The organism is Flavobacterium sp. DSR3-2, assembly GCF_049896525.1.
Lineage (GTDB): Bacteria > Bacteroidota > Bacteroidia > Flavobacteriales > Flavobacteriaceae > Flavobacterium.
On the sequence record NZ_JAFCUM010000002.1, the window covers coordinates 1 to 57671 of the forward strand.

Genomic DNA, 57671 nt, shown 5'->3' on the forward strand with positions numbered 1-57671 from the left:
AAGAAGATAGAAAGTAAAGAAAGTGAATTGGTAAAACTAGCAACAATCGAATTACTACAGAACTGGAAACACTTTATAAATACAATAACTTCTGATAATGGGAAAGAGTTTGCGCAACATCAAGAGATCAGTTCGGCACTTGAAATAGATTTTTTCTTTGCCAACCCTTACAGCCCTTGGGAACGTGGTGCAAATGAAAATCTAAATGGATTAATAAGACAATACATACCCAAATCATCATCATTTGATGAAATAACTCCAGAGAGAATTATAGAAATACAAGAGAAATTAAACAATAGACCAAGAAAAAGATTTAATTTTGAAACACCTAATTATATGTTTAATCAAAAAGTTGCATTTATAACTTGAATCCTGCATGATAAATCCTTTCACTGACGAATATTTTATGAAAAAAGCTTTGCAGGAAGCCGAAATGGCTTTTGAAAAGGGCGAAATTCCTGTTGGCGCTCTAATTGTCATTGATAATAAAGTCATTGCCAGAAGTCATAATTTAACCGAATTACTTCATGACGTTACGGCTCACGCCGAAATGCAATCCATTACTGCTGCTGCGAATTATCTTGGCGGAAAATATTTAATGGGTTGTACGCTTTACGTGACATTAGAACCTTGCCAGATGTGCGCCGGCGCTTTATACTGGAGTCAAATTTCGAGAATTGTATATGGCGCCACCGATGAAAATCGCGGTTTTGTAAAAATGGGAACGCAATTGCATCCTAAAACTACGGTCGTTTCTGGAATTATGGCTAATGAAGCGTCGGAGTTGATGAAGCGATTTTTTCTGGAAAGAAGGAAGTAATATAATAATCGAATACCCTAGCCCAGATAGAAGTGAAAATTCTTTCTAATCCTGAACTTGTTTCAGGATCCTGAAACAAGTTCAGGATTAGAAAGAATTTTCACTTCTATCTGGATTAGCTCCTGAAAAAAAGAGCAAAAAAAAACTCCTCAATTTCTTGAGGAGTTTGTTATTTAATCTATGACAGCATTTTCTTTTTTGTCGTAGAAATGATATTCTAAATACGTGTAAGCATCACGAGGTATGATTTTCACCCACTTTTTATGTTCAAGAAACCATTTTGAACGTAATGATGGAAAACCTTTGGTAAGGTATGCGGCCACAAACGGATGTACATTAAGCACAACATCTTTGTGGTTTTTTAATACTCTTTCCAGATCAAAAGCGATTTTATCAATGATTTGAATTGGCGCTTCAATTTCGCCACTTTCATTGTTTGGATCTTCTTCTCTGGTCTTAATATTTACTTCTGGTCTTACTCTCTGTCTTGTAATTTGAACTAATCCAAATTTACTAGGAGGTAAGATCTTGTGTTTAGCCTTATCGTCGCTCATTTCTTCTTTCAAGAAATCGAACAAAACTTTACGATTTTCAGGATTTGACATATCGATAAAATCTACTACGATGATTCCGCCCATATCACGAAGACGTAATTGTCTTGCGATTTCGGCAGCTGCAATCATATTTACTTCCATGGCTGTATCTTCCTGGTTGGTAGCTTTATTAGAACGGTTTCCGCTGTTTACGTCGATGACGTGCAAAGCTTCGGTGTGTTCGATAATAAGATACGCCCCTTTACTCATGGATACTGTTTTTCCAAAAGAAGTTTTGATTTGTCTCTCTATGTTGTATTTCTCAAAAATAGGTGTGTCTTTTGATTGATAAAACTTAACGATTGATTGTTTGGATGGTGCAATTTCTTGCAAATAATCCTTTGTTTGGTTGTACAACTCTTCGTCATCAATTTGAATACCACTAAAGGTATCATTGAATACATCTCTTAATATTGAAGAAGCTCTGTTGAGTTCTCCCAATACTTTAGACGGATGATGAGCAGTTGGTAATTTTTTACACATTGCAGTCCATCTGCTAAGCAGGTTCTGCAAATCTTTTTCTAATTCGGCTGTATTTTTGCCTTCGGCTACTGTGCGAACAATAACACCAAATCCTTTTGGTTTGATGGATTGTACTAATCGTTTCAAACGGTCTTTTTCTTTTTTGTCTTCTATTTTTTGTGAAATAGAAACACGGTCAGAAAACGGAACCAAAACTATAAATCTTCCGGCAAGAGAAAGCTCGGCGCTGATTCTTGGTCCTTTGGTAGATATAGGTTCTTTGACGACTTGTACTAAAACAGATTGATTGGAACTTACTACATCAGTAATGGTACCATCTTTGTCTATTTCTTTTTCAAACTGAAAGGTTTTTAGGGAGAAATCTTTTAATTTACCTGCGCTTACAAGTTTTATGAATTTCAGTTGGGAAGCTAAATTAGGTCCTAAATCGTGATAATGTAAAAAAGCATCTTTTTCGAAGCCTACATTTACAAAAGCAGCGTTAAGTCCGGCAACTGGTTTCCTGATTTTGGCAATAAAAATATCACCAACCTGGAAGTTGCTTTTTTCTTCTTCTTTGTGTAATTCAATTAGTTTTCCATCTTTTAATAAGGCAAAATCTACGGCTTCAGAACTAGATCTAATGATTAATTCTTTATTCACACTGTAAATTTTTTATTTATTCGCCAAAGCGAACAAATGGATTAAACAATATTTTAACAGGTATTGAACCCGGGGAAAATTAGCTGGCAGTTTGCAGTGTTAAGTTGGCAGTTGACTGACTACTAAAAACTGAATACTGATGACTAACTTTCAATTTCAATGAACGTTTAAAAAGAAAAAAGTAGTTTAAAACTACTTTTTCTTTTTGTGACGGTTAGCTCTCGCTCTTTTCTTACGTTTGTGCGTTGCTACCTTATGTCTCTTTCTTTTTTTACCACTTGGCATGTCTTGTCGATTTTATGATTAATATTATTATTTTGCTTCGTTATTTATTTTCACTCCTTCTACAAAAACTTTTGCAGGTTTAAATGCAGGAATGTTGTGTGCAGGAATTTTTATTGTGGTATTTTTAGAAATATTTCTTCCTGTTTTCTCTGCTCTAGTCTTCACTATAAAACTTCCAAAACCTCTTAAATAAACATTGTCTCCAGTTTCTAATGAATTTTTTACTTCATTCATAAAAGTCTCTACAGTTGCCTGTACATCTCCTTTTTCAAGACCTAATTTTTCTGAAATTTTTGCTACGATATCTGCTTTCGTCATTTTCTTTCCTATTTATAATGTTGTACTATTTTTTTGAGTTTGCAAATATAGGAATTTAAAAAACAATTATTCAAGCTAATTCATTAAATTTTAATCACATAAACTTTTACTTTTGCTATCAAATAATTAAAACATGATTTTTTCTAACGTGTTAATACAATGGTATTTACAAAATAAACGCGATTTACCTTGGAGAAATACCACTGATCCGTACCCCATTTGGCTCTCTGAAATTATGTTGCAACAAACGCGTGTTGCGCAAGGAATGCCTTATTTTTTGTCTTTTACAACCGCTTTTCCCACTGTTTTTGATTTGGCGAAAGCCAATGAAGAACAGGTTTTGAAACTCTGGCAGGGATTAGGGTATTATTCCAGAGCCCGTAACTTGCATAAAACCGCGCAGTATATAGCACAGGAATTATCAGGAGTATTTCCAGGCAATTATAATGACTTATTGAAACTGAAAGGGGTAGGAGAATACACCGCCGCTGCCATTGCTTCTTTCTCCTATAATGAGGCCGTTCCCGTTGTTGATGGAAATGTGTTCCGTGTTTTGTCCCGTTATTTTGATATGGATACTGATATTGCTCAGGCTTCCGCCAAAAAAGAATTTGCTGCTTTGGCTTTCGAACTGATGCCAAAAGACATCCCGGCAACCTTCAATCAAGCCATTATGGAGTTTGGTGCGTTGCAATGCGTTCCTAAAAGTCCAAATTGCGGCATTTGTGTTTTCAACGAAAGTTGCGCCGCTTTGCAAAAAAATAAAGTCGATCAGTTGCCTGTAAAATCCAAAAAACTAAAAGTGAGGAAACGATATTTTAATTTTCTGGTTGTTGCCGATGAAATGGGAAATACCATTATTCAGAAACGAACGGACAAAGGAATATGGCACAATCTCTATCAATACCCATTGATCGAAACAGAAAAAGAAGAAGATTTTGATTATGTAAGTGAAGCTGTTCAAGGTGATTATTTTAAAGATAATGCTGTCGTAAGTATGTTAGAATACAATGAAAAAAGTATCATTCATAAATTGTCGCACCAACATTTGCATATCAAATTTTGGAACGTAAAAGTAAAAGGCACAATTGAAAACGGAATTGATACTGAAACTTTGAGAACTTTTCCGTTCCCAATTGTGATTCATAATTTTATTGAAAAAGATTTGTAATATTTGTTTGACGAGTGTTTTTTATTCATTTCTTTAATGAATGTTTGGAATTTTATATTTTATGAAATTGCTAGGTATCAATCTTTTAAAATTAATTTAAATAAATAAGAAAAATGAAAGTTACGTATCTACTTTTTTTATTGTCGATTATTGGATATTCCCAAACTGTCACGGTTAATTATGATGAGAAGAACATTTTAAGTAAAGAAAACCTAGAAGCAACTCCTAAGTTTGCGAGAAAGATGAAGCTAGCTTCCCATAATTATATCATGCAATATCAAGACGGTATTTCTTTATATAAAAATAGTACAGAAACTAAAAACATAGAAAAGATTGAAGATGGTGGTTTCGAAGAACCTGAAGCACAGTACAATTTAACCAATTATTTCATAGAGAAATGGTATTATAAAGATTTCAATAAGAATGAGCTGTTATTTAATTTTTATAATGGTAAAAATTTTTATGGGAAAGACAGTTTACTCAAATGGGATTGGAAAATCACCAACGAGACTAAAGAAATTCTTGGTTTTAAATGTAAAAAAGCAACGTCAAATGCTTTTGGTTATTTTTTTATAGCTTGGTTTACGGAGGATATTGCCATCAATGCCGGACCAGAAAAATTCGATGGACTTCCTGGGCTTATATTGTATGTTGATACTGCATATCATGAAACTCACGCTACTGCATTGAAAATTGAAAAAACTCCGATTGAAATAGTAAAACCGGAAACACCTAAAGAAACCATTACTATGGCGCAAGTTGAGAGTTATGTCAAAGTTAAGGTCAGTGAGTTTAATTCAGGACCTAAAACTACCACTGAAATTAGAGGGAACAGCACAATTACCAGAATAAAAATTTCCAGCAAAAAGCAGAGTATTGAAGGTCATTAAAGTGTAAAACGTTCCCAATTGTGATTCATAATTTTATTGAAAAGGATTTATAGAGTTTCTAAAAAAATGTATCTTTGATAAAATACCAAATTTTAAAATGAACGGAACATTAAATAAGGTTATGCTAATTGGTTTTCTTGGCGATGATGTCAAAATGCATTATTTTGACGGAGGCAATTGTATTGGAAGGTTTCAGTTGGCAACAAACGAAGTGTATATCAACAAAACCACGAATGAAAAAATTACTTCTACAGAGTGGCATAATTTGGTAGTACGCAATAAAGCCGCTGAACTTTGTGAAAAATACCTTTCTAAAGGCGATAAAATATATGTGGAAGGACGTATTAAGTCCCGCCAATGGCAGTCAGAGGACGGAAGCACAAAACACACCTCTGAAATTCAGGTAACCGAATTTACTTTTCTTTCCACAAAAAAAGACAGTGAAAACAACAAACAAATTCCTGCAGCTGATATTGTTAAAAACACTAATTTTGACCCGGAAAATAATGTCTTGCCTATTAATGACTTGCCATTTTGATTGTTTAATTAATCTTGACTAATTTGGACCCAGAGCCCAGTTTATTTTTTGCTTACGTTATTGATACTAATGTAGTATTTGGCTTTACAGGAATAGTTATTTTGCTGTTTTGTTCCGCTTTAATTTCAGGTGCCGAAGTAGCCTTGTTTTCGTTGTCACAAAAAGACATTGACGAAACGCTGCAAGAAAACAACTCTAAAGGGAAACTTATTGCTGCACTTTTAGAAAAACCAAAAAAACTCGTGGCGACACTTCTTGTTGCTAATAATTTCATCACTATTTCGGTAGTATTATTGTTTTCATTTGTTGGGAAAACTATTTTTTCGGCAGTAACAGCACCACTTTTAAAATTTATTCTGGAAGTACTGACCGCGACTTTTTTAATTTTATTATTCGGTCAGGTCTTGCCAAAAGTATACGCCAGTAGAAACAATAGAAAGTTTGCCAAATTGATTGTGTATCCAGTTGCTTTTTTGGACAAATTGCTTTCGCCAATAAGTTTACCCATGCGCGCTGCAACAATTTATCTGCATAATAAATTGGGAAAGCAAAAAACAAATTTCTCCGTAGATCAATTATCACAAGCCTTAGAATTAACAGCTTCGGATCAAACTTCTACCGAAGAGCAAAAAATTTTAGAAGGAATTGTAAGCTTTGGAAATACCGATACAAAGCAAGTAATGAGTCCCCGAATCGATATATTTGCTTTAGAAATAGACGAATCCTTCTCTGTTATTTGTCCTAAAATCATAGAAAAAGGATTTTCCAGAATTCCAGTATATCGAGACAATATAGACCAGATAGAAGGCGTTTTGTATGTCAAAGATTTGCTTCCGCATATTAACACGAATGAATTTGACTGGAAATCATTGTTGCGAGAGCCTTTCTTTGTTCCTGAAAATAAAAAACTGGACAATTTGTTGAAAGATTTTCAGAGTATGAAAAGCCATCTCGCGATAGTCGTCGACGAATATGGAGGAACTTCCGGTTTGGTATCACTTGAAGATGTTATTGAAGAAATTGTAGGTGATATTAGTGATGAATTTGACGATGAGAATATTAATTTTTCGCAAATTGATGATAAAAATTACCTTTTTGAAGGGAAAATAAACCTCAAGGATTTTTATAGAATAATTGATGTCGATGAAGAATTATTCGAAATAAAAAAAGGAGAAGCTGAGACATTGGCTGGTTTTATTCTTGAAATTTTAGGAAATTTTCCAAAAAAAAATCAGAGAATTTCATTTGAAAATTGTCTGTTTACAATAGAAGCCGTGGATCAAAAGCGGGTGAAGCAAATAAAAGTAACAATTGAATAATCCTTCCCCTAGCCGCCTTCGAAGGAAAGGGAATTCTTGTGGCATACGATTCTTTAAAAAAATAAAAGATTAAATAAATTTAGAATAGAAATGTTTAAAAAAATAATCACTTTTTCGGCAATAGTAATAATGTCATTATTGAGTTTCAGTTGTAAAGATGATGTCTTGCCAAAACCCTCCAGCCATCTTCGACTGGATTATCCGGAAGCTAAATATGTAAATTTCGCAAATGAATGTCCTTTTACTTTTGAAATGAATTCGGCTGCCATTATCAAAAAAGAGACGGATTGCGGTTTTACCATTACGTATCCAAAAATGAAAGCAACTATTTATCTTACCTACAAACCTGTTGCGAAAAATATTAAAGAACTGTTGCGGGATGCGCAAAAATTGACTTTTGAACATGTGATAAAAGCGGACGATATTCTGGAACAACCGTATTTGAATTCCGATAAAAAAGTGTACGGTATGTTTTATCAGGTAGAGGGAAATGCGGCCACCAACTCACAGTTTTATGCTACTGACAGCACGCGACATTTTGTGACAGGTTCCGTTTATTTCTATGCAAAACCCAATTATGATTCTATTATGCCGGCGGCGAGTTATATCAAAAATGACATGCAGCGACTGATGGAAACCTTGAAATGGAAATAATAACACTATAAATTTTCAACAAGCAATATTTTTTTATAATCATACAAGACATTTAATTACAAATAAGCGTGTAAATATTAGAGACAGTGTTTTCTTAAATGACTTTGACTTTCTTGTATAAAAAAAGCATTCGGTTACTGGCGAATGCTTTTTTTGGCAATTTAAAAGGCTGAATTACGACTTCATATTTGAGACTTTGTATGTTTTACCGTCTGCGGCGGCTTCGACAACTTTAGTCAATTTTTCTGGAGTTTGAATCGTTTTGTCAAAAGTTACAGTAGCTAATTTTTTTTCAAAATCTACCGTTGCTTTCTGAACGCCGTCCAGTTTGGTTAAATCCTCTTGTATCGTTTTGGCACAACCCACAGCGCATGTCATTCCTTCCACAGAGAAACTCGCTGTCTGAAGATTGGCAGCTGCAATTTTCTTCGGCTGTTCGCTATCGCTCGGGTCTTTTTCGATTTTTAAAGCTTCTGTAGTTGCTGTTTCTTCTGGAATCATTTCCGTTTCTTTTTCTTTACAGCCTACAAATGAAATACTTGCAAGTACTAGCGTTAGGATTGATTTTTTATAATTCATTATAATGTAGATTTAAAAGATTAAAAGCATGTTTGTATCTCACAAAATTAATTAAAAAAAGAAAGACTAATTCATAAAATAATTACAATTTTGGGGCAAAATTATTTTTATGGAATCAAAGCAGTTAAAATGGTTGTACTTGATAGTTCTCGCCTTGGTGTGGGGAAGTTCATTTATACTAATAAAAAAAGGATTAATTGGCTTAACGGCTTTACAGTTGGGATCGTTGCGAATCATTTTTGCCGCTGTTTTTTTAATATTGATAGGATTTAAAAGTTTGTCCAAAATTCCGGCACATAAATGGAAATACATTGCTTTAACATCTTTATTCGGGACATTTATACCCGCTTACTTGTTTGCGATTGCACAGACTGAAATTGATAGTTCTGTGAGTTCTATTTTGAATTCGCTAACTCCTTTGAATACATTAATTCTTGGCGCTTTAGTTTTTGGACTGCAATTCAAAAGAAATCAAATTTTTGGAATTCTAATTGGTTTATTAGGAAGCGCCTTGTTGATCTTGAACGGTGCCATGCATCATCCTGAACAAAACTATTATTATGCTATTTTAGTTCTAATAGCGTCGATATGCTACGCGGTGAATGTGAATTTAATCAAAAAATATTTGCATGATTTGAGTCCGCTGAGTATTACTACAGGGAATTTTATGGTATTGTTTTTTCCGGCATTCATAATCTTGTTTTTCTCCGGTTTCTTCGAAATAGTAAATGATGTGAAAGTGCAGGAATCGATTATGTTTATAATGATTCTTGGGGTTGTGGGAACCGGAATTGCGAATATTTTGTTTTTTAAATTGATCCAAATGTCTTCACCAGTTTTTGCTACTTCAGTAACCTATTTGATTCCTGTTGTTGCTTTTTGCTGGGGATTATTAGACAATGAAATGCTTACGTCAGTGCAGTTTTTTGGTGCCTTTATTATTTTAATCGGAGTATATTTATCATCGAAGAAGTAATGATTAATTTGAAAAGTTTAAATAGCATAAAAAAAATAAAGGCTGTCTAAAAAATAGACAGCCTTTATTCACTCATTCAAATTTTGATTATTGAAAATCAGCATCTGAAACACCTTCATTAATTTTTACATCAGACATTTTTATATCCAATTCAAAACCCACATTTTGTATGATATTAAAAGGAACTTTAACTCCTTTTACTTCTTTGTAATCTGCATAATTTGTAGTTTGTGTGATGCTTTTACCGCCTTGTTCAACTACTTTAGATTCGGCTAATTTCAAACCGGATGCTACGTCATAAAACAAAGTAGTTTTTCCGTTTTTAACAGCATAAGCGTCTTTTCCGTTAATAGACTCAATAGTTTCTAAAGTTAATCCTTGTTTTTTAGAAAGAGATAATTCTTCAAATGGTGTTGCAGCCGCTTTCATGTCTGTTAGCATTGTTCCTTCGATGTTTTGGCGCTGTCCTTGTTGCATTACGTAAGCTCCTTTTTCATTTACTACTTGTTTCATTATGCTCATTGTTCCCATGGCTAATTCAACCATAAGTTTTCCTTTAGCATCAATTTTAGAAGTAAAATTTAATGGAGAAGGCGCTTGTGGAATTGTTGTAGTTCCGATCATTGCGATTGTTTTTACAGCCGAAGCTGCTTTTTCTCCACCAATAACTTTGATGTAATTGTCAATAACGCTTTTTGCAGTAACTCCAGCTGGAACCGATTTTTTGAATTCAGGTTTAGCGGTTGGAGTTCCGTATTTATCAAAGTACGATACAGGGAATTTCAATTTTTCTAAGCTAGGAGCTACATCAGCTGCTTTTCCTACAATTACAATTCTGCTGTTGTCAGCTAAGAAATATTTATTGGCAACTCTTAAAATGTCATCTGCTGTTACAGCGCTGATATTTTTGATGTAATTTTCGTAAAAATCAGCCGGTAAACTTTGCGTTTGAATTCTCAAAGCATATCCTGCTACCGTTTGTGGTTTTTCAATTTGCATTACAAATCGTCCAATGTATCCTGCTTTTACGCTGGCTAACATTTCGTCAGTCACTTTTTCAGTTCTGATTTTTTTGAATTCTTTGAAAATTTCAACAACCGTACTGTCTGTTACTGCATTACGAACTTGAGTAGAAGCAGTGAAACTAGAAACGCGTTTGTCTCCGTAAATGCTAGTTCTAGCGCCATACGTCCATCCGTGAGCTTCTCTTAAGTTCATATTAATGTAACTGTTGAAATCACCTCCAAGGATTTGGTTTGCTATCAAAACGGCAAAATAATCAGGATCAGTCATTTTAAGTTTCGAAATATTCCCTACCGAAACTTCTGATTGAACTGCATTCGGCATATCAATAAAGTTGATTTGTGTAGCCGAAACATCTTTTGGATCGTTGTAAGAAATAGAAGGAGCAGCTGCTTTTTTCCATGAACCAAAGAATTTCTCTACCATTTTTTTTGTTTCTTTGAATTTTACATCACCAACAATAATTAGGTAAGCGTTACTTGGAACAAAATAAGTATTGTAATTCGCTTTTACATCCGCAAGTGTTACATTTTTCAACGTTGCTTCGCTTACATATTCGCCTGCGGGATGGTTTTTTCCATAAGTCAAAACACTTATAACTCTTGCTGCTACTGCTGAAACGCTTTTTTCATTTGCTTTGAGTCCTTCAATAAGTTTTGTTTTTTCTTTGTCAAATTCCTCTTGGGTGAAGTTTGGGTTCAATGCACCATCAGCCATTAATTCTAAAACTCTTCCAGAATATTTAGATAATGCGCTTGCAGAAGCACCATTAGAACTAAAATTAATGTTGGCTCCCAGAAAATCCACTTCTTCATTGAAAGCTGTTTTAGAAATTTTAGTTGTGCCGCTTCCAATTAAAGTACTGGTCATGTCAGCAACTCCTTTTTTGTCGCCTTCTGCATACGGATCATTGTCTAACGTAAGACTAAATGATACTCGCGGTAATTTATGGTTTTCTACCACCATAACTTTCAAACCATTTTTTAATTCAAAGGTTATCGGTTTTCCAATTTTTACTGTTGGAGCGACTCCGGGTTTTGGCTGAGGGATGATTTGTCCTTGCATGATTACTGTTAAGAACAAGCTTGATAAAATTAATATTGATTTTTTCATAATGATATATCTTAGTTTTGAGCTTTGTCTTTAGATGGAACGTAATCCAAAACTAATCTTTGGTTTGGATTTAAATATTTCTTGGCAATATCTCTGATTTCTTCACGAGTGATGGAATGGTAGATTTCGATTTCGGTGTTGATTAAGTTTACATCTCCATATAACAAATGATACGAAGCCAAGTTGTCAGCAATACCGTCAATGGTCGAGTTGCTGTTTACATATTGATTTTCGAATTTATTTTGTAATTTTTGTAAGTCTTTTTCAGAAAGTAATTCAGTTTGAAGCTTTACAATTTCCAAGTCGATTTCAGCAAGAATATTTTCAGCAGTGTTTGGAGCTTGTGGCAAACCGTAAATGATGTAACTTCCGTAATCTTCTTGGCTATTACTAAAAGCGCCAATCTGTAGGGCCATTTTCTTGTCGTCAACTATTTTTTTGTATAATCTTGAGCTTTTTCCATCGCTTAAAATAGATGAAATCATGTCTAGCACTCTTGCATCTCTGGTTTTCATAGACGGCGTTCTGTACGCTGCTACAATTGCAGGAATTTGGATGTTAGCATCTTCAAATTTTGCTCTGATGGTTTGAGTAATTGGTTCTTCAACAAATGTTTCTCTTTGAATAGCAGCTCCTTTTTTTATAGGTCCAAAATATTTTTGAATCCATTCCTTGGCTTGTTCATTTTTGAAATCACCGGCAACAATCAAAACAGCATTATTCGGAATGTAAAATTTCTTGTTGAAAGCTTGGAATTCTTCTAATGTTGCAGCGTCTAAATGGCTCATAGAACCAATAGTTGCCCAACGGTATGGGTGTTTTGTGAAAATATTCTTTTTTACTTCCGCCAAAAAGTTTCCGTAAGGCTGATTGTCAACACGCAGTCTTTTTTCTTCTTTCACCACTTCGTTTTGAGTATTAACACCAATTTGATTGATTACTGGATGCAACATTCTTTCTGCTTCCATCCACAAACCTAATTCTAGGTTGTTAGAAGGGAAAACTTCATAATAATATGTTCTGTCATCAGTAGTGTTCGCATTATTTACACCACCGTTTCCGGTCACAATCTTAAACCATTCACCGCGTTTGATATTTTCGGTTCCTTCAAATAACAAATGTTCAAAAAAGTGAGCAAAACCAGTTCTCTCCGGATTTTCGTCTTTGGCACCCACGTGGTACATTACTGATGTAATAACAGTAGGAGCAGATGGATCGTTGTGCAAAATTACATGCAGGCCATTGTCTAATTTGTATTCCTCAAAAGCTACTTTCTGCGCTGAAGCGACTCCTCCTAGCATAAACAAAGCACCTAAAGCCATTAATGAATTTTTCATAAGGTTAATAATTTTGTTAATATGTTAAGTTAGTAGGGGATTTAATTTTTTGTTACACAAAAATCATTTTGGCTTGGTAGATTTAACATTAGTTCATCAAGATGTTTCATATAAAAGCTTTAAAAAGTCAATGAAATATAGAATTGTGACGTAAAGAATATTTTTTTTCTTCAACAGATTGCGAGGTAAATATTTAATTGTATATTTGCAACCTTAAAAATTATTAAAACAATCCAGTATGTATGCAATCGTAGAGATAGCAGGGCAACAGTTCAAAGTAAGCAAAGACTTAAAGGTTTATGTTCACCGTTTGACTAATGAAGAAGGTTCAAAAGTTTCTTTTGACAAAGTTCTTTTATTAGATGACAACGGAACAATCACTTTAGGCGCCCCAGCTATAGAAGGTGCTTCAGTAGAAGCTAAAGTGTTACAACACTTAAAAGGAGATAAAGTTATCGTTTTCAAAAAGAAAAGAAGAAAAGGATACAAAAAGAGAAACGGTCACAGACAATATCTTACTCAAATTGTAATTGAAGGTATTACTGGTGTTGGTGCAAAGAAAGCAGCTCCTAAAAAAGCAGCAGTGGAAGCAACTACCGAAGAAGTTGAAGCTCCTAAGAAAAAGGTAGCTAAAGCTAAAAAAGAAGATACACAAGAATAATAACAAAATAAAACTAATACGTCATGGCTCACAAGAAAGGTGTCGGTAGTTCAAAGAATGGTAGAGAATCAGAATCAAAACGCTTAGGCGTTAAGATATTTGGTGGTCAAGCTGCTATTGCTGGGAACATCATCGTAAGACAAAGAGGTTCAAAACATAATCCAGGTGCAAACGTTTACATTAGTAAAGACCACACACTACACGCAAGAGTAGATGGAGTTGTTTTCTTCCAAAAGAAAAGAGATAACAAATCGTATGTTTCCATACTTCCATTCGAAGTTGAAGCATAATTGATTTTTTCAATTATTTAAAAACCCGTCCCGATTTTATCGGGACGGGTTTTTTGGTTTTAATATTTCATGAAAAATTGATATCATGAATTATGTTTGAAGTTTCGATTGCAGATTTTTGATACCTGAATGAATTTGTATATTCACTTAAGAAAAGTTGTTGCTATTTTAAAAAACTCTCGCTGACTGCAATAAAAATTAAACTTCTGATTATTTATTCTAAGGTTTTATATAAAATATAGCTGTTCAAAAGGAAGTAAAAAAAGGCGGGTAAGGAAACTAACAAAGAATCTTTCATCTTTATTCTTACGCCCACGCCAAGCAGCATCAACAAAGCTAAGCCGCCTGAGGCAAAAACTAAAATAGTGTAATTCTGGATGCCTATAAATAAACCAAAAGCGCCTGTCAATTCTAAAACAGCGGTTAATATTCCAAACTTTTCGAGGCCAAATCGTTTGAATTCGTTTTTCATATTTGTAGAAACAAAATAAGCGATTCCGTAAATAAGAAACGAGGCTGCCGAAAAGAAAATAAGTACGTTTAAGAAATTCATATTTTAATTATTTGGAAGCGAATAGTGCTACAAAAAGGGATAACGCCAAAAGGAATAAAGATGGAAAATGTTTAGACCAGGGATTTTTTGCTTTAAAATGAAAAAATTGTGCGCATGTCATTAAAAAAGCCATTAAAAGCGCCGGTATAAAGACGAGTTTTGGGTACCAGATGCCGGTTATTAATAACGTTGCTAACACTATTTTAGAAGCGCCTACAATATTTCGTGTTAAATCAGAAAGTCCATATTGTTTAAATTCTTTAACGATGTTATCAAATCTAAAAATCCAAACATAACCTACAGACAGCGCGATTACAAGTTGGGCGATAATAGAATAAGTATTCATGATTTTGTAGTTAAGGTTATTTTTTTTCGGTTTTATGATTAAGTCTTTTCAATAAGTTGAATTTCCTGAACAAAAATAATTCTCTCAAATATACCATAAACTTAGATTATAATGATTCCGTTACTGATTTATTAATAATAGGTTTTACTTTTATTGGGATGTGAATTAAACCTTGGTCTTTACACATTTTAATTAGTAATTAAAATCCGTGATATGGTCATACTAACAACAACAAGTCGCGTAACGTGGTCACGCCCAAAAACAAAAAACCCTCGCATTTCTGCAAGGGTTCTAAAAATCCAATAATCTAAAAATCTAATTTCAGACTAATATCTGTAATATTCTGGTTTGAATGGACCTTCAACTGGAACACCTATATAATCAGCTTGATCAGTACGTAAAGTCTCCAATTCAACACCTAACTTAGCCAAGTGTAACATTGCTACTTTCTCATCTAAATGTTTTGGTAACATGTAAACTTCATTATTGTATGACGCGCTGTTTTTCCATAATTCGATTTGAGCAAGCGTTTGGTTTGTAAATGAGTTACTCATTACAAAACTTGGGTGACCCGTAGCACAACCAAGGTTTACTAAACGACCTTCAGCAAGGATAAGAATGTCTTTTCCAGCAATAGTATATTTGTCAACTTGTGGTTTGATTTCGATTTTTGAGGAACCATGGTTTGTGTTCAACCAAGCCATATCAATTTCGTTATCAAAATGCCCAATGTTACAAACGATAGTTTTGTCTTTCATTTTTTCAAAATGAGAACCCAAAACGATATCTTTATTTCCAGTAGTGGTAATGATAATATCAGCGGTAGCAATAACGGTATCTAATTTTTTTACTTCAAAACCGTCCATTGCGGCTTGAAGCGCACAAATTGGGTCAATTTCAGTAACAGTAACAATAGAACCAGCACCTCTAAAAGAAGCAGCAGTTCCTTTACCCACGTCACCGTAACCACAAACGATTACTCTTTTTGCAGCAAGCATAATATCAGTTGCGCGACGAACCGCATCAACTGCAGATTCTTTACAACCGTATTTGTTATCAAATTTCGATTTAGTAACCGAGTCATTAACGTTGATTGCCGGCATTGGCAATGTTCCCGCTTTTACTCTTTCGTATAATCTGTGAACTCCAGTAGTAGTTTCTTCAGATAATCCTTTTATTCCTGCAACCAATTCTGGGAAACGGTCAATAACCATATTAGTCAAATCTCCACCGTCATCAAGAATCATATTCAATGGTTTTCTGTCTTCACCAAAAAATAATGTTTGCTCAATACACCAGTCAAAATCTTCCTCGTTCAAACCTTTCCAAGCATAAACTTGAATTCCTGCAGCAGCAATCGCAGCAGCAGCTTGATCTTGCGTAGAGAAAATGTTACAAGAACTCCAAGTCACTTCAGCACCAAGCGCGATTAATGTTTCAATTAAAACTGCAGTTTGGATTGTCATGTGCAAACATCCTGCAATACGAGCACCAGCAAGTGGTTGTTCGTTTTTGTATTCCGCACGAAGCGCCATTAAACCTGGCATTTCAGCTTCAGCTAATTCAATTTCTTTTCTTCCCCAAGCCGCTAGAGAAATGTCTTTTACTTTGAAAGCCACAAAAGGCATAGTTGTAGTACTCATTTATAGTATATTTGTAATTGAAAATTTTTTGCAAATTTACGTAATAACTTTAGAATTTAACTGTTTTCCAAAAGATTTATGAATTGTTTAAATGGCTAATCTTTTGAACATTAACTAAATAATTTTTATTAGGAGCTATTTCCCGCTTTTTGTTGCAATCTTTTTATTTTTAAAAAAAAATAAAAAGGATTTCCACTTCAATCGGGGCTAAAAATCTAGATCATAACACCATGCCACTTTTCAAAACGATAAATTTATCTCGAACCGTCGGGAACACCACACAAATTCTTGTTTGGAAGGTAACCGAATCCTACACAGAATTATTAGAACAAGTAATCTTAAACGAGACCAATCGCATGCGGCTCGACGGGATGAAATCCGAAATGCACCAGCGCGCATTTCTCAGTGTTCGCAAATTATTGCAGAAAACGGGCCACACCGATTTAGATTTGTATTACGATGAATTTGGAAAACCGCATCTTCATGGAAAAAAGCATATTTCAATAACGCATTCGCATAACTTTTCGGCGATTATTATCAGTGACGAAACCGTAGGAATCGATATCGAATTGCAAAGAGATAAAATCACCCGGATCGCAGATAAATTTTGTAATTCGGAATTTAAGTTCTTGGATATGGACAGTGAAGAATACATTCGAAAATTAACGGTTATTTGGGGTGCCAAAGAAGCAATTTTCAAAATTAGAAACGAAAAAGGAATCAGTTTCAAAAATCATATAAACGTTCAGTCATTCGAATTAAATGTTAAACAAAATGACGCGAAACTTCATTTTAATAATTTGATTATAGATTTTAATATTCATTTTGAAGAAATAGAAGGTTTTACATTAGTTTATGCTTTCCAAAAATAGTGTCCAGAATTCAGTATTCCGTCGCGCAGTTTGTCATGTTGTGCCCGAAATGGCCAAGCAATGACAACACAGGTAATAATTAATCATACTAATTAACAGAAATCAGTTTAAATCTGTAAAATCCGCGTAATCTGCGTGCCAAAAATGACAAACATTTATAACGAAATCATTCAATCTAAAGTCGAACGTCAAAAACTTCTGGCGATTCTTCTGGATCCTGATAAAGTAGTTTTGGAAAATTTATCCGATTTAATTTCAAAAATAAATCAATCGCCGGCAACTCATATTTTCATTGGCGGAAGCCAGGTTACAACTACTATTCTAGACGAACTAATTGTAAAAATTAAACAAAACTGTAATTTGCCAGTAGTTCTTTTTCCTGGAAATCCTTCCCAGATTTCAGATAAAGCCGATGCGATTTTGTTTTTATCATTAATCTCTGGTCGTAATCCGGATTATTTAATCGAACATCAAGTAAAAGCCGCGCCCATTTTAAAACAAACCAAACTTGAAATTATTTCAACGGGATATATTCTCATAGACAGTGGCACAGAAACAGCGGTAGAACGCGTAAGTAAAACCAAGCCTTTAGACCGGAGAAATTTAGATTTAGTGTTGGCAACCGCACAAGCAGGCGAAATGTTAGGCAATAAGTTGATTTATTTAGAGGCGGGAAGCGGTGCGAAACAAGCCGTTCCGCTTGAAATGATTACATTAATTGCTCAAAATATTAAAGTTCCATTACTCGTTGGCGGCGGAATCGTAGATTTGCAGGGAATCAAGAATGCGTATGACTTCGGAGCTGATTTAGTAATTATAGGAACTGCTTTTGAAAAGGATATTAATTTTTTTAACCATAATTAATGATAGATTATTTTTTTTCACAATACAGCGAATATCCAACATTAGACATTATATTGGAAATTATAGCTGTCATTTTTGGATTGTTGAGTGTTTGGTACGCCAAAAAAGATAATATTTTAGTTTTCCCAACCGGATTAGTAAGTACATCCATATTTGTATATTTGCTATGGAAATGGACGCTATGGGGAGATATGATGATAAATGGCTATTATTTTGTTATGAGTATTTATGGCTGGTATCATTGGACTCGCAAAAAAGGGGATACTGAAGAATTTCCCATTTCAAAAATTTCGAGTTCAGAAAAACGAATTGCAATAATTCTTTTTATATTTACTGTCGCCTTCGTTGTTTCAGTTTATTATTATTTTGATAAATTCACCACTTGGTATGCCTATATAGATACATTCATTACAGGGATTTTCTTTGTGGGAATGTGGCTGATGGCCAAAAGAAAAGTAGAAAATTGGATATTTTGGATTGTTGGAGATGTAATTTCCATTCCGTTATATTTTGCAAAAGGCTATACTTTTACCAGTTTTCAATACATAGTATTTACAGTAGTTGCCATTTTTGGCTATTTAGAATGGAAGAAAATCTCAGACAACTCCAGCAAACTGGAACCACAGAAATTATAAAAATTGCTCTTTTTGGTCCCGAAAGTACTGGCAAAACCACATTGGCCAAACAACTTGCGGAATATTATAAAACCGAATGGGTTCCTGAGTTTGCACGCGATTATTTACAAGAAAAATGGAACTCAATTCAACAAATATGTACTGTTGACGACATGCTTTCAATTGCTTATGGTCAAGCCAAATTAGAAAATGAGCGAACGCTGATTGCCAATAAATATCTTTTTTGTGATACTAATTTAATGGTGACTAAAGTTTTTTCGGAGGTATATTATAACTATTGTGACCCGTTGTTGAATGAAGCGGCTCGCAATCACGAGTATGATTTGTTTTTTCTAACGGACATTGATGTGCCTTGGGAAAGAGACGACTTGAGAGACAAAGCCGAAGGCAGAGAGTCTGTTTTTGCTGTGTTTAAGCAATCATTGATCGATAATAATAAGCCATTCATAACACTTTCCGGAAACAAGGATTTGCGACTTCAAAAAGCAATTGCTATTATCGATGATTTGAATTTAGCGAGAGAATTAGGGTTTTCATCAGCTGATTTTGTATATATAAAGGAGTGTGGAATTCTAATGAAAAATATTCAAAAGCAATTGAATTTTTTTAAAGAGGGAATACCAAAAGCGGATGTCATTTATCCGGCAACATTGTCAAATGGTATTTTGAAATTATCTGAAAAAGATTTTCAAGAAAAAGCTAATTTTTTTGATGCCCATAAATTAAACCTAAAATTAAACAAATTTGTTCCAGCTTCTGGGGCAGCCAGCAGAATGTTTAAGTTTTTGACGGAATTTATTAATGAATTTGATATTGAAAACGAATCGATAAACGCTTACATTAACCGAAAAAAAGCAAGTAAACTTTCTATTTTCATAGTAGGAATGGAGCAATTTCCTTTTTTTGAAGCAATAGATAAGCAACTGAGAGCGGAGTTTACAGATTTTGATTCTTTGGACCGCAGTTTTAAGAATTACTATTTTATAAAATTACTTTTGTCATCGGACTATTTTAATTTTGCGAATCAGCCAAAAGGCATTCTTCCTTTTCACAAGTATAAAACCCATATCGCAACTCCTGTTGAAGAGCATTTGCTGGAATGCACCCATTATTCAAGTGCTAATAATAGTTCTCATTTGCATTTTACAGTTTCAGAATCACAGCAACAACATTTTGAAAACATCATAGATACCATTAAACCTGAAATTGAAAATAAGTCAGGTGTAACAATAAATATTAGTTATTCGTATCAAAATAAAAGCACAGATACCCTTGCGGTAACTACGAAAAATAAGCCTTTGCGAGATGAAAACGGACAATTAGTTTTTAGACCCGCAGGCCATGGAGCTTTGATTGAAAATTTGAATAATCTGGATGCTGATATTGTGTTTATCAAAAATATTGATAATGTAATTCAAAATAATTTAGAGAAAATTTCTCTTTACAAAAAAGGCTTGGCGGGGTTATTATTAGGGATTCAGCAAAAGGTTTTTAGTTATTTAAACGCTTTGGATTCTGTTTCAATTGAACCCGAATTAATAGATGAAATTATTCTTTTTTTGAAGGATAATTTAAATGTTTCAATGAAGGATGGGTTTTATTGCAATAGCTTGAAAAATAATATTACGGAACTGCAAACGGTTTTAAACAGACCAATACGTGTATGTGGAATGGTGAAAAACGAGGGAGAACCTGGCGGTGGTCCATTTTGGGTACGGGATGATCTAGGAGGGATTTCATTACAAATAGTAGAAAGTTCTCAATTCGATTTGGATAATGATACTCAAAAGGCAATTCTGAATGCCGCTACGCATTTCAATCCGGTTGATTTAGTTTGTGGCATTAAAAATTATAAAAATGAGAATTTTGATCTGACTCAATTTGTGGACAACAACAGCGGTTTTATTGTTGAAAAAAATGTGTCGGGCGAAAGTATCAAAGGATACGAATTACCCGGTTTGTGGAACGGCGCAATGGCAAACTGGCTGACGGTTTTTGTTCAGGTGCCTTTGATTACTTTTAATCCAGTAAAAACAGTGAATGATTTGTTGAAACCTGCACATCAATCTTAAAAAATCACTTGCGATGGAAATCGATAAAATCTTATCTGAATTAAGTTTCAAAGCAGTACGCAGCAGTGGAGCTGGCGGCCAGAACGTAAATAAAGTTTCCTCGAAAGTGGTATTAAGTTTTGATGTGCACCATTCTCAGGGGTTAACGGATGAGGAAAAACTGTTGGTTGCAACCAAATTATCTTCCAGATTGACTTCTGATGCTGTTCTGATCTTGAATTGCGATGAAGACCGAAGTCAGTTTAGAAATAAAGAAATTGTAATTAAGCGATTTTTGGAATTGATTAAAAATGCATTATTTATTCCTAAGGAAAGAAAGCCCACTAAAATTCCAAAATCAGTAATTAGAAAGCGAATAAAGGATAAAAAGAATATTTCTGAGGTCAAGAAAAATCGCAGGAAACCAGATTTAAATTAATTGTAATTTTTAGTTTTAATTTTTTTCTAAATCTAACGGTCAAACTATCTGAATATCTAAAAATCTTTTCTAAATTTGCGCTGTCTCAAAGGGGTGCTCTAAATAACGAGCTGAGATTATACCCAACGAACCTGAACAGGTAATGCTGTTAAGGGAAAAAATGATAAAAAAATAGCGTGCACACTACTTTATTTGTCATAGAAAACAATCATTTTTTAATTTAACAAAAGAATAATTACCCCTTTTATTCGTAATCTTTTTACGGATGAATACTTTACTTTATATTATTGGCCACAAAGGCAAAAAAGCACAAAACGCCAAGGCGAAACCTTCAAACTCACTTTCGATTCGTCTATTTTCCATTTTCTTTTTTCTGTTTTCTTTTCTCTGTTTTTCGCAAGTAAAAGACACCTCAAAAGTAAACCAACTTGATGAAGTCTTGGTTTCTGCAGTGCGGGTCACTACAAAAACACCGGTAAGTTTTAGCAATTTAGGTAAAAAAGAAATCAAATTCCGAAATTTAGGACAGGATATTCCTATTCTGATGAATTATTTACCGTCAGTTGTCACGACTTCTGATGCAGGAAATGGCGTGGGATATACCGGAATTCGGGTTCGTGGTAGCGATGCCACAAGAGTAAATGTTACGATCAACGGAATTCCGTACAATGATTCTGAAAGTCATGGAACCTATTGGGTAAATATGCCTGATTTTGCATCATCAGTGGAGAGTTTGCAATTGCAACGCGGCGTAGGAACATCAACTAACGGAGCGGGTGCTTTTGGCGCCAGTTTAAATATGCTTACGGATAATTTTTCCAAAGAAAGCTCGGGTGAACTTTCCAACTCTTTTGGAAGTTTCAACACTAGGAAACATACCGTAAAATTCAGTACAGGTTTAATGAACAATCATTTCGAAATCGCGGGACGACTATCGGCTATCAAGTCGGATGGATTTGTGGATCGTGGAGCATCTGATTTGAAATCGTATTTCCTGCAGGGAACGTACGTGGGTAAAACTACTTTGATAAAAGCATTGGTTTTTGGAGGTGCCGAAAAAACGTATCAGTCTTGGAACGGAATAGATGCAGAAACGCTGCAAAATGATCGAACATTCAATTCAGCAGGTGCTTTTACGGACGAACAAGGAAATGCTCGTTTTTATGACAATGAAACCGACAATTACCAGCAAGATCACTCTCAGTTGCATTGGAACGAAAAAATATCTGAAAACTGGAATACTAATTTTGCTTTGCATTACACCAAAGGAAAAGGATTTTACGAAAATTATAAAGAAGACGCTGATTTTGCTGATTATGGATTACAGCCCGCTGGCGCAGTAACAACGACGGATTTAGTGCGTCAGAAATGGTTAGAAAATGATTTCTACGGAACTACCTTTTCTGCTAATTATAAAGATGAAAAACTGGATGTTATTTTTGGTGGTGGATGGAACAAGTACGAAGGCGATCATTTTGGTAAAGTGATTTGGGCACGAAATGCCTCGCAGAGTGAGTTAGGAGATCGCTATTATGATGATTATGCCATTAAAACGGACGGAAATATTTTTGCGAAAGCTAATTACCAAATCACGGAGCAATTAAGCTTATTTGGAGATTTGCAATACCGATCCGTTAATTATAAAGCCAATGGAGTTCAGTCAACAGTTGTGGATGATACTTTTAATTTCTTTAACCCCAAAACGGGATTTACTTACACAATCAATTCTGGAAATTCGGTGTATTTGTCTTATGCCAGAGCCAATCGCGAACCGAATAGGAGTGATTATGAAGGCGGAAATGTAAAGCCGGAAAAGCTGAATGACTTTGAATTGGGTTGGAGATATGTTGCAGAGAAAGTACAATTCAATTCGAATGTCTATTATATGGCCTACAAAGACCAGTTGATTCTGACAGGAAGTTTAGATGATGTAGGCGCTCCAATACGTTCCAACAGCGAAAAAAGTTATCGTTTAGGGTTGGAAGTTGATGCTACAATAGCGTTAACAGACCAATTGATTATTCGTCCTAATTTTACGTTGAGTGCCAATAAAAATATTGATTTAGCAGTTGAAGGTCAGGATTATGGGACTACTGAAATCGCATACTCACCATCAATTATTGCAGGAAATATTTTGGTTTATACACCAGTAGAGAATCTTCATATTTCATGGTTGCAAAAATTCGTTGGGGAACAATACATGAATAATATCGAATTGCCGGCTGCAAAGTTGGCAGATTATTTTGTGAATGATTTGAACGTTGCGTTTGAGTTTAAGCCAAAATCGGTTTTTAAATCGATTATTTTGACGGGTTTAGTAAATAATTTTTTAGACAAAAAATATGTTTCTAATGGATATATGTATGATATTTATCCGTATTATTATCCGCAAGCGGGAATTAATTTTCTTGCCGGATTGACACTGAAGTTTTAGCGTATTATATCAGTTATAATGAAAAAAATCCTGATAGTTTAACTGTCAGGATTTTTTGAATAGTACTATTAGCAAGGAATTTTGATGCAAATCTATGTGAAAGTTAATTTTATTTTTTTAGAAAAAAAATATTCTGTTTTAAATTTGTCAGAAAAATAAAATTTGTTCTTATAGGATTTGAATTCTCGTAGTAATAGAATTAAATCTATTGGATTTAAACACCAAAATGTAAGATAGTTAGAAATATGAGTATAAAATTAAACTTGTTAAATTTTAGTTAATTAAACAAGGCAATTCTTTAAATTATATTTTTTTTTTGAAATTTACAATGGTTAAACAAAAAACTATTTATAATCTCAATCACTATTACAATGAAAAATTTCAAACCTTTATTCATCATCATTTTGTTTTCTCTAAGCCTTGAAAGTTATTCGCAAATCGCTGTAACAGGATATTCTCATTATGCTTTGGGAATAAATACCAATAAAAACAAGGCAGTAAGTTTTGAAATAAAGATTTTTACCAACAATTATTTAGAAGATATGCCGGTAGAAGGTACTGTGTTTTATAATTTTAAAACTAAAGAATACCACAGATTCTCCATTGGATTTGGGATTAATTTGAGTCCCTTTAGTAGTCCTGATCAAATGAATTCATTTGTGATTCCAGCCGTATTAGAAATTTTTCCAATCAAGGATTTTAAAAAAATAGCGATAATTTTCGAACTGGCACCAGAATTTAGGTTTGAAGATGATGTTATTATCAGAAGCCTTTTTGGTATTAGATATACTTTTGACAAAAAAAATAATTCAAAATTGTAACTCAGAATATAATATTTCCCTTTTAAAACAAGCGCTTTGTCATCATTTTAAAAAATCCGAAAAGTTTTTAAACGTTCCTGATTTTTTGGTTTAATTATAAACCCGAAGTGACGTTCCGTTGACTTGAACTCTATATTGCTTCATAGGATATTTTAGTGTCCCCTGTCCAGTAAATAAACTGTATTCTTCAGTGTCACATGCGCAAACGGCGTTTATACCATTTATGGTCATGGTAGAACAAGAACTTATCGCTTGATTGGGACATGCGGCATCAAAAGCATTGTAACCACTGCCGCTATTAAAAATAATAATGCCACGTGCGCCTATTCCGGGATAATAAACCGAATTGCTTACGTATTTAAGATTCGAATACGCTGGCAAATTCATATTAATATCTATCGTAAAAGTGTAATTAGGGACAAAAGGATTTGTGTTGTCAAAACCTGAATCACTGCACGAAAAAAAGAAAGGAACAGCAACGAAGAGCAACAGAATTTTTTTCATTTTAAAATAGTGTCAAAGTATTAGTGAAACAAATTTAATTTATTTAACTTTGAATTATATATGATTAACGTATATTTATTGACGAAAAAGAAATAATAATATCTTTGTGGAAAGAAATCCCGTCCTGATGGGATTTTTTCTATTTATATAAATGAGGAATTTATGAGTACAGTATCGTATTACACCGCAGAAGGTTTAAAAAAATTAAGAGAAGAATTGGATTATTTAAAGAGCGTAATGCGTCCAAAAGCATCCGCGGATATAGCTGAAGCAAGAGATAAAGGCGATCTTTCTGAGAACGCAGAGTATGATGCGGCTAAGGAAGCACAAGGCATGCTTGAAATGCGTATTGCTAAATTAGAAGACGTACATTCGAACGCTCGATTAATTGATGAGTCTCACCTAGATCTTTCTAAAGTATTGGTTTTATCGAATGTAAAAATTAAAAACCAAACCAACGGAATGGAAATGACTTATACATTAGTTGCCGAAAGTGAAGCCGATTTAAAAACAGGTAAAATCTCGGTTACATCACCTATTGGAAAAGGTTTGTTAGGAAAATCAGTTGGAGAATTTGCTGAGATCACGGTTCCGAACGGTGTTTTGAAATTTGAAATTTTAGAAATTTCACGCGATTAAACAGCGAAAGATTTAACAATTAACCTTTTTCACAATGTCAAGTATTTTTACAAAAATTATAAACGGAGAAATTCCGTGCTACAAAATTGCTGAAGATGAAAATTTCTTGGCTTTTTTGGATGTAAATCCAAATGCAAAAGGACACACGCTTTGTATTCCGAAACAGGAAATAAATAAGATTTTTGAGATGGAAGATGATTTGTATGCGGGACTAATGCAGTTTTCTAAGAAAATAGCAATTGCCCTTGAAAAAACGGTTCCTTGTAAACGAATCGGAATGGCAGTTGTAGGACTTGAAGTTCCTCATGCGCACGTTCATTTGATTCCGTTGAATGAAATGGATGAAATGCGTTTTCACAATAAAGTATCGCTGTCCAAAGACGAATTTGAAGCTTTGGCAGAAAGTATAAAAACCAATTTATAATAGTTGCAGAAATAAAATATTTTGGTATGGTTTTCGTTTAAAAGGGAATAGGTGAAAACCTGTTCCCTTTTCTGATTTATGAAGCCTTCATTCTATACTATGAAAAACATTTTTTTCTTTCTTTCTTTCTTTTGCTCACTTTTTAGTTTTGGACAGGTCAACACTGAATATTCTTTGATTGATGCTAAAATGGCGGCTATTCCCGAGAAAGCGACAACTTCAACCCAAGCAATTGCAAAGTATATCAATGCAAATTTTAAAACAGAAACGGATAAAATCCGAGCTGCATATTATTGGACGTCATCTAATATCAGTTATGATGTTCCCGGAATGTATGCAGTAAATTTTAGCGAGACGGTACAACAAAAAATCACAAGGGCTTTAAAAACCAGAAAAGGCGTTTGTATTCATTACGCCTCTGTTTTTAATGATCTCTCCCAAAAAATAGGAATTCAATCCTATATAATTGAAGGATACACTAAACAGAATGCAAAAGTAAGTGAGCTGGCTCACGCTTGGATTGCCGCAAAAATCGATAAAAAATGGTATGTTTTTGACCCAACCTGGGGCTCAGGTTATGTCAATAATGGGAGATTTTATAAAAAATTAGATAATGCTTATTTTAAAGCAGAACCTTCCAAAATAATCGCTTCCCATATTCCATTTGACTATTTATGGCAATTTTCGAATTATCCTATTACTAATAAGGAGTTTTATGAAGGTAAAATCCAAATCAATACAAGCAAGAAATACTTTGATTTTGGGAAGGAAATCGCCAAATATAATGGCTTGTCTGAAGCTGATCAATTATTTGCTTCAGCACAACGAATCGAAAAAAACGGATTGATCAACGGCATGATTTCAGCACGGTATGAAGGTAAAAAGAAACAATTAATCTATTTACAACACAGTACTAATATAGAAAAATTAAATTCAATTGTGAATGAAATGAATGAGGCCGTTGTGTTATTGAATAATTTTGTCCGTTATAGAAACAATAAGTTCAGCCCTGTTTTTTCAGATGATGAAATTTACCGTATGATTGAAGCACCAAGAGAAAAATTATCCAAATGTCAAAATGATATTTACAAAGTTGGCTCAGTGGGCAGTGAGAATGCTTCAAATGTAGCTTCCATCAAAAAATCTATAAGCGGAGCTGTATCGCAAGCCGAAGAGCATTCTTCTTTCGTGCAAGACTATTTGAATTCCTCTAAAACAGTCAGAAAAACGATGTTCTATAAAGTGTCCCGTTTAGGAGCTCGTTAAGTTAGATTTTTTTTAAACTTACTTGCATTGTTGTTCCTTTGCCAATTTCAGAATTTAAGACTTTTATGGTTCCTTTATGGTATTCCTCCACGATTCTTTTGGTTAATGAAAGTCCCAATCCCCAACCTCTTTTTTTGGTGGTAAAGCCAGGTTCAAAAATGCTTTTAAACTGTTTTTTTTTAATTCCACCGCCGGTATCTGAAACGTTTATTTTTACATAATTTCCTTCTTGATCAATTTCTAAAGCTAATTTTCCTTTTCCTTTCATCGCATCGATGGCGTTTTTTACCAAATTTTCGATTGTCCAACTGTGAAGGGTGGGATTGAGGGACACCATAATAGGAGCTTTTGGCGCTGTGAACGAAAACTCAATTTGTTTGGAGAATCGGGATTGTAAATAGTCATAAGATTGCCGTGTTTCGGCTACAATATCTTTGTTTTCTAATTTGGGTTCCGAGCCTATTTTCGAAAAACGATCGGTAATGGTTTGCAAACGTTCAATGTCTTTTTCAATTTCAAAAGTGGTGCTTTCATCTTCATTTTCGGATTTTAAAAGTTCGACCCAACCAATTAGTGAAGAGAGTGGGGTTCCGATCTGGTGTGCAGTTTCTTTGGCCATACCGGCCCAAAGTTTGTTTTGCGTTGCCATTTTGGTGCTTCGATAAAAATTGTAAACTAAACCGCCAAAAAGCACAATAATTAGCACTAAAGCAACGGGATAATATTTTAATTTATTCAGTAAAGCCGAATTTCCATAATAGAGTTTTTGAAATTTTCCGGGGACATATTCAATAACAATAGGCACGTTTTCGCTTTTTAAATCATACAAAAATGCGACTGCCTTTTTATTGTTTTTTACAATAACCTCATCAATGTTCACGGTGTTTATAATGCTGTCATTTTCTGTGAGTATAATAGGAATCGATGTATTGTCACTAAAAATTTGAAGCGGAAGGTCAACATCTGTATTTTCACCAGCGTTAATCAGTGTTTTTTGAGCTTGTGCCCAAAGATTCATTTTTAATCGTTCTTCATTTTTGAAAATTTGAAAAAAGGTGTAGGTGTTCCAAAGTATCAGTGAAATAATTAAAAAAGAGGCGAAAATTATAATCCAACGGGTTGTATTTCTTCTTTCAGAAAACTGCATAAATGAAAATTTGAATTATAAATGTAACGAAATAAATGCTGCAGTATTTTAGTTTTACTTAAAGATTTTTTTTTAAAATAAATCCACACATAATTTTATTCAAATTGGGACTTCTGCTGCAAAAACTAAATCGATTTGTCTACTTTTGTATCTTAAGCAAATTTTGAAATATATGATTACTATTGATCCAAAAAGCATTGAAACGGCGAAATTACAGGGTTATTTGCAATGTTCAGTGGGGCCAAGACCTATTGCTTTTGCCAGTACCATGGATGCAAAAGGAAATTCAAATGTGTCGCCTTTTAGTTTCTTTAATGTGTTCAGTGCGAATCCCCCAATCCTTATATTTTCACCCGCAAGACGCGTTCGTGACAATTCAATAAAACACACGTTAATTAATGTTGAATCAACTGGGGAAGTAGTCATTAATGTGGTAAATTATGATATGGTTCAACAGATTTCCTTGGCCAGTACGGAGTACGCTGATGGTGTTGATGAGTTTTTAAAATCAGGCTTGACGCCGATCGCTTCGGAGGTAGTAAAACCCTTTCGAGTAAAAGAATCGCCGGTTCAATTTGAATGTAAAGTCACTCAGATTATTCCGCTTGGGACAGAGGGTGGAGCTGGGAATTTAGTGCTTTGTGAAGTAGTTCGTATTCATATTGACGAGTCTGTTTTAGACGAAAATAGAGCAATTGATCAATATAAAATTGACTTGGTTTCTAGATTAGGCGGCAATTGGTATTCCAGATCGAACCAAGGACTTTTTGACGTGCCAAAACCATTATCTACATTAGGAATTGGAGTGGATGCAATTCCTAATTTTGTAAAAGAAAGTCCGGTTTTCAACGGAAATGATTTAGGCATGTTGGGGAATGTAGAAGCCTTGCCTACACCAGAAGAAGTTAGTATATTTGTACAACAGAATTTTGCTGTAAAAGGAGTTTTAAGCGCTGATGATAAGCAAAAAGTACACTTGGCGGCAAAAAAATATCTGGATGACAATGATGTTTTATCGGCTTGGAAATTACTTTTGGCAAAATAATAATAGTATAAATAACATTAAAAACAACGAAGATGGAAGTTTCAGGAAAAATTAAAATGCTTGGGGATGCAAAAAATGTGGGAAGCGGAAGTTTCTTGAAAAGAGAATTAGTTGTAACCACTGAGGAACAGTATCCACAACATATTTTAGTAGAATTTGTACAAGATAAGTGTGATTTATTAAACAGTTTTAAAGTGGGTGAAGCGGTTAAAGTTTCTATCAATTTGAGAGGACGCGAATGGGTTGATCCGCAAGGAGTGACTAAATATTTTAACGCCATCCAAGGTTGGAGAGTAGAAAGAGTATCGACTGAAGCGACTGCTGCACAAATGCCTCCGATGCCAGCTGCTGAAGCATTTGCACCAGCAACAAACCTAAACGAAGAAGAAGCAGACGATTTACCATTTTAAGAGATAAAAAAGTCACAAGTTACAAGTCAGAAGTTTGAGTTTTACTTAAATTTCTGACTTTTTTATTTTTTGAAATTGCGATTGCCATTAATTTTTGAAATTGAAAAATGTATTATTTATCTTCAGATTTATTTTTTCCGTCTGTTTCCGAAGCTAATTGGGATGGCGTTTTGGCCATTGGCGGAGATTTATCTTTGGAACGATTGCAGCTTTCTTATAAAAGCGGCATCTTTCCATGGTTTGAAGAAGGCGAACCCATTATGTGGTGGTCACCAAATCCGAGAATGGTGCTATTTTTGGATGAATTGATTGTTTCAAAAAGTATGCGAAACATTCTGAATAGGAATATTTTCACTGTTACTTTCAATCAAAATTTCAGAGACGTAATTTCAAACTGTCAAAATATAGAACGTGACGGTCAAAACGGAACTTGGATTACCAATGAAATGATAGAAGCTTATTGTAAACTTCATGAATTAGGAATAGCAAAATCAGTTGAGGTCTGGCAAGATAAAGTATTAGTTGGTGGTTTATACGGAATCGATTTGGGACATGTTTTTTGTGGTGAAAGTATGTTTTCAATAGTATCAAATGCGTCAAAAGTGGCTTTTATAGCGTTGGTCAACCAATTAAAAAAGGAAGATTATAAACTCTTGGATTGTCAGGTTTATAATCCTCATCTCGAAAGTTTGGGTTGCAGGGAAATTGACAGAACAGATTTTATGGAAATGTTAAAAGGTAAATAACGCTTAAAATTTCAGCTTCTTAAAACTCCAATCCAACGTATTAAAAAGAACCAATTCATTTTTCAATGTTGGCAAATTCATAATCAGTTTCAACGTCTCCTGCGCCATCATTGTGCCAATAATTCCCGGAAGCGTGCCTAATACACCATTAAAATTGCAATTAGGAACATCTTTAGGATTTGGTGGTTCAGGGAATAAGTCACGAAGATTTTTATTTCCATAATAGTTGAAAACCGCCATTTGTCCCTCAAATTTTAAAATGCTACCGTAAACTAATGATTTTCCTAAGATCACACAGGTATCGTTTACTAAATAGCGAGTAGTAAAATTATCACTCCCATCCACAACTACATCAAAATTCATGATGATTTGCATAGCATTTTCAATAGTTAGTTTTTCTTCAAAAGCAACAATATCAATCAATGGATTTAAAGATTCCAAAACTGATTTTGCCGTAATTGCTTTTAATTGACCAACGTGTTTCTCCGTATATAAAATTTGGCGGTGTAAGTTGTGCAATTCGATTTTGTCAAAATCAACGATGCCAATAGTTCCTACTCCGGCGGTTGCTATATACTGTAAAATAGGACAACCCAATCCACCTGCGCCAATCACTAAAACTTTAGCTTTTTTGAGTTTTTCCTGTCCGGAATCGCCTATTTCCGGCAGCATCATCTGGCGGTTATATCGTAAAAAATCTTGAATGATACTCATTTTTTTTAGTCTTAAAGTTGAAAAGTCATAAAGTCAAAAGTCATAAAGTTGAAAACTCAAAGGTTAAAAACAGGTCAGTTCGAGCGCAATGGAGAACTTTTTTAAAGTCGGTTGCTATTAGTAATAAATATGAGGTGTGGACCCATGTTGCTTTCTAAACTTTTAGACTCTTGACTCTTAGCCTTTGACTAAATTTTTTGACTTTCGAAATTCGACCTTTGACTAAAATTTTTATCCCAATCCTTCCAAACGGGTTCGTATCCTTTACTGGAAATAATTTTTGCAATCTCGGCAGCAGAGCGTTCATCGCTGATTTCAAATTGTTCCAAGGACTGTGGATCAACTACATAACCACCAGGATTAGTTTTGGAACCGGCACTCATACTGGTGATTCCAATTGGAATAATATTATCTCGAAATTTTTCGTTTTCACGTGTGGACAGGGAAATTTCTAAGTCTTCATTCCACAAACGATAGGCACAAATGAGCTGGGTCAAATCAGCATCATCCATGATAAAGTTGGGTTTAATAACTCCTTCAGCCGGTCGTAATCTTGGGAATGAAACCGCATATTTAGTTTTCCAATAGGTTTTTTGTAAATAATCTAGATGCAAGGCATTAAAAAAACTGTCCGTACGCCAATCTTCCAATCCCAATAAGACACCCAAGCCTATTTTATGAATGCCCGCAGTTCCTACTCGATCGGGTGTTTCTAAACGAAAATCAAAATTGGATTTCTTCCCTTTGGTATGGTACTGCTTGTAAACATCACGATGGTAGGTTTCTTGATAGACTAAAATCGAATAAACACCCGCTCCGTGTAATTGTTCATATTCTGCTGTAGAAAGCGGTTGTACTTCGGCTGAAATGGTAGAGAAATCATTTCTTATTTGAGCAATTGCCTTTAGAAAATAATGGATATTTACCGTGTGATTGGCTTCGCCAGTAACCAACAAAGCATGATCAAATCCCGCTTTTTTCAGGACCTCAATTTCTTGCGTAATTTCATTTTCGGTAAGCGTTTTTCGTTTTATTTTGTTGTCTAAACTAAACCCACAATACGTACAAATGTTTTGGCATTCGTTGCTTAAATATAAAGGAGCATACATTTGAATCGTTTTACCAAATCTTTTTTTTGTTAATTGATGTGTCAGCTGTGCCATTTGCTCTAAGTAAGGTTTGGCAGCTGGTGAAACTAATGCCAAAAAATCATCGAGACTGCGTTTGTTTTTGGCTAAAGCCTGTTCAACTTGAAGTGTTGTTGTGCCGTATATTTTGGATTTAATACTATCCCAATCATAGGTGTTAAAAACCGAATTAAATGTTTTCATAGTTTTTTTGTAAAAATAATATGCTGTTTTTTGGCACGCAGATTTTACGGATTTTTGCAGATTTTTCTATGATTTGTCAATTTTATTTGCAAAATCTGAGTACTAATCTTTTATTCTCAATTATAATTTATTTGCAATTCTTTTAATGTCATCTAAAATAGTGACTGTGTTAAAATTGACAAGTAGGCCTAATTTTTTATCAGTAAGTTTTAAATAGTTTGTAATTTGTTTATAGTGAATAGGTGCTAAATCTTCGACAGATTTTAATTCAATAATTACTTTGTCTTCTACTAATAAATCAATTTTAAAAGCAACATCTAATATGATTTCGCCGTAAGGAATAGTGATTTCAAGTTGTCTTTCAACTTTTAAATTTATTTTAGTTAATTCATAATACAAAGCACTTTCGTAAACAGATTCAAATAATCCTGGACCGAGAGTGTTGTACACTTTGAAAATGGCTCCTCTTATTTTGAATGATATGTCGTTTTCGGTCATTTTTTAAGAATTTAGAATTAGTATTAATCAAAAACTAAATGTAGTTATTTTAATACGATTATAAATTTTTGTTGCACGCAGATTATAGGGATTTTAGCCAATTTTTTATTTCCCATCTGCGTACCATTTTTTTTAGTCATTTTCTAGTCAATTGACTAAAAACATATTACTCATTATAAATTAAATCTAGCTATTTTAATACGATTGAGAATTTTTGTTGCACGCAGATTCTAGGGATTTCAGCAGATTTTTTATTTACCATCTGCGTAAATCTGTAAAATCTGCGTGCCATTTTTTCAGTGGTTTTCTTGTAAATAGACCAAAAAACATTACTCGTACAAAAACGCTGTCAAAGGACTTGAAGCTATCGCACGATTTACTTTTTGCGCTAATTGCGCTTCGTAAGCTTTTCTGCCGGCAATAACCGCTTCTCTAAAAGCTTCTGCCATCAATATTGGATTTCCTGCCACAGCAATTGCTGTGTTTACCAAAACTGCATCAGCGCCAAGTTCCATTGCTTTTGCAGCATCAGATGGTGCGCCAATTCCGGCATCTATAATCACGGGAACGTTGCTCTGTTCGATTATTATTTCTAAAAAATCGATGGTTTTTAATCCTTTGTTACTGCCTATTGGAGAACCTAAAGGCATCACCGCTGAAGTTCCGGCGTCTTCCAAACGCTTGCACAAAACCGGATCTGCATGGATGTAAGGCAAAATAATAAACCCTAATTTGGCTAAAGCTTCCGTAGCTTTTAAGGTTTCAATTGCATCGGGCATTAAATATTTTGGATCAGGATGAATTTCCAGTTTAAGCCAATTGGTCTCCAACGCTTCTCGCGCTAATTGCGCCGAAAAAATGGCTTCCTTAGCATTTCTTGCTCCAGAAGTATTGGGTAACAAATTAATCAGCGGATGTTTAAGATGGGATAAAATGGGATCGGTTTTGGTTTCTAAATCGATACTTTTTAGAGCCACGGTTACTAACTCGGTTCCAGAGGCTAAAATGGCTTCTTCCATCTGCTGATTGGAACCGAATTTTCCTGTGCCTAAAAACAAGCGGGATTTAAAGGTTTTGTCTCCTATTTTAAATGGTAGCATATAATTTGACGTTAAGTTGAGTGATAAGTTGAGATAGATTTTCGCTTTGTGTAATCAAACCGGAAACGGCTATGCCGTGAATTCCAGTTTTCATTAGACTTTCTACATTTTCAAGTGTAATTCCTCCAATGGCATAAATGGGAATTTGGATGTTTTTTATTTTCGTTTGTTGGATTATTAATCGGTACCCTTCCAATCCTAAAATGGGGCTTAAATTTTGTTTGGTTGTCGTAAATTGAAACGGACCCAGACCAATATAATCACACTTTTCGGCTGTTCTTTGGAGCACATCTTCAAAAGTGTTTGCAGTTACCCCAATGATTTTTGTTTTTCCTAAGATGAGTCTTGCTTCTTTAGCGCTCATGTCACTCAAACCTAAATGAACTCCATCCGCATCCAATTGCTTTGCTAAATGGACGTTGTCATTGATGATAAAAGTGGCTAAGTATTCTTTGCATACTATTTTTACGGCTTCCGCCAAAGTGAAAACTTCAAGCGCGTTTTGATTTTTGAATCGCATTTGTATCCAGTCACAACCATTATCCAGTGCTTTGTGAATGTTGTGCAATTGTTCTTCGACTGTATTTCCTTGCGAAATGTATTGTAGCTTATTAAACATGATGGTATCCTAATTTGGTTTGATTAGATTGTAAATAGGTTTCTATATATTTTTTGGCATTGAAGCAAGCCGTTTTTAAATCTTGTCCTAAAGCTAAATTGGCTGTAATCGCTGATGATAATACACAGCCGGAGCCGTGTTTTTCGAAAACCAAAGTAGTATTTGGCGCGAGCCTGAAGATTTCCTTTCCAGTATATAAACAATCAACACCAATTACCAGAGGATTGTGACCCCCTTTTAGTAATACAGCACAATGTTTTGATACATCGTGAGCAATTAAATTCGGATTTTTTTCTGCTGTAGAAAACTGTAATATTTCATTGTAATTGGGTGTTATCAAATCTATTTGTTCTACTATTTCAATCAAAAGAGTTTGATTGTCTATCGTTATAAAACGGAATTCGGTTGTAGATTTTAAAACGGTGTCCCAAACAATCTTTGTTTTTGGCGAAAGCTTTTTTATAGCAAAAACAATATCTTTCAGGTAATTCAGTGAAGGAACAATTCCAATTTTTACTGCTTTGATACTGTAATTTTTAAACAGTTTATCCAGTGTTTTCAAAACATAAGCTTGGTCAGTCCATTCCATTTCGAAGAACTGATTTTCGGTTTGAATGGTATTGCCGGTATTGACAGCAAAACCATAAACGTGATGTTGCTCGAATGTTTTGATGTCTGCCAAAACCCCTGCGCCTCCAGACGGATCAAAGCCTGCAATTGTTAATACGAAAGACCTATTTTCTGACATAGTTTAAAATTTTCTATTGAATGATTACTGTTCCAAATGGTTCCTAAAAGGGCCACATCGTCAAAGCCATATTTTAATGCAGTTTTGATTTTATCATAAGTAATTCCTCCTAGTGCTACTAATGAAGTTTCGTTATTCTTTCTTTGTTCCAATTCCTTTACAAAGTCAATATTCGAAATGTACTTTGGTTTAGAAATACTTTCGAAAACAGGACCAAAAAAAGCATAGTCAAAAACAGTAGATAATTTTTCAAAATCAATCATTTGATGAATCGAAGTAGAGAGTGAAAATCCGTTTTTCTTCCAGATTTTTAAACTTTTCTCGGATGTTTCAATTCTTGCTTTTTCTGTAAAATGAATCCGATGTATTCCAGCTGCGGAAGCTAGTTGATGATGACTGTGCAAAACCAATTGCTGTCTGAATTCGGATTTTATTTCTGATAAAAAAACGTTCATTTCTGTTTCTGAAAAATCAGGTTTCCGAATATGAAGCAACTCCAGTCCATTCTCAAAAAGAGAATGAATGGTGTCGATTTCATTAGGTACAGGAAGGGGATTTGTGATTACGATCATGACTTTGCTCTATTCTCCTTTCTAGATCTTCTAATTTTTTATATGTAAATTTCTTTTCCGCTTTCCACAAATTCTTGTGATTTCTCTTTCATTCCTTTTTCGGTTTCGGCTACATCACGAATTTCCTGGGAGATTTTCATAGAACAAAATTTTGGTCCGCACATGGAACAAAAATGAGCTACTTTGGCGCCATCTGCCGGTAATGTTTCATCATGAAATTCACGAGCTGTATCTGGATCTAAGGATAAGTTGAATTGGTCTTCCCAACGGAATTCAAAACGAGCTTTGCTCAAAGCATTGTCACGGTATTGCGATCCGGGATGCCCTTTGGCCAAATCAGCGGCATGAGCCGAAATCTTATACGTGATTACGCCGTCTTTAACGTCTTTTTTGTTGGGTAAACCAAGGTGTTCTTTTGGAGTCACGTAACACAACATCGCACAACCGTACCAACCAATCATTGCCGCGCCAATGGCAGAAGTGATGTGGTCATAACCTGGAGCAATATCCGTTGTTAATGGTCCTAAAGTGTAAAACGGAGCTTCGTCACAATGTTCCAGTTGTTTATCCATGTTTTCTTTTATCATGTGCATTGGTACGTGACCAGGGCCTTCAATAAATACTTGAACATCGTGTTTCCAGGCTACTTTTGTCAGTTCACCAAGTGTTTCTAATTCGGCAAACTGAGCGGCATCATTCGCATCGGCAATAGAACCTGGGCGCAAACCGTCTCCTAATGAAAACGCTACATCATATTGTTTCATGATTTCGCAAATTTCCTCAAAATGGGTGTAAAGAAAGTTTTCCTGATGGTGAAACAAACACCATTTTGCCATAATAGAACCGCCACGGGAAACGATTCCGGTAACACGTTCCGCAGTCAAATGAATGTAACGCAATAGAACACCAGCATGGATTGTAAAATATGAAACACCTTGTTCTGCTTGTTCGATTAACGTATCTCGATAGACTTCCCAAGTCAGGTCTTCGGCCACGCCATTTACTTTTTCTAGTGCTTGGTAAATAGGTACGGTTCCTATTGGTACGGGGGAATTTCGGATAATCCATTCTCTGGTTTCGTGAATGTTTTTACCGGTTGATAAATCCATAATCGTGTCAGCTCCCCAGCGGCAAGCCCAAACTGCTTTTTCTACTTCTTCTTCGATAGTTGAGGTTACGGCACTGTTCCCAATGTTAGCATTAATTTTTACCAAGAAGTTGCGACCTACAATCATAGGCTCACTTTCGGGATGGTTGATGTTATTTGGAATAATGGCACGGCCTCTGGCTACTTCGCTGCGGACAAATTCAGGTGTGATTTTAGATTTTGGCGTATTGGCTCCTAAACTATTTCCATTGTGTTGGCATTGCATTGCCTTAGTTTGTTCATTTATCAACTCCAAGCGTTGGTTTTCACGAATGGCAATATATTCCATTTCGGGAGTAATAATTCCTTGTTTTGCGTAATACAATTGGGAAACGTTGGCTCCTTTTTTGGCACGCATGGGTTTGTGTAAATATCCAAAACGCAATTCGTTTAATTTTTCGTCATTCAAACGCTTTTTTCCATATTTGGAAGAGATTTCACTTAATTCTTCTACATCATTACGATCCAGAATCCACTGTTCCCGAATGCGTGGCAATCCTTTTCGAATGTCAATTTCGATATTTGGGTCGGTGAATGGGCCCGAGGTATCGTAAACGGTAACTGGAGGGTTTTTTTCTATTCTGCCGTTTGACATTTTAGTGTCAGCCAATGCAATTTCCCGCATCGCTACTTTTATGGGATGAAGGGTTCCGTCTACGTAAATTTTTGTAGAGTTTGGAAAAGGAGTTCTTGAAATTTTTTCTTCGGATTTCATTTATAGTGGTCTTAGGTTGTTTTTCTATTTTTCGCGCAGATTCGGCAGATTCGGCAGATTTTTTTGTTTTAGTTTTTAAAGCTTTTTAAGCTTTATTGATAAAATAATTTTCTAGTAGTCGGAGTTCTGCTAGGGATAGTAATGGAAAGCCCGTAAAGTTGAAAGCCAGATAAAACAAGGATTAGTGAAGCGACCGTAAGGAAGCTTTGACTAAGACTATGTTTTATAGGATTGCAAGTGCGGACTTGAAATGGATAGCCCGCCCGAGCAGCCAAACTATCCTCCTTGAGTTGCAGAGATGATTAGAATGTCGTCGGTTTCTTGAATGATGTGGGATTTCCAGTTGGATTTTGGAATAACGGTGTTGTTAATGGCTACGGCAATTCCATTTTGTTTAATGGGAATTTCCAAGTCGAGAAGTGCCTGAACAGTTAGACTGTCAGTTGCAAATTGTTTTGTTTGATTGTTGATTTTGAGTTCCATTCCTTTTGAATTTAGTATACAGTTATACTTTAGGAATGGCTATAGGAGTACATAAATGTACCAGGAAGTCATCTTACTTTTCCCTACGCTAGTATGAACTAGATCAGGTTCAGAGGGTAATTCTCAGCCTACAATGTTGTAGACACCCCTAAAGTGTTAAACAAATGTAGGATATTTTTTTAGATGTGATTCTTAAATTTTGAAAAAAAAAGAAACTTTTTAAACTTGTTTTGTTATTGATTTTTGAAAAATTACTGTTTTTTCCAACAATTGACTACATGATCATCGACCATTCCGGTTGCTTGCATGTGTGCATAAACTACCGTAGAACCGACGAATTTGAAGCCGCGTTTTTTCAAATCTTTGCTTATTTCATCAGAAAGTGGCGTGGCTGAAGGAACTTCTTGTAAAGATTGCCGGTTGTTTTGAATGGGTTTTCCTTCGGTGAATTCCCAAATGTATTTGGAAAAGCTGCCAAATTCTTGTTGGACTTTCATAAAGGCAATCGCATTGGAAACAGCTGCACGAATTTTTAATTGATTGCGAATTATTCCGGCATCTTGAAGTAATTCCTGGATTTTATCTTCGGTGTAAAGTGCGACTTTTTTATAGTCAAAATCATCAAAAGCTAATTGGAAGTTTTCTCTTTTTCTTAGGATTGTAATCCAACTTAGTCCAGCTTGGAACGTTTCCAAGATTAGAAATTCAAATAATTTTTGATCGTCATAAACGGGAACTCCCCATTCTTCATCATGGTATTTTTTATATAAATCACTTGAGGAGCACCAACCACACCGTATTTTTTCGGCCATAATTATTCTTTTTCAGAGGCTAAGTAATTTTTTATTAAATAGTGACCCACATAAATTAAAGGAGTCAAGAGAATGGCAATTCCGAGTTTGAATGTATAACCAGTCAATGCCGAAGTTATAAAAGTATCAAAGTTGATTTTTCCGGGTAGCCAAAAAGCGATTCCCAACACAATAAAAGAATCGAACAACTGAGAAATTATAGTGGAGCCTGTTGCTCTGAGCCAGATTTTGTTGTTTCCCGTACGGTTTTTGAAAAACCAAAAAACAGTCACATCTATTAATTGAGAAACCATGAAGGCAATAATGCTACCTACAATAATCCACATGCTTTGACCAAAAACTGCAAAAAATTGTTCATCATTTACCGGGCTTATTCCTTTTGCTGCAGGAATATTGATTGCAAAAAGTAAAACAAGGAAAGAATAGGAAATTAAACAGGCTGTGATTATGGACAGTTTTTTTACTCCTTTTTCACCAAAATATTCATTGATTAAATCAGTCGTCAGGAAAACGATAGGCCAAGGCAAAATACCTATACTCATTACAAACGGACCTATTTGTATCAATTTTCCACCAATTAGTTCTGCTGTAACGGCGTTAGTAATGAAGATTCCGGCCAGAATAACAAAGACAAGTTCTTTTTTTGTTTTGAACATAAATAAAATTTAAATTTCAAATTTAGTGTTTTAATTTTTTTTTAGAAGTGGTTTTAAGGAATAAAAAAATCCCATTCGATTTGAAGAATGGGATTTTGAATTTTTAAACAAAATATAAATAAATTTAAGATTCTGTAATAAATTTTGAGTAAATTATCCTAACGCAGCTCTTTTGAAACCGGTAACGATAAGATCTTTATCTAACGATTTAGCATAAGCAGCAACGCTCATTTTGTTGTCTTTGATATAATCTTGGTTTACTAGAGTATTGTCTTTGAAGAAACGAGCCAGTTTACCTTTAGCGATATTGTCTAACATTGCTTCTGGTTTTCCTTCTTGACGTAAGATATCTTTAGCAATTTCGATTTCTTTAGCGATAGTTTCAGCATCAACACCATTTTCGTCTAAAGCAATAGGAGACATAGCTGCAGCTTGCATAGCGATATTTCTTGCTACTTCATCAGCACCTTCTAATTTTGCTGATAAACTAACTAAAGTGGCGATTTTGTTTCCAGAGTGGATGTAAGATCCGATAAAAGCACCTTCTAATTTCTCGAAAGTTCTGATTTCTAATTTTTCACCAATAACTCCTGTTTGCTCGATTAATTTATCAGCAACAGTGATTCCGTTGAAATCAGCCGCTAAAAATTCTTCTTTGGTATTGAAGTTCAATGCTAAATTAGCCATTTCAGTAGCCATTTTTACAAAGTTTTCATTCATCCCCACGAAGTCAGTCTCACAGTTCAATGTGATAACAACTCCAGCAGTTTTATCAGCGTTTACAACAGCAATTGCAGCACCTTCAGTAGATTCTCTGTCAGAACGGTTTGCAGCTACTTTTTGTCCTTTTTTACGTAAGTTTTCGATTGCTAAATCAAAATCTCCTTCTGATTCAACCAAGGCTTTTTTGCAGTCCATCATACCTGCACCAGTGATTGTTCTTAATTTATTTACGTCTGCAGCAGTAATTGTTGCCATAATTTTTATATTTAAAGATTAAAAGATTGAAAAATTTAAGGATTTAATTACTAATTCTACAATCAATAATTTTTAATCTTTAAACCCTTCAATCTTTAAATTTATTTTATTTATTCTTCAGTTGCAGTCGGCGCAGCAGCTTCAGCAGCAGGAGCGGCTTCTACAGCAGGAGTAACTTCAGCAGTAGGAGCAACAACTTCAGCAGTAGCATCACCTTCCTTGTCAGAACCTCTATCAGAAAGTCCTTCAACAATTGCAGCTGTAACTAAAGTTAAAATTTTATCAATTGATTTAGAAGCATCATCGTTAGATGGGATTACAAATTCAACCTCTCTTGGGTCAGAATTGGTATCCACCATTGCGAAAACTGGAATGTTTAATTTTTGTGCTTCTTTTATTGCAATGTGTTCCGCTTTGATATCAACTACGAACAATGCAGCCGGTAGTCTAGACATGTCAGCGATTGAACCTAAGTTTTTCTCTAATTTAGCACGAAGACGATCTACTTGCAAACGCTCTTTTTTAGAAAGAGTCATGAATGTACCATCTTTCTTCATTTTATCAATAGTAGCCATTTTTTTAACAGCTTTACGGATAGTTACGAAGTTAGTTAGCATTCCACCAGGCCATCTTTCTGTGATGTAAGGCATGTTTGCAGCTTTTGCTTTTTCAGCAACAATGTCTTTTGCTTGTTTTTTGGTAGCAACGAATAATATTTTTCTACCTGATGCAGCGATTTTTTTCAAAGCTTCATTCGCTTCTTCAATTTTTGCTGCAGTTTTATATAGATTGATAATGTGAATACCATTACGCTCCATATAGATGTAAGGAGCCATGTTTGGATCCCATTTTCTAGTCATGTGTCCAAAGTGAACACCTGCTTCTAGTAAGTCTTTTACTTCTACTTTGTTTGCCATTTTGTTCTAGTTTACGTTCTGTTGATTAGCAATGAATAAATGGCGATTTCTCGGCTTTATACATTTAGATGCTAAACTATTTCCTACCTCAGTAGGAGAGCAACAACAACTGTTTTTTTTAAATTTTTATGCTAAATTTATTTCAGCATCTTTTCACTTTAGGCTGATAATAAAACCAGCGTATGAACTTGATAATCTGAAACAAGTTCAGATTGAATATTAACGTTTAGAGAATTGGAATCTCTTACGAGCTTTCTTCTGACCGAATTTCTTACGTTCAACCATTCTTGGATCTCTTGTCAATAAACCTTGTGGTTTCAAGATAGCTCTGTTTTCAGCATTTACTTCACACATAACACGTGCCAATGCCATTCTTACAGCTTCTGCTTGACCAGTTGAACCACCTCCGTAAACGTTCACTTTTACGTCAAAGTTGCTTACATTTTCTGTCATAGACATTGGTTGTAATACTTTGTACTGTAAAGTTGCAGTTGGGAAATAAGTTTCGAATGGTTTTTTGTTTACAACGATTACTCCTGTTCCTTCCGAAACATAAACACGTGCAACAGCGGTTTTTCTTCTACCGATTTTGTGAATAACTCCCATTACTTAAGATCGTTAAGGTTAACTGTTCTAGGTTTTTGAGCGCCTTGTTTGTGCTCTGATCCTACAACAACATTTAAATTTCTAAAAAGTTCAGCGCCAATTTTATTTTTTGGCAACATTCCTTTTATCGCTTTTTCTACTAGTAATGCAGGATTCTTCGCTTGCAATACTTTAGCAGTTAAAGTTCTTTGACCTCCAGGGTAACCAGTGTGACGGATGTATGTTTTTTCATCCATTTTGTTACCTGTAAGGTTAATTTTTTCTGAGTTGATAACGATTACGTTATCTCCGCAGTCCACGTGTGGTGTGTAACTTGGCTTGTACTTACCTCTCAAAATCATAGCGACTTTTGAAGCAAGACGACCTAAGTTGTGACCATCAGCATCTACAACAATCCACTCTTTTGTAACGGTGGCTTTGCTTGCTGATTGTGTCTTGTAGCTTAATGCGTCCATAATATATTTTTAATTAAACATTCCATCCCCAATAAAGGGGTTGCAAAAGTACAATTAATTATTTTAAATACAAACACCTGTAAAAGATAATTTTAACGAGGAATCCATAGATTATTATTTTATGAAAATAATGATAATAAATGTAATAATACGGTAATATATAGTGTGATACATAAAAAAACCATTCGAATTATAAATTCAAATGGTTTTAATCAGGAGCGCAATTGTTTTATACGATAAAAATATTTGCTATTGCTACCGCTTGAGCTGTAGTCAGTGGCTCGTCATAAGATTCTGAACCTGCATCTGCTCCAAATAGTGTAGCTGTATTGTATCCTGCTTGCAGTGTAACTTCTTCACCGTCATATACGGCTTGTGTTGCTGCGGGCATACCTGCACCTCTTTGATTTCCTGTAATCCATCCTTTTAATCCTCTTAATCTTCTTACTTCCGAGGCATGTCGGGCTTCAACAGAGTGAATCTGTAATGCAGCGGTTAACAAGTCGGGAGTTGAAATTAGATTTCCAGCCTGTCCTTTGTACGCTCTTACTCCTGTGTCTTCCAAGGCTTGCGCCAAGGCAAGAAATGTTGGATAGTCGTTAAAGGGTCTAAAAGCACCGCCAACTGTAAAGTCAAAAGTGGGTTTAGGTACAAAATTTGCACTTGCCGTACCGCCCAACCCTGCGATTAAAAAAGTTACATGACTAGTTTCGTGTTTGGAGATTTGTTCAAAAACTTTCCTATCACGACCTGAATTTTCAAGTAGAGGAATGACTCCGGAATCTAAACCCATCTGATAAAATTCTTTTTCAAGATATTCTAATGTCAAGGCCAATTGTAAAGCTCCAATTGGCGTACTCGGAGTTGGCGAAATATCAGCAGCATAGGCTGAAGTTGATGCTAATCCGAAAGGGATAGCTGCTAGTGCTAAATTTTTACCTAATTTACTGAATTGGCCCAAACTTTCTCTTCTGGAGCCTTTAGCTTGCATTACACTTTCATCTGCAAGAGACTCTATAAATTTTAATATGTTCATAATTTCTAAATTTAAAAGTTTAAGGTAAATACTGAGCAGTAAATTTTGTGGTAATAAATCCGGCAGCTATGGGAATTACTTGCGATGGATTACTTGCAACATCTAATCCCGTAGTTACATTTACAACATCATCGCCGGCAAAATCTTTTGAATTTGGATTAATTAAACTTCTAATAGCCGATGCGTGTCTTGCTTCAACAGAAACTATTTTCCCTGCTAATAAAAGGTAGTCGGGACTAGCTAATAATTTTCCAGCACCGTTGTAAGCAGCTACCCCTGTGTCTTCTAAAGCTTTGGCCGTAGCCAAGACTTGGGTGCGGTTGCTAAAATTCAAGGTTCCGTAGGTAAAAGACAAGTTGGGTAGCAATTGAGTTTTAGAGTCGGGTAAAGCACCGGTTAAGGCAGCCTTGAAAAATTCTCTGTGAATTACTTCATGACGATACAAATCGGTAAGAATTATTTGATCTTGCGCTGTGAAATTCGTCGTGAATCCTGAAGAGTTTACTACTTTAGTGTAAAAATCGGCTTCTAATTGTTCCAATGCATAAGCATAGGTTAAAACACCAAAATCTCCGCCTCCTAAATCAAAAACTCCATTTCGTGCTCCGGGAAACTGATTTACTGGTTTATTTTCATCATCGTCATTATTACAGCCCGCTAATAACAAACTGGTGCCCACAAGTGTGAGGCCACTAATTTTCAGGAAGCTCCTTCTGTTTGTGCAAGATGGTTTTACTTCTTGAATCGAAACTACATTTTTCATAATTTACTTTCTTTAAGGGTTATTAATAGTAATTACACGTTTAGTAGGTATAAACGAATTCTTAAGGTGTTCAGTTTTAGATTTTAGATTTTTTTAATAATACCACATAAAAAACTTAATTACGGTAATTTTTCGGGCAGATTAGGAGTAGTTTTTGGTTTAACTTATTGAATCAAAACTCTATTTTTTCATACTGTGAACATTTAAAAGGTTAGTAGTTGTATTCTTTCTGATTAATGATTTAATATGTATATTTGCGATTGATGAATTGTTATTACAAAGATAATGATAATAAGCCACGTCTTGTGTATTGATTTTCAATTAATTACAATGTAAAATTGATGTAATTATATTGATTATTATTATAGAATTGTTGAAATAGTTTGTATAATTACCATATCGTCTTCTCGTTTCCCTTTAATATTTTAAAATATATGAAAGCCAAAGCTACATTAAAACAAATAGCAAAAGAACTTAACGTTTCTGTCTCAACGGTTTCAAAAGCTCTTAATGATAGTCCGGAAATTAGTGAGGTAACCAAAGTGAAAATTAAAGAATACGCAAAACTAAAAAACTACAAACCCAATGTTATTGGTCTGAATCTTAAAAACAGAAAAACAAAAACCATTGGTGTCATCATACCAAATATTTTAAATTCTTTTTTTGCCAAAGTATTTAGCGGTATCGAAAAAGTAGCGGACGAAAAAGGATACAACGTTATTATGTGTATTTCCAATGAATCTTCAGAGAAAGAAGCGCATACACTGGAAATGCTGAGTAATGGAACTATTGATGGCTTTATTGTTTCAGTTTCTGAGGAAGCACAAAAAAATCAGGATTACGGTCATTTCTCGGCAATTATTAATGATGGAACTCCCATTGTTATGTTTGACCGGATTGCGGAAGGCGTTGATTGTGACAAAGTAATTGTAGATGATTTTGATTCCGCTTTAAATTCCACCCAACATTTAATTGATTTGGGCTGCAAAAATATCGCTTTGTTGTCTTCTATCGATAATTTAAGTGTTGGTAAGCTAAGAGCAGAAGGGTATTTGAAAGCTTTGGAAAAAAATAATATTGATGTGAATAGCGCCGTAATCCTAAGAACGGACTCTGAAGAAGATTTAAAAGAGAAAATCGAAAAAGTTTTTGAAAATAAAATTGATGGGATTTTTGCTTTGGAAGAAAATGATTCTGTTGCCGCTTTACGAATCGCGCTTAAAAAAGGATTTAAAGTTCCAGAACATATTTCAATCATTGGTTTTGCCGATGGAATTCTTGCTTCCCGTAGATTGTCTCCCAGTTTAACAACCGTCAGTCAGCACGGAATAGAAATAGGAGAAGTAGCTGCTAAATTGCTCATCGACAGATTAGAATCTAAAGAAGAGCATGTTCCTTATGAAACCGTTGTCATTAAAACAAAATTGAAAGAAAGAGAGTCAACAAGAAAATTGTAGCAACTCGTTTACTATAACTACAAAAAAATCTCTAATCGTTTCGGAATGATTAGAGATTTTTTTATGAGTTAATGAAAGATTATTTTAATGCGCTTCCAGCCAATCTTTTCCTGATCCTAAATCTACATCCAAAGGTACATCGAGTTTAAATGCATGTTCCATTTCATATTTTATCATCGGTTTGATTTTTTCGAGTTCCGAATTATGCACATCGAAAACAAGTTCATCATGAACCTGTAACAGCATTTTGCTTTTCCAGTTTTCGGAGGTTAGTTTTTGATGAATGTTAATCATTGCAATTTTGATGATATCAGCAGCACTTCCTTGTATCGGCGCGTTTACCGCGTTTCGTTCTGCACCGCCACGAACAATGGCATTTTGAGAATTGATATCTTTTAAATAACGGCGACGGCCAAGGATTGTTTGCACATAGCCGTTCTCTCTGGCAAATTCTATTTGTTCCTGAATATAGGATTTTAATCTTGGGTAGGTTTGGTAATACGCTTCAATCAGAGCCGCACTTTCACTTCTGGACAATGAAGTTTGATTGCTCAGTCCAAAAGCTGAAACTCCATATATAATTCCGAAATTTACCGTTTTGGCATGACTTCGCTGCTCACGAGTCACTTCTTCAAGCGGAACATTAAACACTTTAGAAGCAGTAGATTTGTGAATGTCTTCATGATTTTGGAATGCCTTTATCATGTTTTCTTCCCCGCTTAATGCGGCAATTACACGCAATTCTATTTGAGAATAATCCGCAGAAACCAACGTGTAATTTTCATCTCGGGCCACAAATGCTTTCCGTATTTGTCGACCACGTTCCGTACGAATCGGAATATTTTGTAAATTAGGATTATTGGAACTCAAACGACCGGTTGCGGCAACAGTTTGCATGTAATCGGTGTGAATGCGTCGAGAGATGCCATCTACTTGATTGGGCAGCGCATCAACATAGGTGTTTTGCAGTTTTACTAATTGTCGCCAGTCCTGAATGTCCTTTACAATTGGGTTTTCGGCGGCTAAATAACTTAAGATTTCCTCTCCTGTTGCGTATTGACCGGTTTTGGTTTTCTTTTGCTTTGCACCACCAATTTTCAATTTGTCAAATAAAACATCACCTAATTGTTTTGGGGAAGCGAGATTGAATTTTTCACCCGCAGTTTCAAATATGTTCGCTTCTAAAATTTTGATATCATCATCCAATGTTTTCGAAAGCGATTTAAGGAAATCCACATCTACACGAATTCCTTCTTTTTCCATATCAGCCAAGACTTTTACCAATGGAATTTCGATTTCCTCAAAAAGTTTTTTGGTACCGGTTTTGTCTAATTCCAAAGTGAATATCTCTTTGAGTTGCAAGGTTACATCGGCATCTTCAACAGCATATTCTTTGATTTCTTCCAGTTCAACATCGCGCATTGATTTCTGGTTTTTTCCTTTTTTTCCAATTAATGTTTCAATGGATTGAGGCGAATATTTCAAATATGTTTCCGATAAAATATCCATATTATGACGCATATCCGGATTAATAAGATAATGCGCAATCATGGTATCGAATAGCTTTCCTTTTACGGTAAGATTATAATTAGAAAGAATTTTTAAATCATATTTTAAATTTTGACCAATTTTCTCGATGCTTTCATTTTCGAAAAAAGGAATAAATTTCTCGATTAAAGTCTGTGCTTCCTCTTGATTTTCCGGAAACGGAACATAAAATCCTTTTCCTTTTTCGTAAGAGAATGATATTCCAACCAACTCTGCATGCAAAGGATCTAAACCCGTCGTTTCGGTATCAAAACATACTGAAGTTTGTTTTTGTAAATTTTGCAACAGCAATTTCAGTCCTAAATCCCCTAGGATTATCTGATACGAATGTTCTGTATTTGCTAATGAACTGTAATATTGATGACGTGTTTCTTCAGAAGAATCGTCATGAATGGTAGTTCCAAAAAGGTCGAACTGTTCTTCGTTTTTAGCTTGAGGTTTTTTATACAATTTGGTTTCATCAACTGGGTTGGTGCTGTCAGCGGCAGTTCCGCCTTTTTTAAATATAGCGTCAAATTGTTCCGCCATTCGTCTAAATTCTAATTCGTTGAATAGTGCATCCGTTTTCTCGACATCAGGAGTGGATAATTCATAATCTGTTTCGTCAAAAATAACTGGACAATCCAGAAGAATAGTTGCTAAAGTTTTGGACAATAATCCTTTTTCCTTGTTGGCTTCAATGTTCTCTTTCATTTTTCCTTTCAGCTTGTCTGTGTTGGCCAGAAGGTTTTCCATGGTTCCAAATTCCTTTAAAAGTTTCTTAGCCGTTACTTCTCCCACGCCGGGCAGTCCCGGAATGTTATCGGCAGCATCGCCCATCATTCCAAGAAAGTCAATTACTTGATCTGGTCGTTCGATTTCAAATTTTGCCAAAACCTCAGGAATTCCCCAAATTTCTATTCCATTTCCCATTCGGGCGGGTTTATACATAAATATATTTTCGGAAACAAGCTGTGCGAAATCCTTATCTGGGGTAACCATAAAGACTTTGTAGTTTTCTTTTTCCGCTTGTTTTGCAATAGTCCCAATTAAATCATCAGCTTCATATCCTTTTACTTCAATAATAGGAATGTGCATGGCTTTCAATAGTTCTTGTATGTATGGAATGGCAATTTTTATGGCTTCAGGAGTGGCATCTCGATGGGCTTTATATTCAGGAAATATGTCATTTCGCAATTGGCTTCCGCCATTATCAAATGCAACGGCTAAATGGTCTGGTTTTTCTCTTTTTATAACATCCATCAAGGAATTCATGAATCCCATAATGGCCGATGTATCGAGTCCTTTTGAGTTGATTCTTGGGTTTTTTATGAAGGCATAATAACCTCTAAAGATTAAGGCATAAGCATCTAGAAGAAAAAGTCGTTTCTGTTGTGACATGAATTGTGATTTTGTAAAGTTTTCAAAAGTACGAAACTTGGTAGATAAAGGAGTAAAGGAGCGAATTATTTCTTCTAAGATGCGCCATAAAATCCAATTTTGAAAAGAATAAATTTAAGGTATAATCCAAATTTTATCATTTTGTTTGGAATAAATATTTTACCAGCTTTGACATATAAGAAAATAATTACAAAAAGTAAAATGGATATTTTTAACACTTTTAAAATGTAAGATTATAAGTATAGTAAATTTAAAAAAGTGCGTTTAATCGATTAAATTAGTATTTAATCGATGTAAAGTATATTTTTGAGCAACAGTTTAAAAAGCTCAATTATAGTCTTGAAGTTTAATAATTTAACTTATTTGTTATGAAAAAACATTACTTTACTAAAAAGGTATTACTAGCCTGTTTGTTATTTTTTATGACAATAACAACAAATGTATTTGCTCAAGTAGGTATTGGAACTATTACTCCGAACGCAAGTTCTGTGTTAGATGTGTCCTCTACAACTCAAGGAATGTTGACACCCAGAATGACAACGGCACAACGTGTTGCCATTGTATCTCCAGCTGACGGTTTAATGGTGTACGACACGGATTTAAAATCTTTTTATCATTTCAATTCCTCTATAACGTCTTGGAATGTTATTAATAGCGGTACTAACGGTAGATTAAAATTTAAAAGAATTAAATCTACGGACGTTTTAGCGACGGTTTTGGCGGCGGAGAAAGCAGCAGGTGCTAATAATAAATATCTTTTGGATGCGACAACTTTGTATGAAATTAACGGTACCATTATAGTAGATTTGCCGATAGAATTGAATAATGCTTATGTTATTGGTTTAGATTCTGGAGAGGATAAGTTGGTTAAACTTAGTGGAGATCTTTTTATGGGAACAACAGGTGGGTCAATTAGGGGATTAGCGTTAGTGGCATCAGGTGCGGGGGGTAATGTTTTTAATATTACTGGTGACGGAACTTCAAATTTAATTTTAAGAGATGGTATCATTGCCAATTCAGCTAATGTAGGTCTTATCAAAGGTTTTTCACTAGTATTTGTGAGTATTATACAATATGTAGGTAATGCAAATGGAATTATTTATCAAGATATTAAAAAGTTGTTGATTAACAATGCAGGTTGGTTCGGAGGTGCTTTACCTCTCGGAAATTCTGGGACTTATGAAAAGATTGTTGGTACATTTGGACAAGTGGCCAAGCAAGGAGGATTTAGTGAGGTTTCTGGTTCAAGCATTGGCTTTGATGTGTCTTCCAATCCAACAATAACAGGAGATGCTGTCATGGAGACCGTTGTGTTTACAGGAGATTATCCAGCAGGATATGTAAATCCATATACACCTAGGGTTTATGCAGGTTATAATTTTAATAATAAATGGAATGTTCGCTGCGCAGGAATTCCTACCGAAACGGATTTATCCGCTGTGGGTAATATTAATTTCAATTATACTGTAGCAGCTCCATCTCCAACAGTATTAACGGGTACTACCGCTCAAAAAGTGGATGGTGCAACTACATCTGAAGATCTTTTTAGATTTGCTAAAGATGGTAATAATAAGATAACGTATTTAGGTAGTAAAAAACGTTTTTTTAGAGTAGGAGGTTCTATTTCTTTTCAAACCACTGCCAACAATACTACATTTGTATTTTATATCGCAAAGAATGGTATCCTTATTGACAAATCAAAAGTGTTTGTACGATCTAGTGTTGCCGATGATGTTATTTCATTATCAATCCAAACATTAGTTGAATTAACAACTAATAATTTTGTTGAATTATGGGTAGCTCGTGAAGATGGAACAGGAAACGTAAAAATTGCTTCCGTTAATTTATCTGCCAATTAATTTGGTAAAAAGTAGTAGAATACTTTACACATTGCTTTAATGTCTCCTTTAAACAAAAGATATAGGCTGCAGAAAAACAAAAGCTTTGGTAAAAAATTCCAAAGATTTTATTTTTAAATTTAGCTGCTATTGGTACGTTAAAATTATTATAATATTAATTAAGCTATTTTCATAAGTCGTTACTTTGTGTAAAATTTGATTAAAATGATCTTTCGTATCGTATTCTTGTGTCTCATCCTTCTTATTATTGAGCTATATACTTTTCAGGTATTAAAAACTTTAATAAAATCAAAGCCAGTATTATTTTCAATTCAGCTTATAAGCCTACTGGTTTTAGTATATATTGTTTATTCTTTGATGCAATTTGATCGAAATTCAGGGCAAACTAGGCAATTGATGGGTGTTGTAGGTTTACTGCTTATTGTTTATGTTCCCAAATTGATTTTGACTCTTGTCCTAATGAGCGAAGATATTTTTAGATTGGGAGCAGGAAGCGTAAATTATTTTGTCGATTATGACAAGAGCACGGATTTCCTCAACTCCAGACGAAAGTTCGTCAGTCAAATAGGATTAGGGTTAGCGGCAGTTCCTTTTTTATCTTTAATTTATGGTGTGACCATTGGAAAATACAATTATAAAGTAATTAAACAACGTATTTTTTTCCCGGATTTGCCAGAAGCTTTTGATGGGTTTAAGATTACTCAAATATCGGATGTTCACAGCGGAAGTTTTGATAACCCGGAAAAAATTAATTACGCTATTGATTTAGTTAATGAACAAAATTCAGATTTGATTTTGTTTACGGGTGATATCGTAAATACGGATGCCAAGGAAATGCATCCTTGGATAGAAACATTCAATAGAATTAAAAAACACGAATACGGTAAATATTCCGTGTTGGGGAATCACGATTACGGCGAATATGTAACATGGCCAACAGAGGCTGCCAAAGAAGAGAATTTTAGGGCTATAAAAAGTCTGTATGGGGAAATTGGTTTCAATTTGTTGCTGAATGAACATACCTTTATTGAAAAAGAAGGAGCTAAAATAGCGTTGGTTGGTGTTGAAAACTGGGGTCATAATTTCAAGCAGGCAGGAGATTTAACAAAAGCTGCGGGACCGTTAAAGAAAGAAGATTTTAAGATTTTGATGAGTCACGATCCTTCACATTGGGAGCATGTCGTGCAACATGATGAGAAACATTATCACCTTACGCTTTCTGGTCATACACACGGAATGCAATTTGGTATCGAAATTCCGGGTTATTTCAAATGGAGCCTGGCTCAATATGTTTACAAGCAATGGGCTGGTTTATATGAAAACCTTGGACGATACGTTTACGTTAATAGAGGATTTGGTTTTCACGCATATCCAGGTAGAGTAGGTATTATGCCGGAAATAACAGTCATTGAACTAAAAAAAGGCGTTAATGTGGCATAATTCGTTTAAAATGCTACATTTGTAAAATAAATATCTCTTTTTAGTGAATTTTAAAAATTAAATTTTTGGTTTTATGTCAAAATTTGGAGAACTTATAAATACTCAAGTGCCTGTATTAATTGATTTTTATACAGAGTGGAACGAATCTTCAGTTTCAATGCATCCTGTTATCAGAGATGTAGCAGCAGCTCTTGGCGATAAAGCAAAAGTGATAAAAATTGATGTAGATAAAAATCAAGAGTTAGCAGATGCTTTGCGCATCAAAGGTTTGCCAACACTGATGATTTACAAACAAGGTCAAATGATCTGGAGACAATCTGGCGAATTAGATGCCAATACGCTTATTGGAATCGTTCAGGAACAATTCTAAAATTGTTTATGTCGCAAAACATCACAATTAAAATTATTTTCTTTTAAAAAAGCCAGTGTTTTTGGTAAAACATATTCAAGATTTTTGAAGGCTTTAATACTATCGTGAAACACAATAATACTTCCGGGTTTTACTTTTGACAGCACATTATTTAAACATTGTTCTTTAGATAGTGTTGTATCAAAATCTGCGCTAAGTACATCCCACATAATTATTTCATAGCCCAATTTTTCTATTGCTCTAGCTTGAGCGGTTTTTAATTTGCCGTAAGGCGGACGGAATAATTTAGATTTTGAATTGTAATCTGTAGTTTTTTCGATTACTTCTTCGCACAATTTTATGTTTTTAATGTAAGCTTCAGTCGGCGTTTTCCATCCGTTTAAATGATTGAAAGTGTGATTACCTATGGCATGACCTTCGCGGATTACTTTTTTGAATATTTCGGGATGCTTCTCAATATTTTCTCCAATACAAAAAAAAGTAGCTTTCAAGTCGTATTTTTTTAATTCTTCCAAAACCCATGTTGTAATTTCTGGAATAGGTCCGTCATCGAAAGTGAGATATACGGTATTTCCTGAATTGGAAACATCCCAAGTATAATTAGAAAATATTTTTTTTATGATCCAATTTGTCTTGACCCAGTAAAATTTCATTTTTTAGTTTTAAGATTAAAAAAAAATAGCGACATTTTTCAACACCGCTATTTTTTCTAATTGAATTTAAAATTACTCTTTCTCTCTTCCAAAACGTTCAAACATTTTGATGTACGTGTTGAAAGTGATTTTATGCTTATTGTAAAAATCTAAATCTCCATTTTCTTTCATGGCTTGCAAAAGGCTTCTATAACGCTCGATATCGATTATTATAGGAGTTGCAATACTACTTTGCTCGGAAGATTTAAGTTTACCGTAATAGTTGAGGTTTTCTTGATACTTACCGATTAGTTTTTCCAGCAATTGTCGTGCTTTTACTTTTTCATCAATTTTATAATAACCACCAGCAAAAGGTTCTAAGAGAGAGTAATAACCGAAATATTCCAAAGGCATTTTTTTCATAGCCAAATCAATTATGACTTTTGCTTTGTCTTTTTTGCCTTCAATAATCAGTTGATTCATTAATCTTGAAAGGTATGAACGATAATTAATACTGTTTTTTCTTGTTTCAGGATCGTGGTATATGGTTTTGCTTTCGCTGTTTCCCCAATCCCATTTCATTACTTTATCATACATTTTATCGGAGTCTATTTGTCCCATTTCAAGCGGGCCTCCATCTTTAGGAATAATTGTTCTTATCGGTACTAATTTGTATACCATTCCTTCCAGTTGAAGATACTCTTTCATCCAGATGTAATCTTCGTCATCAAATGCGCCTCCGCTAAAATAAATAGGTCGTTTCCAATTGTTATTGGCAACAATATCCAGCATCATTAATCTGTTTTTGTACAAAGCATTTTTACTTATATCCAAATCAATATAGGGAACTATAGAATCATTGTATTTGGCAGAAACTACTTTATTTTGCATAATGATGTTTTTGTCAATTGGAATTCTAATTTTATTCGTAGGATAAAAATGAATGGTTTGTCCGTTTTGCATTTCAACCGTTGATTTTGGATTTTTTATAAAATCAATAAAATCTTTTATATCCCAACGGGTTTCCACTTTTGGAATATGTGCCACATAATCCAATTTATCTCCCACATACTGATCGTGTGTAAATGAAATAGGTAATGGATCTGACTCGTATGTTTTGGTTTTCATCTGATCGATATACCAATCCGTCATGAATAAACTAGTATTTACAATTTTGACATCCGTTCTTACTTTTTCAATTTCTTGGGCGTACCAAAGCGGAAAAGTGTCGTTATCACCAATGGTAAATAAAATAGCATTAGGATCACAAGAAGTAAGGTATGCTTTTGCCATGGCTACAGCAGTAGATTTTCCTGAACGATCATGGTCATCCCAGTTTTGAGCAGCCATTAATACAGGAGCAGCCAGTAAACTGGCGCAGATAATTATTGGGCCGGCAATTTTTGGAGCTAAATATTTTTGGATGCTTTCGTATAATGCATAAACTCCAAAACCAATCCAGATGGCAAACACGTAAAAAGAGCCAACTAACGCATAATCCCGTTCTCGTGGTTCAAAAGGTCTTTCGTTCAAGTATATTTTTAATGCTATTCCAGTAAAAAGAAATAAAGCCAGCAGAACGTAAAAACTTTTTAAATCCTTATTGGCGTGGTACATTAAACCTATTAAACCAAGAATAAACGGTAAAAAGAAATAGACATTTCTACCCTTGTTGTTCAATACATCTGATGGTAAATTTTCTTGACTGCCCAAGTGTAATTCGTCTATAAATGAAATTCCGCTAAGCCAATTCCCGTCTAAGTAATCGTACCTTCCCTGAACATCATTCTGACGACCAACGAAATTCCACATTAAATACCTCCAATACATATAGCCAAATTGGTATTCAACCATAAAGCCAATATTATCAACGGTTGTTGGTTTGTCAACCAATAAATAATCACCGTAACTTTTTAGAAATTTAATGTAACCTTCGTTGTCAATTTGTTTTTGAGAGTAAGCTTGTCTGAATTCGTTGACGATTTTTTCGGTTTCATTTTTCAGTTGCGCGATCGCTTTATTATATTCTTCTTCACTAAGTTGGCTAGGGTCAATCCCATATTTGGCCAGATCGTCTTCGTACGAATAATTAGGATTTAATCTGAACTCTGGCGGATTTGTGAAATTCATGTAATTTTCAATATGATCGCCACTCCACATTCTTGGTAAAATAGTTTTGTGGTTGTCATCCGTATTTTGTTCGGCATTTTTGAAATTATTGACAATAACATATTTCCCTGTTTTGTAATCTCTTTCATAATTGGGGGCTTTGTCCAGATAAGGATTGTCGTCGTCTAAACCTGAAAAAGCTTCGGTGTATTGAGGACCGTAAAACAATGGGTTAACACCGTATTGCTCTCTGTTATAGTACGCAAGAACTTCACGAGCATCAGAAGGTTTGTTTTCGTTAATAACGGTGTTGGCGTTGGCACGAATTGGTAACATTGTCCAAGTAGAAAATCCGATTAGGATAAAAAGAACACAGAGAATTAAAGTGTTGTAATTTGCAAGACCTTTATTGTTGGTGTATTTTAATCCAAAATAAAACAGCGCAGCCAGCAAAACAGTGACTAATATAGTTCCGGAGTCAAACGGTAATCCCAAGCTATTCACCATAAAAACTTCGGTTTTACCAAAGAATCCCATGGTCATAGGAAGAAGTAATTTGAATATAAAAAGTAAAATAGCGATTACTACCACGTTTGCAATAAGGAAACTTTTAACCGTAACAACTTGATAGTTTTTGAAAAAGTATAAAAATCCAATTGCAGGGATTGTTAATAAAGCCATGAAATGAACACCAAACGATAGTCCAACAACAAGTGAAATGATTAATAACCATTTATTTCCTCTTGGTTTGTTCATGTCCTGTTCCCAGCGTAATCCGAGCCAAAATAATAACGCAATAAATAAGGAAGCCATGGCGTAAACTTCGGCCTCGACTGCGTTATACCAAAAACTATCAGAAAAAGTATACGCCAAAGCGCCTACAAGCGAGCTTCCTAAGATTACAATTTCATTGTTTCTGTTTAATTCTGAAAATCGGGAAACTAATTTTTTTAAGATCATCGAGGAAGACCAAAATAGGAATAAAATGGTAAAAGCACTCGAAAACACGGACATCATATTCACCATTAAGGCAATTTTAGTTTCATCGGCAGCAAACATGGCGAAGAAAGCACCAATCATCTGGTATAAAGGAGCTCCTGGTGGGTGGCCAACTTCTAATTTGGCCGCTGTGGCAATGTATTCGCCGCAATCCCAAAAACTCATGGTGGGCTCAACTGTCAGCGTATAGGTCAATAATGCGATTCCAAATGTAAGCCAACCAATAATTGTATTCCATTTATTAAAATTGAATGCTGCTTTATCCATGTACTAAAGTTTAATTTAATTGTAAGTCACAAAGAAAATGTTTTTTTGTTTAACCTGCATAGCATTAACACTATTTTCTGGAAAAGTAATGTAATTGAATAACGTGTTGACTATGAATCTTTTTCGTTTGTTTTTTAAATTAAATTTAATTTTAGAAAAATATTTTTTGATAAAAAGACGAAAAAAGTTTGCGCAAACTAAAAATTAGTATAAATTTGCACTCGCTTAACAGCAATACTGGTCTATGGTGTAATGGTAACACAACTGTTTTTGGTGCAGTCTTTCAAGGTTCGAGTCCTTGTAGACCAACAAAAAAACTTCTCATAATTTGAGAGGTTTTTTTTTATTTTTATTTTTAAACAGAAGTGTCTACTTAATACTTTGTTCCTTGATTTATCAATTTTAGGATTGATTATTTATTACAGTTCAAATTTCACATCCATCAGATTTTAAAAGTAATTACAGGTTTTGTGGTGTGATTCACTAAGTCTTCACTTATGCTTCCGTTAAAAAAATGTGCCAATCCGGTTCTGCCATGAGTGCAAAGACCAATTAAATCTGCATCAACAGTCTTTGAAAAATTGGAAATACCACTTTCAATATTGGCATCATTAAAAATATGTAAAGAGTAGTTTTTTATATCATAGTTTTCGATAAATTCTTTCATTGTTTTTTCAGCAGTAACAGTAGCCTTAAAGCTATTTGGGGTGCAAATCATCACTAACAACAGGTTTGAATCAAAAATTTCAACGAATTCAATCATTTTTTTGAAAGGTTTTTTGATTTCTGTTGAAAAATCAGATGCAAATACAATGTTTTTAAATTTTATTTCGCCAACATCTTTTTTTATAACTAAAACTGGAACTTCGGAGAGGCGCACCACTTTTTCGGTATTAGAACCAATAAGTGTTTCTTCGATTCCGGAAGTT

General features: G+C 34.6%; 58 protein-coding genes, 1 tRNA gene and 1 riboswitch (1 of these 60 running past the window's edge). Of the genes, 28 read left to right on the forward strand and 31 right to left on the reverse strand.

Features of this window, described 5'->3' with window-relative positions; translation table 11 throughout:
- On the forward strand, window positions 1–369 hold a 369-nt coding region (locus tag ACP7AV_RS03595; RefSeq protein WP_426090799.1), incomplete at its 5' end, for an IS30 family transposase.
- Between the two features lie 7 nt (window positions 370–376).
- Window positions 377–820, forward strand: a complete 444-nt coding sequence (locus ACP7AV_RS03600) for a nucleoside deaminase (RefSeq protein ID WP_426090800.1) — start codon at window positions 377–379, stop codon at window positions 818–820.
- A 173-nt stretch (window positions 821–993) separates the two neighbouring features.
- On the opposite strand, the gene ACP7AV_RS03605 is transcribed toward ACP7AV_RS03600, so the two are convergent.
- Complete coding sequence (locus tag ACP7AV_RS03605) at window positions 994–2538, reverse strand: Rne/Rng family ribonuclease (protein ID WP_426090801.1); 1545 nt, start codon at window positions 2536–2538, stop codon at window positions 994–996.
- Between the two features lie 312 nt (window positions 2539–2850).
- Window positions 2851–3141, reverse strand: coding sequence for an HU family DNA-binding protein (locus ACP7AV_RS03610; protein ID WP_016989051.1), 291 nt, complete (start codon window positions 3139–3141; stop codon window positions 2851–2853).
- 133 nt (window positions 3142–3274) lie between these two features.
- On the opposite strand from ACP7AV_RS03610, the gene mutY reads away from it, so the two are divergent.
- The 5 genes from mutY (at window position 3275) to gldD (ending at window position 7713) form a co-directional block, all read left to right on the forward strand.
- On the forward strand, window positions 3275–4312 hold the full coding sequence (gene mutY / locus ACP7AV_RS03615) for an A/G-specific adenine glycosylase (protein ID WP_426090802.1): 1038 nt from the start codon (window positions 3275–3277) through the stop codon (window positions 4310–4312).
- Between the two features lie 113 nt (window positions 4313–4425).
- Window positions 4426–5202 (forward strand): GLPGLI family protein, encoded by a 777-nt coding sequence (locus ACP7AV_RS03620; protein WP_426090803.1) that lies wholly within the window; start codon window positions 4426–4428, stop codon window positions 5200–5202.
- A 97-nt stretch (window positions 5203–5299) separates the two neighbouring features.
- The gene (locus ACP7AV_RS03625; protein WP_426090804.1) at window positions 5300–5740 is read left to right on the forward strand and encodes a single-stranded DNA-binding protein; all 441 of its coding nucleotides are present in this window, start codon (window positions 5300–5302) and stop codon (window positions 5738–5740) included.
- A 23-nt stretch (window positions 5741–5763) separates the two neighbouring features.
- Window positions 5764–7059 (forward strand): gliding motility-associated protein GldE, encoded by a 1296-nt coding sequence (locus ACP7AV_RS03630; protein ID WP_426063063.1) that lies wholly within the window; start codon window positions 5764–5766, stop codon window positions 7057–7059.
- A 90-nt stretch (window positions 7060–7149) separates the two neighbouring features.
- Window positions 7150–7713, forward strand: a complete 564-nt coding sequence (gene gldD / locus ACP7AV_RS03635; protein WP_426090805.1) for a gliding motility lipoprotein GldD — start codon at window positions 7150–7152, stop codon at window positions 7711–7713.
- A gap of 174 nt (window positions 7714–7887) precedes the next feature.
- Here the strand turns inward: gldD and ACP7AV_RS03640 are convergent, their stop codons facing one another.
- Window positions 7888–8292, reverse strand: a complete 405-nt coding sequence (locus ACP7AV_RS03640; RefSeq protein ID WP_426090806.1) for a heavy-metal-associated domain-containing protein — start codon at window positions 8290–8292, stop codon at window positions 7888–7890.
- 109 nt (window positions 8293–8401) lie between these two features.
- On the opposite strand from ACP7AV_RS03640, the gene ACP7AV_RS03645 reads away from it, so the two are divergent.
- Window positions 8402–9268 (forward strand): DMT family transporter, encoded by an 867-nt coding sequence (locus tag ACP7AV_RS03645; RefSeq protein ID WP_426090807.1) that lies wholly within the window; start codon window positions 8402–8404, stop codon window positions 9266–9268.
- 87 nt (window positions 9269–9355) lie between these two features.
- On the opposite strand, the gene ACP7AV_RS03650 is transcribed toward ACP7AV_RS03645, so the two are convergent.
- Both ACP7AV_RS03650 and ACP7AV_RS03655 read right to left on the reverse strand, forming a co-directional pair.
- Entirely contained in the window at window positions 9356–11404 is a 2049-nt protein-coding gene (locus ACP7AV_RS03650) for an insulinase family protein (protein WP_426090808.1), read from the reverse strand.
- 11 nt (window positions 11405–11415) lie between these two features.
- Window positions 11416–12741 carry a M16 family metallopeptidase gene (locus tag ACP7AV_RS03655; RefSeq protein WP_426090809.1) on the reverse strand — a complete coding sequence of 442 codons (1326 nt, stop codon included), beginning with the start codon at window positions 12739–12741 and terminating at the stop codon, window positions 11416–11418.
- 238 nt (window positions 12742–12979) lie between these two features.
- Between ACP7AV_RS03655 and rplU the strand changes: the two genes are divergently transcribed.
- On the forward strand, window positions 12980–13402 hold the full coding sequence (rplU, locus tag ACP7AV_RS03660) for a 50S ribosomal protein L21 (RefSeq protein ID WP_131990334.1): 423 nt from the start codon (window positions 12980–12982) through the stop codon (window positions 13400–13402).
- Between the two features lie 23 nt (window positions 13403–13425).
- Window positions 13426–13692: a 50S ribosomal protein L27 gene (gene rpmA / locus ACP7AV_RS03665; RefSeq protein WP_086453627.1), complete on the forward strand. Its 267-nt coding sequence runs from the start codon at window positions 13426–13428 to the stop codon at window positions 13690–13692.
- A gap of 214 nt (window positions 13693–13906) precedes the next feature.
- Here the strand turns inward: rpmA and ACP7AV_RS03670 are convergent, their stop codons facing one another.
- The 3 genes from ACP7AV_RS03670 to ahcY form a co-directional block, all read right to left on the reverse strand.
- Complete coding sequence (locus tag ACP7AV_RS03670; RefSeq protein WP_091203024.1) at window positions 13907–14245, reverse strand: DoxX family protein; 339 nt, start codon at window positions 14243–14245, stop codon at window positions 13907–13909.
- 7 nt (window positions 14246–14252) lie between these two features.
- On the reverse strand, window positions 14253–14591 hold the full coding sequence (locus ACP7AV_RS03675; RefSeq protein ID WP_426090810.1) for a DoxX family protein: 339 nt from the start codon (window positions 14589–14591) through the stop codon (window positions 14253–14255).
- A 326-nt stretch (window positions 14592–14917) separates the two neighbouring features.
- On the reverse strand, window positions 14918–16234 hold the full coding sequence (gene ahcY, locus ACP7AV_RS03680) for an adenosylhomocysteinase (RefSeq protein WP_426090811.1): 1317 nt from the start codon (window positions 16232–16234) through the stop codon (window positions 14918–14920).
- Between the two features lie 230 nt (window positions 16235–16464).
- Between ahcY and ACP7AV_RS03685 the strand changes: the two genes are divergently transcribed.
- The 7 genes from ACP7AV_RS03685 to ACP7AV_RS03715 all read left to right on the forward strand — a co-directional run bounded on the left by ACP7AV_RS03685 (window position 16465) and on the right by ACP7AV_RS03715 (window position 24350).
- A complete protein-coding gene (locus ACP7AV_RS03685; protein ID WP_426090812.1) occupies window positions 16465–17106 on the forward strand; it encodes a 4'-phosphopantetheinyl transferase family protein in 642 nt (213 codons plus the stop codon).
- 144 nt (window positions 17107–17250) lie between these two features.
- On the forward strand, window positions 17251–17970 hold the full coding sequence (locus tag ACP7AV_RS03690; RefSeq protein WP_426090813.1) for a geranylgeranylglyceryl/heptaprenylglyceryl phosphate synthase: 720 nt from the start codon (window positions 17251–17253) through the stop codon (window positions 17968–17970).
- Window positions 17970–18605 carry a nicotinamide riboside transporter PnuC gene (pnuC, locus tag ACP7AV_RS03695; RefSeq protein WP_426090814.1) on the forward strand — a complete coding sequence of 212 codons (636 nt, stop codon included), beginning with the start codon at window positions 17970–17972 and terminating at the stop codon, window positions 18603–18605. The genes ACP7AV_RS03690 and pnuC overlap by 1 nt, the downstream gene beginning before the upstream one ends.
- Window positions 18554–20677, forward strand: a complete 2124-nt coding sequence (locus ACP7AV_RS03700; protein ID WP_426090815.1) for a DUF4301 family protein — start codon at window positions 18554–18556, stop codon at window positions 20675–20677. Before pnuC ends, ACP7AV_RS03700 begins: the two co-directional genes overlap by 52 nt.
- A 13-nt stretch (window positions 20678–20690) precedes the next feature.
- Complete coding sequence (gene arfB, locus ACP7AV_RS03705; RefSeq protein ID WP_426090816.1) at window positions 20691–21095, forward strand: alternative ribosome rescue aminoacyl-tRNA hydrolase ArfB; 405 nt, start codon at window positions 20691–20693, stop codon at window positions 21093–21095.
- Window positions 21096–21360: 265 nt separating this feature from the next.
- Window positions 21361–23529 carry a TonB-dependent receptor gene (locus ACP7AV_RS03710; protein ID WP_426090817.1) on the forward strand — a complete coding sequence of 723 codons (2169 nt, stop codon included), beginning with the start codon at window positions 21361–21363 and terminating at the stop codon, window positions 23527–23529.
- Between the two features lie 371 nt (window positions 23530–23900).
- Entirely contained in the window at window positions 23901–24350 is a 450-nt protein-coding gene (locus ACP7AV_RS03715; protein ID WP_426062902.1) for a hypothetical protein, read from the forward strand.
- 90 nt (window positions 24351–24440) lie between these two features.
- On the opposite strand, the gene ACP7AV_RS03720 is transcribed toward ACP7AV_RS03715, so the two are convergent.
- Window positions 24441–24854, reverse strand: coding sequence for a hypothetical protein (locus ACP7AV_RS03720; protein ID WP_426090818.1), 414 nt, complete (start codon window positions 24852–24854; stop codon window positions 24441–24443).
- A 162-nt stretch (window positions 24855–25016) separates the two neighbouring features.
- Here ACP7AV_RS03720 and greA point away from each other — a divergent pair, with 162 nt between their 5' ends.
- The 3 genes from greA to ACP7AV_RS03735 all read left to right on the forward strand — a co-directional run bounded on the left by greA (window position 25017) and on the right by ACP7AV_RS03735 (window position 27183).
- Entirely contained in the window at window positions 25017–25493 is a 477-nt protein-coding gene (gene greA, locus ACP7AV_RS03725) for a transcription elongation factor GreA (protein ID WP_426062904.1), read from the forward strand.
- A gap of 34 nt (window positions 25494–25527) precedes the next feature.
- A complete protein-coding gene (locus ACP7AV_RS03730; RefSeq protein WP_426062905.1) occupies window positions 25528–25917 on the forward strand; it encodes an HIT family protein in 390 nt (129 codons plus the stop codon).
- A 99-nt stretch (window positions 25918–26016) separates the two neighbouring features.
- Window positions 26017–27183, forward strand: a complete 1167-nt coding sequence (locus tag ACP7AV_RS03735; protein ID WP_426090819.1) for a transglutaminase domain-containing protein — start codon at window positions 26017–26019, stop codon at window positions 27181–27183.
- Between the two features lies 1 nt (window position 27184).
- On the opposite strand, the gene ACP7AV_RS03740 is transcribed toward ACP7AV_RS03735, so the two are convergent.
- Window positions 27185–28330, reverse strand: a complete 1146-nt coding sequence (locus ACP7AV_RS03740; protein ID WP_426090820.1) for a sensor histidine kinase — start codon at window positions 28328–28330, stop codon at window positions 27185–27187.
- 172 nt (window positions 28331–28502) lie between these two features.
- Here ACP7AV_RS03740 and ACP7AV_RS03745 point away from each other — a divergent pair, with 172 nt between their 5' ends.
- From ACP7AV_RS03745 to aat, 3 genes are all read left to right on the forward strand, one after another.
- Window positions 28503–29375: a flavin reductase family protein gene (locus ACP7AV_RS03745; RefSeq protein ID WP_426090821.1), complete on the forward strand. Its 873-nt coding sequence runs from the start codon at window positions 28503–28505 to the stop codon at window positions 29373–29375.
- A 32-nt stretch (window positions 29376–29407) separates the two neighbouring features.
- On the forward strand, window positions 29408–29785 hold the full coding sequence (locus ACP7AV_RS03750; protein ID WP_426062909.1) for a DUF3127 domain-containing protein: 378 nt from the start codon (window positions 29408–29410) through the stop codon (window positions 29783–29785).
- Window positions 29786–29892: 107 nt separating this feature from the next.
- Window positions 29893–30531, forward strand: coding sequence for a leucyl/phenylalanyl-tRNA--protein transferase (gene aat, locus ACP7AV_RS03755; RefSeq protein WP_426090822.1), 639 nt, complete (start codon window positions 29893–29895; stop codon window positions 30529–30531).
- A 3-nt stretch (window positions 30532–30534) separates the two neighbouring features.
- Here the strand turns inward: aat and ACP7AV_RS03760 are convergent, their stop codons facing one another.
- From ACP7AV_RS03760 to ACP7AV_RS03840, 17 genes are all read right to left on the reverse strand, one after another.
- The gene (locus tag ACP7AV_RS03760) at window positions 30535–31245 is read right to left on the reverse strand and encodes a HesA/MoeB/ThiF family protein (protein WP_426090823.1); all 711 of its coding nucleotides are present in this window, start codon (window positions 31243–31245) and stop codon (window positions 30535–30537) included.
- Between the two features lie 188 nt (window positions 31246–31433).
- Entirely contained in the window at window positions 31434–32576 is a 1143-nt protein-coding gene (gene thiH / locus ACP7AV_RS03765; protein ID WP_426090824.1) for a 2-iminoacetate synthase ThiH, read from the reverse strand.
- 120 nt (window positions 32577–32696) lie between these two features.
- The gene (locus ACP7AV_RS03770) at window positions 32697–33074 is read right to left on the reverse strand and encodes a GxxExxY protein (RefSeq protein WP_426090825.1); all 378 of its coding nucleotides are present in this window, start codon (window positions 33072–33074) and stop codon (window positions 32697–32699) included.
- A gap of 329 nt (window positions 33075–33403) precedes the next feature.
- Window positions 33404–34174 (reverse strand): thiazole synthase, encoded by a 771-nt coding sequence (locus ACP7AV_RS03775; protein ID WP_426090826.1) that lies wholly within the window; start codon window positions 34172–34174, stop codon window positions 33404–33406.
- A complete protein-coding gene (locus ACP7AV_RS03780) occupies window positions 34161–34793 on the reverse strand; it encodes a thiamine phosphate synthase (protein WP_426090827.1) in 633 nt (210 codons plus the stop codon). Before ACP7AV_RS03780 ends, ACP7AV_RS03775 begins: the two co-directional genes overlap by 14 nt.
- Window positions 34786–35541 carry a hydroxymethylpyrimidine/phosphomethylpyrimidine kinase gene (locus ACP7AV_RS03785; RefSeq protein WP_426090828.1) on the reverse strand — a complete coding sequence of 252 codons (756 nt, stop codon included), beginning with the start codon at window positions 35539–35541 and terminating at the stop codon, window positions 34786–34788. Before ACP7AV_RS03785 ends, ACP7AV_RS03780 begins: the two co-directional genes overlap by 8 nt.
- Window positions 35514–36113, reverse strand: a complete 600-nt coding sequence (locus tag ACP7AV_RS03790) for a thiamine phosphate synthase (RefSeq protein ID WP_426090829.1) — start codon at window positions 36111–36113, stop codon at window positions 35514–35516. The genes ACP7AV_RS03785 and ACP7AV_RS03790 overlap by 28 nt, the downstream gene beginning before the upstream one ends.
- Before the next feature lie 38 nt (window positions 36114–36151).
- Window positions 36152–37975 carry a phosphomethylpyrimidine synthase ThiC gene (gene thiC / locus ACP7AV_RS03795; protein WP_426090830.1) on the reverse strand — a complete coding sequence of 608 codons (1824 nt, stop codon included), beginning with the start codon at window positions 37973–37975 and terminating at the stop codon, window positions 36152–36154.
- A gap of 276 nt (window positions 37976–38251) precedes the next feature.
- Window positions 38252–38458, reverse strand: coding sequence for a sulfur carrier protein ThiS (gene thiS / locus ACP7AV_RS03800; protein WP_426090832.1), 207 nt, complete (start codon window positions 38456–38458; stop codon window positions 38252–38254).
- Between the two features lie 63 nt (window positions 38459–38521).
- Window positions 38522–38618, reverse strand: a riboswitch (TPP riboswitch).
- A gap of 91 nt (window positions 38619–38709) precedes the next feature.
- On the reverse strand, window positions 38710–39270 hold the full coding sequence (locus ACP7AV_RS03805) for a DNA-3-methyladenine glycosylase I (protein WP_426090833.1): 561 nt from the start codon (window positions 39268–39270) through the stop codon (window positions 38710–38712).
- Window positions 39271–39272: 2 nt separating this feature from the next.
- A complete protein-coding gene (locus tag ACP7AV_RS03810) occupies window positions 39273–39926 on the reverse strand; it encodes a queuosine precursor transporter (RefSeq protein WP_426090834.1) in 654 nt (217 codons plus the stop codon).
- A 153-nt stretch (window positions 39927–40079) separates the two neighbouring features.
- Window positions 40080–40904 (reverse strand): translation elongation factor Ts, encoded by an 825-nt coding sequence (gene tsf, locus ACP7AV_RS03815; protein WP_426062922.1) that lies wholly within the window; start codon window positions 40902–40904, stop codon window positions 40080–40082.
- Window positions 40905–41014: 110 nt separating this feature from the next.
- Complete coding sequence (gene rpsB / locus ACP7AV_RS03820; RefSeq protein ID WP_426062923.1) at window positions 41015–41821, reverse strand: 30S ribosomal protein S2; 807 nt, start codon at window positions 41819–41821, stop codon at window positions 41015–41017.
- A gap of 219 nt (window positions 41822–42040) precedes the next feature.
- Window positions 42041–42427 carry a 30S ribosomal protein S9 gene (rpsI, locus tag ACP7AV_RS03825; protein ID WP_091202987.1) on the reverse strand — a complete coding sequence of 129 codons (387 nt, stop codon included), beginning with the start codon at window positions 42425–42427 and terminating at the stop codon, window positions 42041–42043.
- Window positions 42427–42882, reverse strand: a complete 456-nt coding sequence (gene rplM, locus ACP7AV_RS03830) for a 50S ribosomal protein L13 (RefSeq protein ID WP_091202984.1) — start codon at window positions 42880–42882, stop codon at window positions 42427–42429. Before rplM ends, rpsI begins: the two co-directional genes overlap by 1 nt.
- 229 nt (window positions 42883–43111) lie before the next feature.
- Window positions 43112–43918, reverse strand: a complete 807-nt coding sequence (locus ACP7AV_RS03835) for a ferritin-like domain-containing protein (RefSeq protein ID WP_426062924.1) — start codon at window positions 43916–43918, stop codon at window positions 43112–43114.
- A 19-nt stretch (window positions 43919–43937) separates the two neighbouring features.
- Window positions 43938–44681 (reverse strand): ferritin-like domain-containing protein, encoded by a 744-nt coding sequence (locus ACP7AV_RS03840; protein ID WP_426062925.1) that lies wholly within the window; start codon window positions 44679–44681, stop codon window positions 43938–43940.
- Between the two features lie 434 nt (window positions 44682–45115).
- Between ACP7AV_RS03840 and ACP7AV_RS03845 the strand changes: the two genes are divergently transcribed.
- A complete protein-coding gene (locus tag ACP7AV_RS03845) occupies window positions 45116–46138 on the forward strand; it encodes a LacI family DNA-binding transcriptional regulator (protein ID WP_426090835.1) in 1023 nt (340 codons plus the stop codon).
- Window positions 46139–46222: 84 nt separating this feature from the next.
- On the opposite strand, the gene polA is transcribed toward ACP7AV_RS03845, so the two are convergent.
- On the reverse strand, window positions 46223–49066 hold the full coding sequence (polA, locus tag ACP7AV_RS03850; RefSeq protein ID WP_426090836.1) for a DNA polymerase I: 2844 nt from the start codon (window positions 49064–49066) through the stop codon (window positions 46223–46225).
- Window positions 49067–49434: 368 nt separating this feature from the next.
- On the opposite strand from polA, the gene ACP7AV_RS03855 reads away from it, so the two are divergent.
- From ACP7AV_RS03855 to ACP7AV_RS03865, 3 genes are all read left to right on the forward strand, one after another.
- Window positions 49435–50925, forward strand: a complete 1491-nt coding sequence (locus tag ACP7AV_RS03855) for a hypothetical protein (protein WP_426090837.1) — start codon at window positions 49435–49437, stop codon at window positions 50923–50925.
- 204 nt (window positions 50926–51129) lie between these two features.
- The gene (locus ACP7AV_RS03860; RefSeq protein ID WP_426090838.1) at window positions 51130–52365 is read left to right on the forward strand and encodes a metallophosphoesterase; all 1236 of its coding nucleotides are present in this window, start codon (window positions 51130–51132) and stop codon (window positions 52363–52365) included.
- A 73-nt stretch (window positions 52366–52438) separates the two neighbouring features.
- On the forward strand, window positions 52439–52735 hold the full coding sequence (locus ACP7AV_RS03865) for a thioredoxin family protein (protein ID WP_114754879.1): 297 nt from the start codon (window positions 52439–52441) through the stop codon (window positions 52733–52735).
- On the opposite strand, the gene ACP7AV_RS03870 is transcribed toward ACP7AV_RS03865, so the two are convergent.
- Both ACP7AV_RS03870 and ACP7AV_RS03875 read right to left on the reverse strand, forming a co-directional pair.
- Window positions 52732–53388, reverse strand: coding sequence for a polysaccharide deacetylase family protein (locus tag ACP7AV_RS03870; protein ID WP_426090839.1), 657 nt, complete (start codon window positions 53386–53388; stop codon window positions 52732–52734). The genes ACP7AV_RS03865 and ACP7AV_RS03870 overlap by 4 nt on opposite strands.
- Before the next feature lie 72 nt (window positions 53389–53460).
- Window positions 53461–56742, reverse strand: a complete 3282-nt coding sequence (locus tag ACP7AV_RS03875) for a glycosyltransferase family 117 protein (RefSeq protein WP_426090840.1) — start codon at window positions 56740–56742, stop codon at window positions 53461–53463.
- 238 nt (window positions 56743–56980) lie between these two features.
- Between ACP7AV_RS03875 and ACP7AV_RS03880 the strand changes: the two genes are divergently transcribed.
- Window positions 56981–57051: transfer RNA gene (locus ACP7AV_RS03880), tRNA-Gln, on the forward strand.
- 133 nt (window positions 57052–57184) lie between these two features.
- On the opposite strand, the gene ACP7AV_RS03885 is transcribed toward ACP7AV_RS03880, so the two are convergent.
- Window positions 57185–57671, reverse strand: partial view of a universal stress protein gene (locus ACP7AV_RS03885; RefSeq protein WP_426090841.1) — the 3' portion only. It continues 338 nt past the right edge of the window; only the last 487 of its 825 coding nucleotides appear in the window; the start codon falls outside the window, past its right edge — the gene reads right to left on this strand; its stop codon occupies window positions 57185–57187.

Coding starts and splice junctions, on each gene's coding strand:
- ACP7AV_RS03760 (WP_426090823.1), bottom strand. CDS start 31,245: ATGAGTATCATTCAAGATTTTTTACGATATAACCGCCAGATGATGCTG.
- ACP7AV_RS03740 (WP_426090820.1), bottom strand. CDS start 28,330: ATGCAGTTTTCTGAAAGAAGAAATACAACCCGTTGGATTATAATTTTC.
- ACP7AV_RS03865 (WP_114754879.1), top strand. CDS start 52,439: ATGTCAAAATTTGGAGAACTTATAAATACTCAAGTGCCTGTATTAATT.
- mutY (WP_426090802.1), top strand. CDS start 3,275: ATGATTTTTTCTAACGTGTTAATACAATGGTATTTACAAAATAAACGC.
- ACP7AV_RS03645 (WP_426090807.1), top strand. CDS start 8,402: ATGGAATCAAAGCAGTTAAAATGGTTGTACTTGATAGTTCTCGCCTTG.
- ACP7AV_RS03775 (WP_426090826.1), bottom strand. CDS start 34,174: ATGCTACCATTTAAAATAGGAGACAAAACCTTTAAATCCCGCTTGTTT.
- ACP7AV_RS03710 (WP_426090817.1), top strand. CDS start 21,361: ATGAATACTTTACTTTATATTATTGGCCACAAAGGCAAAAAAGCACAA.
- ACP7AV_RS03625 (WP_426090804.1), top strand. CDS start 5,300: ATGAACGGAACATTAAATAAGGTTATGCTAATTGGTTTTCTTGGCGAT.
- pnuC (WP_426090814.1), top strand. CDS start 17,970: ATGATAGATTATTTTTTTTCACAATACAGCGAATATCCAACATTAGAC.
- ACP7AV_RS03600 (WP_426090800.1), top strand. CDS start 377: ATGATAAATCCTTTCACTGACGAATATTTTATGAAAAAAGCTTTGCAG.
- rpmA (WP_086453627.1), top strand. CDS start 13,426: ATGGCTCACAAGAAAGGTGTCGGTAGTTCAAAGAATGGTAGAGAATCA.
- ACP7AV_RS03650 (WP_426090808.1), bottom strand. CDS start 11,404: ATGAAAAAATCAATATTAATTTTATCAAGCTTGTTCTTAACAGTAATC.
- polA (WP_426090836.1), bottom strand. CDS start 49,066: ATGTCACAACAGAAACGACTTTTTCTTCTAGATGCTTATGCCTTAATC.
- ACP7AV_RS03685 (WP_426090812.1), top strand. CDS start 16,465: ATGCCACTTTTCAAAACGATAAATTTATCTCGAACCGTCGGGAACACC.
- ACP7AV_RS03745 (WP_426090821.1), top strand. CDS start 28,503: ATGATTACTATTGATCCAAAAAGCATTGAAACGGCGAAATTACAGGGT.
- ACP7AV_RS03855 (WP_426090837.1), top strand. CDS start 49,435: ATGAAAAAACATTACTTTACTAAAAAGGTATTACTAGCCTGTTTGTTA.
- ACP7AV_RS03700 (WP_426090815.1), top strand. CDS start 18,554: ATGGAAGAAAATCTCAGACAACTCCAGCAAACTGGAACCACAGAAATT.
- ahcY (WP_426090811.1), bottom strand. CDS start 16,234: ATGAGTACTACAACTATGCCTTTTGTGGCTTTCAAAGTAAAAGACATT.
- rpsI (WP_091202987.1), bottom strand. CDS start 42,427: ATGGGAGTTATTCACAAAATCGGTAGAAGAAAAACCGCTGTTGCACGT.
- ACP7AV_RS03655 (WP_426090809.1), bottom strand. CDS start 12,741: ATGAAAAATTCATTAATGGCTTTAGGTGCTTTGTTTATGCTAGGAGGA.
- ACP7AV_RS03870 (WP_426090839.1), bottom strand. CDS start 53,388: ATGAAATTTTACTGGGTCAAGACAAATTGGATCATAAAAAAAATATTT.
- ACP7AV_RS03670 (WP_091203024.1), bottom strand. CDS start 14,245: ATGAATTTCTTAAACGTACTTATTTTCTTTTCGGCAGCCTCGTTTCTT.
- ACP7AV_RS03860 (WP_426090838.1), top strand. CDS start 51,130: ATGATCTTTCGTATCGTATTCTTGTGTCTCATCCTTCTTATTATTGAG.
- thiC (WP_426090830.1), bottom strand. CDS start 37,975: ATGAAATCCGAAGAAAAAATTTCAAGAACTCCTTTTCCAAACTCTACA.
- ACP7AV_RS03715 (WP_426062902.1), top strand. CDS start 23,901: ATGAAAAATTTCAAACCTTTATTCATCATCATTTTGTTTTCTCTAAGC.
- ACP7AV_RS03620 (WP_426090803.1), top strand. CDS start 4,426: ATGAAAGTTACGTATCTACTTTTTTTATTGTCGATTATTGGATATTCC.
- ACP7AV_RS03675 (WP_426090810.1), bottom strand. CDS start 14,591: ATGAATACTTATTCTATTATCGCCCAACTTGTAATCGCGCTGTCTGTA.
- ACP7AV_RS03735 (WP_426090819.1), top strand. CDS start 26,017: ATGAAAAACATTTTTTTCTTTCTTTCTTTCTTTTGCTCACTTTTTAGT.
- ACP7AV_RS03640 (WP_426090806.1), bottom strand. CDS start 8,292: ATGAATTATAAAAAATCAATCCTAACGCTAGTACTTGCAAGTATTTCA.
- ACP7AV_RS03770 (WP_426090825.1), bottom strand. CDS start 33,074: ATGACCGAAAACGACATATCATTCAAAATAAGAGGAGCCATTTTCAAA.
- ACP7AV_RS03790 (WP_426090829.1), bottom strand. CDS start 36,113: ATGATCGTAATCACAAATCCCCTTCCTGTACCTAATGAAATCGACACC.
- ACP7AV_RS03780 (WP_426090827.1), bottom strand. CDS start 34,793: ATGTTTAATAAGCTACAATACATTTCGCAAGGAAATACAGTCGAAGAA.
- ACP7AV_RS03690 (WP_426090813.1), top strand. CDS start 17,251: ATGACAAACATTTATAACGAAATCATTCAATCTAAAGTCGAACGTCAA.
- ACP7AV_RS03835 (WP_426062924.1), bottom strand. CDS start 43,918: ATGAACATATTAAAATTTATAGAGTCTCTTGCAGATGAAAGTGTAATG.
- tsf (WP_426062922.1), bottom strand. CDS start 40,904: ATGGCAACAATTACTGCTGCAGACGTAAATAAATTAAGAACAATCACT.
- arfB (WP_426090816.1), top strand. CDS start 20,691: ATGGAAATCGATAAAATCTTATCTGAATTAAGTTTCAAAGCAGTACGC.
- rplM (WP_091202984.1), bottom strand. CDS start 42,882: ATGGACGCATTAAGCTACAAGACACAATCAGCAAGCAAAGCCACCGTT.
- ACP7AV_RS03845 (WP_426090835.1), top strand. CDS start 45,116: ATGAAAGCCAAAGCTACATTAAAACAAATAGCAAAAGAACTTAACGTT.
- thiH (WP_426090824.1), bottom strand. CDS start 32,576: ATGAAAACATTTAATTCGGTTTTTAACACCTATGATTGGGATAGTATT.
- gldD (WP_426090805.1), top strand. CDS start 7,150: ATGTTTAAAAAAATAATCACTTTTTCGGCAATAGTAATAATGTCATTA.
- ACP7AV_RS03810 (WP_426090834.1), bottom strand. CDS start 39,926: ATGTTCAAAACAAAAAAAGAACTTGTCTTTGTTATTCTGGCCGGAATC.
- ACP7AV_RS03805 (WP_426090833.1), bottom strand. CDS start 39,270: ATGGCCGAAAAAATACGGTGTGGTTGGTGCTCCTCAAGTGATTTATAT.
- thiS (WP_426090832.1), bottom strand. CDS start 38,458: ATGGAACTCAAAATCAACAATCAAACAAAACAATTTGCAACTGACAGT.
- rplU (WP_131990334.1), top strand. CDS start 12,980: ATGTATGCAATCGTAGAGATAGCAGGGCAACAGTTCAAAGTAAGCAAA.
- aat (WP_426090822.1), top strand. CDS start 29,893: ATGTATTATTTATCTTCAGATTTATTTTTTCCGTCTGTTTCCGAAGCT.
- ACP7AV_RS03750 (WP_426062909.1), top strand. CDS start 29,408: ATGGAAGTTTCAGGAAAAATTAAAATGCTTGGGGATGCAAAAAATGTG.
- greA (WP_426062904.1), top strand. CDS start 25,017: ATGAGTACAGTATCGTATTACACCGCAGAAGGTTTAAAAAAATTAAGA.
- ACP7AV_RS03785 (WP_426090828.1), bottom strand. CDS start 35,541: ATGTCAGAAAATAGGTCTTTCGTATTAACAATTGCAGGCTTTGATCCG.
- rpsB (WP_426062923.1), bottom strand. CDS start 41,821: ATGGCAAACAAAGTAGAAGTAAAAGACTTACTAGAAGCAGGTGTTCAC.
- ACP7AV_RS03840 (WP_426062925.1), bottom strand. CDS start 44,681: ATGAAAAATGTAGTTTCGATTCAAGAAGTAAAACCATCTTGCACAAAC.
- ACP7AV_RS03730 (WP_426062905.1), top strand. CDS start 25,528: ATGTCAAGTATTTTTACAAAAATTATAAACGGAGAAATTCCGTGCTAC.
- ACP7AV_RS03875 (WP_426090840.1), bottom strand. CDS start 56,742: ATGGATAAAGCAGCATTCAATTTTAATAAATGGAATACAATTATTGGT.
- ACP7AV_RS03720 (WP_426090818.1), bottom strand. CDS start 24,854: ATGAAAAAAATTCTGTTGCTCTTCGTTGCTGTTCCTTTCTTTTTTTCG.
- ACP7AV_RS03610 (WP_016989051.1), bottom strand. CDS start 3,141: ATGACGAAAGCAGATATCGTAGCAAAAATTTCAGAAAAATTAGGTCTT.